General features: G+C 60.8%; 65 protein-coding genes (2 of these 65 only partly in view). 31 read left to right on the top strand and 34 right to left on the bottom strand.

What is annotated here, in order from left to right; genetic code table 11:
* On the bottom strand, window positions 1-872 hold the 5' portion of the coding sequence (locus ACOQFT_RS11150) for an RsmB/NOP family class I SAM-dependent RNA methyltransferase (RefSeq protein ID WP_421597995.1). Its footprint begins 385 nt before the window's first position; 872 of the gene's 1,257 nt are visible here — the first part of the coding sequence; it begins with the start codon at window positions 870-872; the stop codon falls past the left edge of the window.
* Between the two features lie 89 nt (window positions 873-961).
* Between ACOQFT_RS11150 and ACOQFT_RS11145 the strand changes: the two genes are divergently transcribed.
* On the top strand, window positions 962-1,144 hold the full coding sequence (locus tag ACOQFT_RS11145; protein WP_421597994.1) for a DUF1674 domain-containing protein: 183 nt from the start codon (window positions 962-964) through the stop codon (window positions 1,142-1,144).
* A gap of 4 nt (window positions 1,145-1,148) precedes the next feature.
* Here ACOQFT_RS11145 and ACOQFT_RS11140 read toward each other — a convergent pair whose 3' ends face one another.
* On the bottom strand, window positions 1,149-2,003 hold the full coding sequence (locus ACOQFT_RS11140; RefSeq protein ID WP_421597993.1) for a LysR family transcriptional regulator: 855 nt from the start codon (window positions 2,001-2,003) through the stop codon (window positions 1,149-1,151).
* A gap of 96 nt (window positions 2,004-2,099) precedes the next feature.
* On the opposite strand from ACOQFT_RS11140, the gene tmpA reads away from it, so the two are divergent.
* From tmpA to ACOQFT_RS11120, 4 genes are all read left to right on the top strand, one after another.
* Complete coding sequence (gene tmpA / locus ACOQFT_RS11135; RefSeq protein WP_421597992.1) at window positions 2,100-3,236, top strand: 2-trimethylaminoethylphosphonate dioxygenase; 1,137 nt, start codon at window positions 2,100-2,102, stop codon at window positions 3,234-3,236.
* Window positions 3,233-3,823, top strand: a complete 591-nt coding sequence (gene tmpB / locus ACOQFT_RS11130) for a (R)-1-hydroxy-2-trimethylaminoethylphosphonate oxygenase (RefSeq protein WP_421597991.1) — start codon at window positions 3,233-3,235, stop codon at window positions 3,821-3,823. Before tmpA ends, tmpB begins: the two co-directional genes overlap by 4 nt.
* Window positions 3,820-4,488, top strand: a complete 669-nt coding sequence (locus tag ACOQFT_RS11125) for an ureidoglycolate lyase (protein ID WP_421597990.1) — start codon at window positions 3,820-3,822, stop codon at window positions 4,486-4,488. Before tmpB ends, ACOQFT_RS11125 begins: the two co-directional genes overlap by 4 nt.
* A gap of 106 nt (window positions 4,489-4,594) precedes the next feature.
* Window positions 4,595-5,443, top strand: a complete 849-nt coding sequence (locus ACOQFT_RS11120) for a hypothetical protein (protein WP_421597989.1) — start codon at window positions 4,595-4,597, stop codon at window positions 5,441-5,443.
* Window positions 5,444-5,449: 6 nt separating this feature from the next.
* On the opposite strand, the gene dapB is transcribed toward ACOQFT_RS11120, so the two are convergent.
* Entirely contained in the window at window positions 5,450-6,259 is an 810-nt protein-coding gene (gene dapB, locus ACOQFT_RS11115) for a 4-hydroxy-tetrahydrodipicolinate reductase (protein WP_421597988.1), read from the bottom strand.
* A gap of 91 nt (window positions 6,260-6,350) precedes the next feature.
* Between dapB and rbfA the strand changes: the two genes are divergently transcribed.
* From rbfA to rpsO, 6 genes are all read left to right on the top strand, one after another.
* A complete protein-coding gene (gene rbfA, locus ACOQFT_RS11110) occupies window positions 6,351-6,746 on the top strand; it encodes a 30S ribosome-binding factor RbfA (protein WP_421597987.1) in 396 nt (131 codons plus the stop codon).
* Window positions 6,743-7,486, top strand: coding sequence for a phosphodiester glycosidase family protein (locus ACOQFT_RS11105; RefSeq protein ID WP_421597986.1), 744 nt, complete (start codon window positions 6,743-6,745; stop codon window positions 7,484-7,486). Before rbfA ends, ACOQFT_RS11105 begins: the two co-directional genes overlap by 4 nt.
* A gap of 54 nt (window positions 7,487-7,540) precedes the next feature.
* Entirely contained in the window at window positions 7,541-8,446 is a 906-nt protein-coding gene (truB, locus tag ACOQFT_RS11100; protein WP_421597985.1) for a tRNA pseudouridine(55) synthase TruB, read from the top strand.
* A 21-nt stretch (window positions 8,447-8,467) separates the two neighbouring features.
* The gene (locus ACOQFT_RS11095; protein WP_421597984.1) at window positions 8,468-8,971 is read left to right on the top strand and encodes a DUF1643 domain-containing protein; all 504 of its coding nucleotides are present in this window, start codon (window positions 8,468-8,470) and stop codon (window positions 8,969-8,971) included.
* A 94-nt stretch (window positions 8,972-9,065) separates the two neighbouring features.
* Window positions 9,066-10,124 carry a calcium-binding protein gene (locus tag ACOQFT_RS11090; RefSeq protein WP_421597983.1) on the top strand — a complete coding sequence of 353 codons (1,059 nt, stop codon included), beginning with the start codon at window positions 9,066-9,068 and terminating at the stop codon, window positions 10,122-10,124.
* A 143-nt stretch (window positions 10,125-10,267) separates the two neighbouring features.
* Entirely contained in the window at window positions 10,268-10,537 is a 270-nt protein-coding gene (gene rpsO / locus ACOQFT_RS11085) for a 30S ribosomal protein S15 (protein ID WP_170379357.1), read from the top strand.
* Window positions 10,538-10,635: 98 nt separating this feature from the next.
* Here rpsO and ACOQFT_RS11080 read toward each other — a convergent pair whose 3' ends face one another.
* Entirely contained in the window at window positions 10,636-11,013 is a 378-nt protein-coding gene (locus ACOQFT_RS11080; RefSeq protein ID WP_421597982.1) for a winged helix-turn-helix transcriptional regulator, read from the bottom strand.
* Between the two features lie 182 nt (window positions 11,014-11,195).
* On the opposite strand from ACOQFT_RS11080, the gene ACOQFT_RS11075 reads away from it, so the two are divergent.
* On the top strand, window positions 11,196-11,966 hold the full coding sequence (locus ACOQFT_RS11075) for a nuclear transport factor 2 family protein (RefSeq protein WP_421597981.1): 771 nt from the start codon (window positions 11,196-11,198) through the stop codon (window positions 11,964-11,966).
* 90 nt (window positions 11,967-12,056) lie between these two features.
* On the opposite strand, the gene ACOQFT_RS11070 is transcribed toward ACOQFT_RS11075, so the two are convergent.
* A complete protein-coding gene (locus ACOQFT_RS11070) occupies window positions 12,057-13,658 on the bottom strand; it encodes a BCCT family transporter (RefSeq protein WP_421597980.1) in 1,602 nt (533 codons plus the stop codon).
* 3 nt (window positions 13,659-13,661) lie between these two features.
* Here ACOQFT_RS11070 and ACOQFT_RS11065 point away from each other — a divergent pair, with 3 nt between their 5' ends.
* Together ACOQFT_RS11065 and pnp are read left to right on the top strand one after the other, a co-directional pair.
* Entirely contained in the window at window positions 13,662-14,474 is an 813-nt protein-coding gene (locus ACOQFT_RS11065) for a hypothetical protein (protein ID WP_421597979.1), read from the top strand.
* A gap of 119 nt (window positions 14,475-14,593) precedes the next feature.
* A complete protein-coding gene (pnp, locus tag ACOQFT_RS11060) occupies window positions 14,594-16,744 on the top strand; it encodes a polyribonucleotide nucleotidyltransferase (RefSeq protein WP_421597978.1) in 2,151 nt (716 codons plus the stop codon).
* 101 nt (window positions 16,745-16,845) lie between these two features.
* Here the strand turns inward: pnp and ACOQFT_RS11055 are convergent, their stop codons facing one another.
* Complete coding sequence (locus ACOQFT_RS11055) at window positions 16,846-17,304, bottom strand: hypothetical protein (RefSeq protein WP_421597977.1); 459 nt, start codon at window positions 17,302-17,304, stop codon at window positions 16,846-16,848.
* Window positions 17,305-17,715: 411 nt separating this feature from the next.
* On the opposite strand from ACOQFT_RS11055, the gene ACOQFT_RS11050 reads away from it, so the two are divergent.
* Window positions 17,716-18,405 carry an outer membrane protein gene (locus ACOQFT_RS11050; protein WP_421597976.1) on the top strand — a complete coding sequence of 230 codons (690 nt, stop codon included), beginning with the start codon at window positions 17,716-17,718 and terminating at the stop codon, window positions 18,403-18,405.
* A 70-nt stretch (window positions 18,406-18,475) separates the two neighbouring features.
* Window positions 18,476-19,207 (top strand): glycosyltransferase family 25 protein, encoded by a 732-nt coding sequence (locus tag ACOQFT_RS11045; RefSeq protein WP_421597975.1) that lies wholly within the window; start codon window positions 18,476-18,478, stop codon window positions 19,205-19,207.
* A 70-nt stretch (window positions 19,208-19,277) separates the two neighbouring features.
* Here ACOQFT_RS11045 and ACOQFT_RS11040 read toward each other — a convergent pair whose 3' ends face one another.
* Complete coding sequence (locus ACOQFT_RS11040; RefSeq protein WP_421597974.1) at window positions 19,278-19,928, bottom strand: peroxiredoxin; 651 nt, start codon at window positions 19,926-19,928, stop codon at window positions 19,278-19,280.
* A 184-nt stretch (window positions 19,929-20,112) separates the two neighbouring features.
* On the opposite strand from ACOQFT_RS11040, the gene ACOQFT_RS11035 reads away from it, so the two are divergent.
* Window positions 20,113-21,552, top strand: coding sequence for an aldehyde dehydrogenase family protein (locus tag ACOQFT_RS11035; RefSeq protein WP_421597973.1), 1,440 nt, complete (start codon window positions 20,113-20,115; stop codon window positions 21,550-21,552).
* Window positions 21,553-21,765: 213 nt separating this feature from the next.
* Here ACOQFT_RS11035 and ACOQFT_RS11030 read toward each other — a convergent pair whose 3' ends face one another.
* Complete coding sequence (locus ACOQFT_RS11030) at window positions 21,766-22,617, bottom strand: methylated-DNA--[protein]-cysteine S-methyltransferase (protein WP_421597972.1); 852 nt, start codon at window positions 22,615-22,617, stop codon at window positions 21,766-21,768.
* Window positions 22,618-22,735: 118 nt separating this feature from the next.
* On the opposite strand from ACOQFT_RS11030, the gene nth reads away from it, so the two are divergent.
* Together nth and ACOQFT_RS11020 are read left to right on the top strand one after the other, a co-directional pair.
* Entirely contained in the window at window positions 22,736-23,380 is a 645-nt protein-coding gene (gene nth / locus ACOQFT_RS11025; RefSeq protein WP_421597971.1) for an endonuclease III, read from the top strand.
* The gene (locus ACOQFT_RS11020; RefSeq protein ID WP_421597970.1) at window positions 23,377-24,366 is read left to right on the top strand and encodes an adenosine kinase; all 990 of its coding nucleotides are present in this window, start codon (window positions 23,377-23,379) and stop codon (window positions 24,364-24,366) included. The genes nth and ACOQFT_RS11020 overlap by 4 nt, the downstream gene beginning before the upstream one ends.
* A 110-nt stretch (window positions 24,367-24,476) precedes the next feature.
* Here ACOQFT_RS11020 and ACOQFT_RS11015 read toward each other — a convergent pair whose 3' ends face one another.
* From ACOQFT_RS11015 to ACOQFT_RS10990, 6 genes are all read right to left on the bottom strand, one after another.
* Window positions 24,477-24,893 carry a DUF547 domain-containing protein gene (locus ACOQFT_RS11015; protein ID WP_421597969.1) on the bottom strand — a complete coding sequence of 139 codons (417 nt, stop codon included), beginning with the start codon at window positions 24,891-24,893 and terminating at the stop codon, window positions 24,477-24,479.
* Window positions 24,869-25,204 carry a hypothetical protein gene (locus tag ACOQFT_RS11010; protein ID WP_421597968.1) on the bottom strand — a complete coding sequence of 112 codons (336 nt, stop codon included), beginning with the start codon at window positions 25,202-25,204 and terminating at the stop codon, window positions 24,869-24,871. Before ACOQFT_RS11010 ends, ACOQFT_RS11015 begins: the two co-directional genes overlap by 25 nt.
* On the bottom strand, window positions 25,201-25,488 hold the full coding sequence (locus ACOQFT_RS11005) for a hypothetical protein (protein ID WP_421597967.1): 288 nt from the start codon (window positions 25,486-25,488) through the stop codon (window positions 25,201-25,203). Before ACOQFT_RS11005 ends, ACOQFT_RS11010 begins: the two co-directional genes overlap by 4 nt.
* A gap of 196 nt (window positions 25,489-25,684) precedes the next feature.
* A complete protein-coding gene (locus tag ACOQFT_RS11000; protein ID WP_421597966.1) occupies window positions 25,685-25,900 on the bottom strand; it encodes a hypothetical protein in 216 nt (71 codons plus the stop codon).
* Window positions 25,885-26,280: a hypothetical protein gene (locus ACOQFT_RS10995; RefSeq protein ID WP_421597965.1), complete on the bottom strand. Its 396-nt coding sequence runs from the start codon at window positions 26,278-26,280 to the stop codon at window positions 25,885-25,887. Before ACOQFT_RS10995 ends, ACOQFT_RS11000 begins: the two co-directional genes overlap by 16 nt.
* 89 nt (window positions 26,281-26,369) lie before the next feature.
* Window positions 26,370-26,855, bottom strand: a complete 486-nt coding sequence (locus ACOQFT_RS10990; RefSeq protein ID WP_421597964.1) for an RNA pyrophosphohydrolase — start codon at window positions 26,853-26,855, stop codon at window positions 26,370-26,372.
* Between the two features lie 137 nt (window positions 26,856-26,992).
* Here ACOQFT_RS10990 and ACOQFT_RS10985 point away from each other — a divergent pair, with 137 nt between their 5' ends.
* Window positions 26,993-29,020, top strand: coding sequence for an FAD-dependent oxidoreductase (locus tag ACOQFT_RS10985; protein WP_421597963.1), 2,028 nt, complete (start codon window positions 26,993-26,995; stop codon window positions 29,018-29,020).
* Here ACOQFT_RS10985 and ACOQFT_RS10980 read toward each other — a convergent pair whose 3' ends face one another.
* Together ACOQFT_RS10980 and ACOQFT_RS10975 are read right to left on the bottom strand one after the other, a co-directional pair.
* Entirely contained in the window at window positions 29,021-29,629 is a 609-nt protein-coding gene (locus ACOQFT_RS10980; protein ID WP_421597962.1) for a LysE family translocator, read from the bottom strand.
* Between the two features lie 77 nt (window positions 29,630-29,706).
* The gene (locus ACOQFT_RS10975) at window positions 29,707-30,147 is read right to left on the bottom strand and encodes a DUF4399 domain-containing protein (protein WP_421597961.1); all 441 of its coding nucleotides are present in this window, start codon (window positions 30,145-30,147) and stop codon (window positions 29,707-29,709) included.
* A 228-nt stretch (window positions 30,148-30,375) separates the two neighbouring features.
* On the opposite strand from ACOQFT_RS10975, the gene ACOQFT_RS10970 reads away from it, so the two are divergent.
* Window positions 30,376-31,281, top strand: a complete 906-nt coding sequence (locus ACOQFT_RS10970; RefSeq protein WP_421597960.1) for a LysR family transcriptional regulator — start codon at window positions 30,376-30,378, stop codon at window positions 31,279-31,281.
* A 57-nt stretch (window positions 31,282-31,338) separates the two neighbouring features.
* Here ACOQFT_RS10970 and ACOQFT_RS10965 read toward each other — a convergent pair whose 3' ends face one another.
* Genes ACOQFT_RS10965 through ACOQFT_RS10945 form a run of 5 tightly spaced genes read right to left on the bottom strand, consistent with a single transcriptional unit; the run spans window position 31,339 to window position 35,018 of the window.
* A complete protein-coding gene (locus ACOQFT_RS10965) occupies window positions 31,339-32,049 on the bottom strand; it encodes an SDR family NAD(P)-dependent oxidoreductase (RefSeq protein ID WP_421597959.1) in 711 nt (236 codons plus the stop codon).
* Between the two features lie 53 nt (window positions 32,050-32,102).
* On the bottom strand, window positions 32,103-33,005 hold the full coding sequence (locus ACOQFT_RS10960) for an OmpA family protein (protein WP_421597958.1): 903 nt from the start codon (window positions 33,003-33,005) through the stop codon (window positions 32,103-32,105).
* Window positions 33,002-33,574 carry a peroxidase-related enzyme gene (locus ACOQFT_RS10955; RefSeq protein ID WP_421597957.1) on the bottom strand — a complete coding sequence of 191 codons (573 nt, stop codon included), beginning with the start codon at window positions 33,572-33,574 and terminating at the stop codon, window positions 33,002-33,004. Before ACOQFT_RS10955 ends, ACOQFT_RS10960 begins: the two co-directional genes overlap by 4 nt.
* Window positions 33,571-34,299 carry a GNAT family N-acetyltransferase gene (locus ACOQFT_RS10950; RefSeq protein WP_421597956.1) on the bottom strand — a complete coding sequence of 243 codons (729 nt, stop codon included), beginning with the start codon at window positions 34,297-34,299 and terminating at the stop codon, window positions 33,571-33,573. Before ACOQFT_RS10950 ends, ACOQFT_RS10955 begins: the two co-directional genes overlap by 4 nt.
* Window positions 34,296-35,018, bottom strand: coding sequence for a competence/damage-inducible protein A (locus tag ACOQFT_RS10945; protein ID WP_421597955.1), 723 nt, complete (start codon window positions 35,016-35,018; stop codon window positions 34,296-34,298). The genes ACOQFT_RS10950 and ACOQFT_RS10945 overlap by 4 nt, the downstream gene beginning before the upstream one ends.
* Before the next feature lie 49 nt (window positions 35,019-35,067).
* Between ACOQFT_RS10945 and sfsA the strand changes: the two genes are divergently transcribed.
* Window positions 35,068-35,763 carry a DNA/RNA nuclease SfsA gene (gene sfsA, locus ACOQFT_RS10940; protein ID WP_421597954.1) on the top strand — a complete coding sequence of 232 codons (696 nt, stop codon included), beginning with the start codon at window positions 35,068-35,070 and terminating at the stop codon, window positions 35,761-35,763.
* A gap of 55 nt (window positions 35,764-35,818) precedes the next feature.
* Complete coding sequence (locus tag ACOQFT_RS10935; protein WP_421597953.1) at window positions 35,819-36,403, top strand: imm11 family protein; 585 nt, start codon at window positions 35,819-35,821, stop codon at window positions 36,401-36,403.
* A gap of 59 nt (window positions 36,404-36,462) precedes the next feature.
* On the opposite strand, the gene ACOQFT_RS10930 is transcribed toward ACOQFT_RS10935, so the two are convergent.
* On the bottom strand, window positions 36,463-38,133 hold the full coding sequence (locus tag ACOQFT_RS10930) for a tetratricopeptide repeat-containing sulfotransferase family protein (protein ID WP_421597952.1): 1,671 nt from the start codon (window positions 38,131-38,133) through the stop codon (window positions 36,463-36,465).
* Between the two features lie 189 nt (window positions 38,134-38,322).
* On the opposite strand from ACOQFT_RS10930, the gene map reads away from it, so the two are divergent.
* Window positions 38,323-39,135: a type I methionyl aminopeptidase gene (gene map / locus ACOQFT_RS10925; protein ID WP_421597951.1), complete on the top strand. Its 813-nt coding sequence runs from the start codon at window positions 38,323-38,325 to the stop codon at window positions 39,133-39,135.
* Here the strand turns inward: map and ACOQFT_RS10920 are convergent.
* Genes ACOQFT_RS10920 through ACOQFT_RS10905 form a run of 4 tightly spaced genes read right to left on the bottom strand, consistent with a single transcriptional unit; the run spans window position 39,123 to window position 41,722 of the window.
* Window positions 39,123-39,302: a hypothetical protein gene (locus tag ACOQFT_RS10920; RefSeq protein ID WP_421597950.1), complete on the bottom strand. Its 180-nt coding sequence runs from the start codon at window positions 39,300-39,302 to the stop codon at window positions 39,123-39,125. The two genes, map and ACOQFT_RS10920, sit on opposite strands and share 13 nt — an antisense overlap.
* Before the next feature lie 23 nt (window positions 39,303-39,325).
* Window positions 39,326-39,961 carry an HAD family hydrolase gene (locus tag ACOQFT_RS10915; protein ID WP_421597949.1) on the bottom strand — a complete coding sequence of 212 codons (636 nt, stop codon included), beginning with the start codon at window positions 39,959-39,961 and terminating at the stop codon, window positions 39,326-39,328.
* On the bottom strand, window positions 39,954-40,514 hold the full coding sequence (gene rsmD, locus ACOQFT_RS10910) for a 16S rRNA (guanine(966)-N(2))-methyltransferase RsmD (RefSeq protein ID WP_421597948.1): 561 nt from the start codon (window positions 40,512-40,514) through the stop codon (window positions 39,954-39,956). Before rsmD ends, ACOQFT_RS10915 begins: the two co-directional genes overlap by 8 nt.
* Entirely contained in the window at window positions 40,511-41,722 is a 1,212-nt protein-coding gene (locus ACOQFT_RS10905; protein ID WP_421597947.1) for an NAD(P)/FAD-dependent oxidoreductase, read from the bottom strand. Before ACOQFT_RS10905 ends, rsmD begins: the two co-directional genes overlap by 4 nt.
* A 98-nt stretch (window positions 41,723-41,820) precedes the next feature.
* Between ACOQFT_RS10905 and ACOQFT_RS10900 the strand changes: the two genes are divergently transcribed.
* The 4 genes from ACOQFT_RS10900 to ACOQFT_RS10885 all read left to right on the top strand — a co-directional run bounded on the left by ACOQFT_RS10900 (window position 41,821) and on the right by ACOQFT_RS10885 (window position 43,368).
* Window positions 41,821-42,306 carry a peroxiredoxin gene (locus tag ACOQFT_RS10900; RefSeq protein WP_421597946.1) on the top strand — a complete coding sequence of 162 codons (486 nt, stop codon included), beginning with the start codon at window positions 41,821-41,823 and terminating at the stop codon, window positions 42,304-42,306.
* 103 nt (window positions 42,307-42,409) lie between these two features.
* On the top strand, window positions 42,410-42,655 hold the full coding sequence (locus ACOQFT_RS10895; RefSeq protein WP_421597945.1) for a glycine zipper 2TM domain-containing protein: 246 nt from the start codon (window positions 42,410-42,412) through the stop codon (window positions 42,653-42,655).
* A gap of 11 nt (window positions 42,656-42,666) precedes the next feature.
* Window positions 42,667-43,014 carry a hypothetical protein gene (locus ACOQFT_RS10890; RefSeq protein ID WP_421597944.1) on the top strand — a complete coding sequence of 116 codons (348 nt, stop codon included), beginning with the start codon at window positions 42,667-42,669 and terminating at the stop codon, window positions 43,012-43,014.
* Between the two features lie 48 nt (window positions 43,015-43,062).
* Entirely contained in the window at window positions 43,063-43,368 is a 306-nt protein-coding gene (locus ACOQFT_RS10885; protein WP_421597943.1) for a hypothetical protein, read from the top strand.
* Here ACOQFT_RS10885 and ACOQFT_RS10880 read toward each other — a convergent pair.
* The 4 genes from ACOQFT_RS10880 to ACOQFT_RS10865 are packed head-to-tail and all read right to left on the bottom strand — an operon-like array spanning window position 43,365 to window position 46,107.
* Entirely contained in the window at window positions 43,365-43,658 is a 294-nt protein-coding gene (locus tag ACOQFT_RS10880; RefSeq protein ID WP_170444050.1) for a 4a-hydroxytetrahydrobiopterin dehydratase, read from the bottom strand. The genes ACOQFT_RS10885 and ACOQFT_RS10880 overlap by 4 nt on opposite strands.
* Window positions 43,655-44,842, bottom strand: a complete 1,188-nt coding sequence (locus ACOQFT_RS10875) for a GNAT family N-acetyltransferase (protein WP_421597942.1) — start codon at window positions 44,840-44,842, stop codon at window positions 43,655-43,657. Before ACOQFT_RS10875 ends, ACOQFT_RS10880 begins: the two co-directional genes overlap by 4 nt.
* Before the next feature lie 45 nt (window positions 44,843-44,887).
* Window positions 44,888-45,655 (bottom strand): glycerophosphodiester phosphodiesterase family protein, encoded by a 768-nt coding sequence (locus ACOQFT_RS10870; RefSeq protein WP_421597941.1) that lies wholly within the window; start codon window positions 45,653-45,655, stop codon window positions 44,888-44,890.
* Entirely contained in the window at window positions 45,652-46,107 is a 456-nt protein-coding gene (locus ACOQFT_RS10865) for a RidA family protein (RefSeq protein WP_421597940.1), read from the bottom strand. The genes ACOQFT_RS10870 and ACOQFT_RS10865 overlap by 4 nt, the downstream gene beginning before the upstream one ends.
* A 335-nt stretch (window positions 46,108-46,442) precedes the next feature.
* On the opposite strand from ACOQFT_RS10865, the gene ACOQFT_RS10860 reads away from it, so the two are divergent.
* Both ACOQFT_RS10860 and ACOQFT_RS10855 read left to right on the top strand, forming a co-directional pair.
* On the top strand, window positions 46,443-47,213 hold the full coding sequence (locus ACOQFT_RS10860) for an MlaA family lipoprotein (protein ID WP_421598027.1): 771 nt from the start codon (window positions 46,443-46,445) through the stop codon (window positions 47,211-47,213).
* Window positions 47,203-47,805: an MlaC/ttg2D family ABC transporter substrate-binding protein gene (locus tag ACOQFT_RS10855; RefSeq protein ID WP_421597939.1), complete on the top strand. Its 603-nt coding sequence runs from the start codon at window positions 47,203-47,205 to the stop codon at window positions 47,803-47,805. The genes ACOQFT_RS10860 and ACOQFT_RS10855 overlap by 11 nt, the downstream gene beginning before the upstream one ends.
* 58 nt (window positions 47,806-47,863) lie before the next feature.
* Here the strand turns inward: ACOQFT_RS10855 and ACOQFT_RS10850 are convergent, their stop codons facing one another.
* Genes ACOQFT_RS10850 through ACOQFT_RS10835 form a run of 4 tightly spaced genes read right to left on the bottom strand, consistent with a single transcriptional unit; the run spans window position 47,864 to window position 52,035 of the window.
* Window positions 47,864-48,961, bottom strand: coding sequence for an ABC transporter ATP-binding protein (locus ACOQFT_RS10850; RefSeq protein ID WP_421597938.1), 1,098 nt, complete (start codon window positions 48,959-48,961; stop codon window positions 47,864-47,866).
* 5 nt (window positions 48,962-48,966) lie between these two features.
* Window positions 48,967-49,866 carry a carbohydrate ABC transporter permease gene (locus tag ACOQFT_RS10845; RefSeq protein ID WP_170401212.1) on the bottom strand — a complete coding sequence of 300 codons (900 nt, stop codon included), beginning with the start codon at window positions 49,864-49,866 and terminating at the stop codon, window positions 48,967-48,969.
* On the bottom strand, window positions 49,859-50,731 hold the full coding sequence (locus ACOQFT_RS10840; protein ID WP_039543053.1) for a carbohydrate ABC transporter permease: 873 nt from the start codon (window positions 50,729-50,731) through the stop codon (window positions 49,859-49,861). The genes ACOQFT_RS10845 and ACOQFT_RS10840 overlap by 8 nt, the downstream gene beginning before the upstream one ends.
* Window positions 50,732-50,790: 59 nt before the next feature.
* Window positions 50,791-52,035, bottom strand: coding sequence for an ABC transporter substrate-binding protein (locus tag ACOQFT_RS10835; protein WP_421597937.1), 1,245 nt, complete (start codon window positions 52,033-52,035; stop codon window positions 50,791-50,793).
* 219 nt (window positions 52,036-52,254) lie between these two features.
* On the opposite strand from ACOQFT_RS10835, the gene ACOQFT_RS10830 reads away from it, so the two are divergent.
* Window positions 52,255-52,635, top strand: partial view of a response regulator transcription factor gene (locus tag ACOQFT_RS10830; protein WP_421597936.1) — the 5' portion only. It continues 357 nt past the right edge of the window; 381 of the gene's 738 nt are visible here — the first part of the coding sequence; it begins with the start codon at window positions 52,255-52,257; the stop codon falls past the right edge of the window.

The raw sequence follows: 52,635 nt of genomic DNA, 5'->3' as shown, positions 1-52,635 counted from the left end.
TCGTATTGGCCCTGATGTTCCAACGCATCGCCCGCGATGACATCAGCCTTCAGGCTGGTGCGTTTAAGGTTTTCGCGCACCCGCTCCAGCCGTGTTTCCGAGATATCCAGCGCCGTGACCCTGGCCCCGGCTGCGGCCAGTTGCAGCGTCTTGCCCCCCGGCGCGGCGCAGAGGTCCAGCACGGTTTCCCCGGGTTTCGGCGCCAGCACCTGCACCGGCAAAGCCGCCGCCGCGTCCTGCACCCACCAGTCACCTGCGGTGAATCCCGGCAGGGCCGAGACCTGCCCCGCATCCCGCACCCGCAGCGACCCGGTCGGCAGCGCGTCTCCGGGGCCGCTCGCCCCCGGCTTTGCGGTGATATCCAGCGGCGCACCTGCGAAATGCGCCTGTTCCATGCCTGCGATAGCCTCAGCACCCCACGCCATAATCAAAGGCTCGCGCAGCCATTCCGGCAGGCGTGGCACCCGCATCTTGGGCCACGCGCCCGGTCCTTCGGCGGCCACCTTGCGCAGAACCGCGTTCACCAGGCCCTTGAGGCGGCCATGCTGGCGCGAGCGGCCCACGATTTCGACCATGGAATTGACCACACCATGGGCGGCCTCCCCGTGGCACAGCTCGACCGCGCCAAGGCGCAGGGCGTTGTGCACGGTCAGCGCAGGCGTCCGATTCAGGTGGTTGTCCAGCAGACGGTCGGCCCGTTCGAGGCCGCGCAGGGTTTCCAGCGTCAGCCGCTGCGCCCGCGCGCGGTCTTCGGGGTCCAGTCGATCCAGCGCACCTGCGGCCAGACATTCGGACAACAACCGCCCCTCCCCCAGAATCTGATCCAGCAGGTAGATCGCGCTGCGTCGCGCCGCTGTTGCGTTGTCGGACATGGAACCGCCTTTGATGTGACCCGCGCCCGCATTGCCAAACGCGGACGGGGGCGTATATCAAGACCGCGCACGGAAAGGAACCCGATGTCATGAGCGACGACCGCAAAGACCTGCCCCCTGCCGCCCAACGCGCCTTGGCCGAGGCCGAAGAGCGCCGCAAAAAGGCCGAGACTGAGGCAAAGGAAATGCCCAAAGAGCTGGGCGGGCGCGATGGTCCCGACCCGGCCCGCTATGGCGATTGGGAGAAGAAGGGCATCGCGATCGACTTCTGATCGCTTATCCCCGCAGCGCCTGCAGGAAATCGTCAATCAACGCGCGCTGCTTTTTCGAGCGCACCCGGTCTTCGGGCCAGGTCAGCCAGTATCCTTCGCGCGTTTGCAGCTCCGGCAGATCCAGCGTGCATAGCTGCCCGCTGCGCAAATGCCCCGACGCCAGCGGCACCGATCCAAGAACCACCCCCATCCCCTGCCGCGCCGCCGCAATCGCGTGACCCATTGAATCAAAGCTGACCCGCGCGGGTGGCAGATCATCCATCCCCGCAGCCGCAGCCCAGTCGCGCCAACCCGGCCGTTCGCCGCGCTGATCGACCAGAGGCGCGCCCCACATGACCCCCGGCGCGGCCATCGGCACCAGAACCTCCCGCGCGATCAAAGCGGCCTCTCGCCCCGACCACGCGCCACGGCCATAGCGGATTTGCAGCCATGTCTTTTCCTCATCCAGCGAAGAGCGGCGCGCCACGGAATCCGTCAGGACCTGCACCTTGGGCTGCATGTTGAGAAACGCGGGCAGGCAGGGCAGAACCAGCGCATAGATGTGGGACGACAGGCCCGCAACGCGCAGTTCACGCGGGGATTTGCCGAACAGATCCTCGGTGTTGCGCTCCAACGCCTGCAAGCTGTCCTGCACCAGCGGCAGATAGCTTTCTCCTTCGACGGTCAGCGACACGCCCCGCGCCTCGCGTACGAACAATGTCCGGCCCAGCCAGGCCTCAAGGTTTGCGATCCGCTGGCTGACCGCCGCCTGGGTCAGCCCGAATTCCTTGGCGGCGGCGGAAAACCCGCCCAACCGCCCGGCCGCCTCGAATACGCGCAGCCAATCCAAAGGCGGCAATCCGATCTTTTTCTTAGCCATTAGTTTTTCCAAGCCTCAGCAGCAATAAGGATTAATTGTCGTAATGCCACGGGGCGCGTATTTCCTCAAGCAAAGCCGCGCCGAACAGGAGACCCCATGCTACGCACCGCCACCCATGATGCCTCGGTCGTGACCGTCGAATTTGACACCGGCACCCAGGCCCGCTTCCACGCCATCTGGCTGCGCGACAACGCGCTGGACCCCGAGACCCGCGCGCCGGGCAACGGCCAACGCCTGATCACCATCGGCGATATCCCCGCCGACATTTCGATCAGCGCCACCGAAGTTCTGAACGGCGATCTGACCGTCACTTTCCAGCCGGAAGACAAGACCGTGACCTTCCCTGCCTCTTGGCTGGCCGATCACATTTATGATCGCGACCCAGCGCAAGAAACCGGTCGCATCGCCCCCGGCATCACCACATGGGAAAACGGCATCGACGCGCCCAGCGCGGATTGGGACGCGGTGCACGCCAACCCCGCCGCCAAACGCGACTGGCTGGCCGCCGTGGCCGAGTTCGGCTTTGCCAAGCTGACAAACGGCCCGACCGAGCCGGAATCGCTGCTGAAATTGGCCGACCTGTTCGGCTATGTCCGCGAGACAAACTATGGCCCCTATTTCGAGGTCCGGACCGAGGTGAATCCGACCAACCTCGCCTTTACCGGGCTGGGTTTGCAGGCTCATACCGACAACCCCTATCGCGACCCGGTGCCGACACTGCAGATCCTGTATTGCCTGGAAAACAGCGCCGAGGGCGGCGACTCGATCGTGGTCGACGGTTTCCGCGCCGCCGAGAAACTGCGCGACCAGAACCCCGAGGGCTTTGCCCTGCTGGCGGGCTTTCCGGCGCGGTTCGAATACAAGGGCTCGGACGGGGTCTGCCTGCGCTCGCGTCGTCCGATGATCGAACTGTCGCCGGATGGCGAGCTGATCGGCATCCGATTCAACAACCGCTCGACCGCGCCGTTGGTCGATATCCCGTTTGACCGGATGGAGGCCTATTACGCTGCCTATCGCCAGTTGGGCGAGATTATCGATGACCCGGCCATGGGCGTGTCGTTCAAGCTGGAACCGGGTGAGAGCTTCATCGTCGACAACACCCGCGTTCTGCATGCGCGGCTGGGCTATTCCGGCGCGGGCTCGCGCTGGTTGCAGGGCTGCTACGCTGACAAAGACGGGCTTCTGTCGACACTGGCGGCAATGGATATGGCACAACCGGAGGCGGCGGAATGAAACCGGATTTTTCGACCCTGAACCGGGACAATATCGTCGCTTTCATCGGCGACATCTTCACCCGCCGCGGCAGCGAGGAATATCTGGGCGAACCCGTCACCATGGCCGAACACATGCTGCAAGGTGCCACCATCGCCGAGCAGAACGGGATGCCCGAAGAGATCATCGTCGGCGCACTGCTGCACGATATCGGCCATTTCACGTCTGAGTTCGGCAGCTATCATCCCGACGACACCGAAGACCGCCACCACGAGGATGCGGGTGCTGCGGTGCTGGAACAGTTCTTCCCGTCGGTGATCACCGGTTGCTGCCGGTACCATGTGGCGGCCAAGCGCTATCTCTGTGCCACCAAGCCCGAGTATTTCAACCGCCTGTCCGACGCCTCGGTTCACACGCTGGAACTGCAGGGCGGCCCGATGAGCGCCGAGGAAGTGGCCGAATTCGAGGCCAACCCGAACCTGAAAGAGATCATTCAGGTCCGATATCTGGACGAGGCCGGCAAGCGCGCCGACATGGAAACCCCCGACTATGCCCATTTCGCACCGATGGTGCAGCGTATGGTCGACAGGCACATGGAGGTTTCATGAACGCGCCGGAATATATCTTTGAGGCCAGCACAAAACCCTCGCTGCCCTGGCACGAGGTTCCGCTGATCCGCGCCACCGACGCATCGGTCAAAGGCTATGGTTGTCTGGTCGATGACCCCGAAACCTTCGAGATCGAAATCACCCGCTGGCCGCAGCAGGGCTGGCGCCCCATCGACGAGGGCACCGGCGACGAAGGTGGCTGGGTCGAGGGTACGTTCCACGGCGAATGGAAGGGCGATGTGCTCTATGGCCGGAACGAAGCGGTGAACGGCCACTATGTGCTGGGATGGTCGACCGATCCGCAACAGGCGCGGGCGGAAAGCCAAACCGCGCCGCGCGATCAGGTGCTGCTGTGGCACATGAACTACCACCCCGATGGGGGGCAATTGTTCTATCCGCTGGACAACAAGCCCTTCATCATCCCCGCCGCCCTGCCCGGCGACAACCTGACGCCGGACAAGGTGGTGGCCTTCTGGTGCGACGGCTCGCGCGGGCTCTATATTCATCCCGGCATATGGCATGAGGGGATTTTCCCGGTTGAGGATAACCAACGCTTCCTCGACCGTCAGGGCGCCGTTCACGCGCGGGTTAGTGCGGATATCGGCAAGGAATTCGGTGTCTACCTCGCATGCCCGCTGCGCGCGGACAAGATCAGGGACCTCTGAGAATGCGCGCTATCCCCTGAATGGCGCATTTTCAAAGACCCTTAACCCTTGTCCGAAACATCTATGATACTCTCGAACCACGTTCGTTAAGTTCGGGAGGCATCAGATGGATTTTAACAGGCGCAGAGTTGTCCAGTTGGGAACCGCAGTGACGGTCGGGACGATGCTACCGAGAATGGCCGCTGGTCAGCGGGAAGACTTCGAAACCGACCTCGGCAGCACTTTGACCCGATTCCGAGCGAAATTCGGTGCCCTCGGATTTGACGAATCCGCTGCTCTGCCCATCTTGACGGGCGATGCTTCCTACAATGGTGGTTTGCGACACGATTTCGATCAATCGGCTCTGCCGTTCAATTCATTCGTCATTCAACCTCTGGCTCGGGTGAGCGATGTTGAAGAAAAATCCCGCGCGGATGTCTTACCCTTGTTCCATGAAGTCGGCTGCCATCCCGCAGGTGCCGACGGTCAGACCACAACCGAACTTATGATGCGCCTTCTCATCGATGACTTCACCTTGGACCCAAGCCGCATCGCCTTTGTCAGCGTTCCGCTAGCCGATGAGCTGCGACCTGTGCTGGATGACATGGGCCTGTCTTTCGCCGAAAAGGTCTTGCTGCGCGATGAGGCCGGGGCCCTGGCGGCCCGCGACGCCTCTGGCTTTTTCTTTCCCGATCCGTTTGATGACGACTACGTTGTGACTATGGGGGTATATTACCGAGTTGGGAACGTTGATGAGCCCGCACCAAAAACCTACCCTCCGTCAGCAAACTGGACCGAGATTGGCGAAATCGTGATAGCTGGAGATGCCGCGCCTTTAGGTATTTCCATAGGAGCCGAGCGCTTGGTTTACGCAATTACAGGCCAATACCCGACCTGGGAGCAGCGGCTTGGTGCACTTTTTGCACAGGTCGAAGAAGAAGGTACAGAACCACCCGGTCTGACCGCGTTCCGCTAGGGGCTTTTACAACCCCAGCACATCCACCATGTCATACTGACCCGGCGCCTTACCCTGCCCCCACAGCGCAGCTTTCAGCGCGCCACGGGCAAAGATGGCGCGGTCGGTGGCCAGATGGCGCAACACGATGCGTTCGCCGGGCGCGGCGAACAGGACGTCGTGTTCACCCACGATGTCGCCACCGCGAATGGCGTGAAAGCCGATATTGCCGCGTTGACGCGCCCCGGTAATGCCGTCGCGTCCCCGATCGGACACATCCGCCAGATTGACTCCGCGCCCCTCGGCAGCCGCCTCGCCCAGCATCAATGCTGTGCCCGACGGGGCATCGACCTTGTGGTGATGGTGGCCTTCGATCACCTCGATGTCGAAATCCTCGTCCAGCGCGGCGGCGACCTTTTTGGTCAGTTGCACCAGAAGGTTGACGCCAAGGCTCATGTTTCCGGCCCGTACGATCACCGCATGGCGGGACGCAGGTTCCAGCGCCGCGATCTGTTCGTCGCTCATACCGGTGGTGCCGATCACATGCACGCAGCGTGCCTGCGCCGCCAGAGCGGCAAATTCCAGCGTCGCCTCGGGAGCGGTGAAGTCGATCACCGCCTGCGCCTGCGCAAATGCCTCAAGCGGATCGTCAGTGACCGTAACGCCCAGCGCAGGGCCGCCCATCGCGGTGCCCACGTCCTGACCGATCCAGTCATGGCCCGCGCGTTCGACCACGCCGACCAGACGCGCCTGATCGCTGTCCGTCACGGTTTTGCTCAGCATCTGCCCCATACGGCCCGAGGCCCCTGTGATGACGATCCCCGGAATATGGGTCATTGCGCTGGTCCCTTTCATAAAGTCGGCTCAAAGCCTCCTACCCCGTTCGCGCCCGCTTGGCAAAGCCCTGCTTTGCGCTTAGATCGGGGGTATGGCAAAGAACAAATTCCACGATGGCCCCGGCCCGTCCCAACGGCAACTGCGCGTCGGCGAACTGATCCGCCGCACCCTGTCCGAGGTTCTGGCGCGCGGAGATGTCCACGACCCCGACCTGAACCGCATGTCAATCACCGTGGGTGAGGTGCGCACCTCGCCCGATCTGAAAATCGCCACCGCCTATGTGCTGCCCCTGGGCGGCAAGGGGCAAGAGGACGTTATCGACCTGCTGGCTCGCAACAAGGGAGAGCTGCGGCGCGTGATCGGCAAGAAGCTGAATCTGAAATTCTCGCCCGATCTGCGGTTCCGTCTGGATGATACGTTCGACCGTCTGGACGACACCCGTCGCATGTTCGATCAGGACGCGGTGCGCCGCGATCTGGACGAGTGATCCGCGCACTGGCCACTTTGGGCGCGGTCCTCTGGGCGGCGCAAGCCTCTGCGGTCACCTGTGAAAAGCTGACCCATGAGGACAAGCGCTACACCATCTGCGAGGTGGACGCCGCATCCGAAGATCTGCGCCTGTTCCTGAACGATGAAAACGGCGATCTGCTTGGGCATTTCTCCTCGGTGAACGAGGCGCTGGCCCCCGGAGGCAAACGGCTGGCTTTTGCGATGAATGCCGGCATGTATCACGACGACCGCTCGCCCGTCGGCCATTATGTCGAGGACGGTCACGAGCAGATGCGGGTGATCCCGAACCCCGGCCCCGGCAATTTCGGTCTGCTGCCCAACGGTGTGTTCTGCATCCGCGACGGTCGGGCGGACGTGTTCGAGACGCTGGACTACGTCGATCAGGCCCCCGATTGCCGTTTTGCCACCCAATCCGGCCCGATGCTGGTGATCGACGGAGAACTGCACCCGCGTTTTCTGCCTGATTCGACCTCGCTCTATGTGCGCAACGGGGTGGGCACCAGCACGGATGGGATGCGGGCGGTGTTTGCGATTTCGGAGGATTACGTGACCTTTCACGAGTTCGGCAGCCTGTTTCGCGATGTCATTGGCACGCCGAATGCGCTGTTCTTCGACGGCAATATCTCTCGTATGTATGAACGGGCGAGCAACCGCTCGGACGTTGGGTTCTCGCTGGGGCCGATTGTGGGTGTTGTCGAAGACGTCCCGACAAATTGACAGCGGCAGGGTGATCCGCTAGGCCGCGCGCCTCGGCAAGAATCTAGGTGAAGCATGGGACGCAAACGCAAGGGTCGCGACATTTCCGGTTGGCTGGTGGTGGACAAGCCTGCGGGCATGACCTCGACCGCGGTGGTCAACAAGGTGCGTTGGGCGATGGACGCCAAGAAAGCGGGCCATGCGGGCACGCTGGACCCCGAAGCAACCGGCGTTCTGGCCGTGGCCTTGGGTGAGGCGACCAAAACCGTTCCCTATATCACCGATGCTTTGAAAGCCTATACCTTTACTGTGCGTCTGGGTCAGGCCACCAATACCGACGATGCCGAGGGCGAGGTGATTGCGGACAGCGATGCCCGCCCCTCGGACGACGATATCAAACAGGCACTGACCCCGTTTCTGGGCGACATCATGCAGGTGCCGCCCAAATTCTCGGCCGTGAAGATCGACGGGCAGCGCGCCTACAAGCTGGCTCGCGATGGCGAGGACGTGGAACTGGCCGCCCGGCCCTTGTGGGTAGAAGAACTGATTCTGGTCGACCGCCCCGACGAAGACCACGTCGTGCTGGAGATGACCTGCGGCAAGGGCGGCTATGTCCGTTCGATCGCGCGCGATCTGGGTGAGGCACTGGGCTGCCACGGCCACGTCAAGGAACTGCGCCGCATCTGGTCCGGCCCGTTCGAGGTCGAGGATGGCCTGTCCATCGACCAGATCGACGAGATGGCCAAGACCACCGCTCTGGACGACTACCTGCATCCGCTGGAAACCGGCCTTGGCGACCTGCCCGAGTTGAAATGCACCCCCGAAGGCGCCACCCGCCTGCGCAACGGCAATCCGGGCATGGTGCTGGCCTCGGACGTGGAATATGGCGACGAGGCCTGGGCCTCGCTGGATGGCAAGGCGGTCGCCGTAGGCATCTATAAATCCGGCGAATTGCATCCCAGCCGGGTGTTCGTCTCCTGAACGGCGTGTTAGGCGAGTGACATGATCACCCGTTCGCATACCAAGGGCGACGCGCCCTCGACCGCCATATATTCCGATTGCGAGAAATATCGTTACAGCCTGACCCGTGTCTGGGACGCGGGCGGGCGCAAGGCGCTGTTTGTGATGCTGAACCCGTCGACCGCGACCGAGGTTCAGAACGACCCCACGGTGGAACGCTGCGAACGCCGCGCGCGGGCGCTGGGGTTCGGGGCGTTTCAGGTCACCAACATCTTTGCCTGGCGCGACACCGACCCACGCAAGATGCGCGCCGCCGTTGATCCGGTAGGCCCCAAGAATGACGCCGCGATTCTGGATGGTGTTGAGTGGGCCGATCAGGTCATCGCCGCCTGGGGGACCCATGGCGCGCATCTCGACCGTGGCCCGGCGGTCGAAACCCTGCTGCGTGGCACCGGCCAGCCGCTGTTTCATCTGGGGCTGACCAAGGACGGGCACCCGAAACATCCGCTCTATATTGCCTATACCCAGCAGCCCGAAGCGTGGTGACAAAAGGTTAACCACAAGATCAGTCCGGCTTTGACCAAGTGCCTGATCGCATGAGACATTTACCCTTGGGCCAGCGCGTTCACGGAGGGTTCCCATGTTTTTGGTCGGATTGCTTGGACTGGCCGCCGTCGGTGGCGCCGCCTACGCCATGAGCGACGTTTTCGTCCCCGAAGACGAGCCCGAAGAGGACGACATCACCGAAGACCAGATCGACGAGGTGACCGAGGGCAATTTCCTCGAGATCGATAACAGCGCCAAAGACCCTTCGACCCCGGATGAGACCGGTTCGGAGGACGATACCGCCGAGACCGAAGACCCCGCCCCGTCCACCGGCACCATTATCTCGGAATTCCAGGGCGATCTGATCATTGCCGGAACCGAGGATGCAGATGTCCTGACCGGCCAGGATGGCGTCGATCAGATCAACGGTTTCGGCGCGGATGACGTGATCTACGGCGGTGCTGGCAATGACGTGCTGCACGGGGGGAACGGCGCCGACACCATCTCGGGCGGGGATGATGACGACATTCTTCACGGCGAGGCCGGCGATGACCTGCTGAACGGGGATGACGGCGACGATAAGCTCTATGGCCATTTCGGGGCGGATCAGCTGGATGGCGGTGCGGGCGACGACGCGCTGCATGGCGGGCAGGGCAACGATACGCTGGACGGTGGCACAGGCGATGACGCGCTGCATGGCGGCTATGGCGACGACACGCTGCGCGGCGGCGCGGGTGAGGATGTTCTGTTCGGCGGGGACGGCGATGACATTCTGACCGGCGAAGATGGCGAGGGCGAACAGGCCCGCGATTTCCTGAATGGCGGCGCCGGAGAGGACACGATTCTGGCCGACAGCGGAGATATCGTCACCGGCGGTGATGATGCCGATGACATCATCCTCGACCCCGAAGCCGAGGATGAGGTCGTGACGGTGATGGATTTCCAGCCAGGTCAGGACAAGCTGTTCGTGTCCTGGGACGGTGCCGAAGACCCCGATATCCGGATCGAGCAGGACACCGAGAACGAAAACCTGACCCATGTGCTGATCGACGGTCAGGATGTGGCGCAATTGCTGGGGGCCGAGGGCCTGACTGCCGACGACATCCAGCTGATCTCTGAGGCCGAGCTGGCACAGCTGACTGCACTGGGTTGACCCGGCAGAATCCCTTTGCCATTTGCAGCAAATACGCTTATACGCGCCCATCCGCATCGGAATCGGTGCGGTTTTCTCCATGGGCCTGCGCTGGACGACATCCCGGCCTGCGCCATCAACTCTAACCTTTAAAGGAGACCCCGATGTCGATTACTGCCGCTGAAAAAGCACGCGTCATGAAAGAATTCGGCACCAAAGAGGGCGACACCGGTTCGCCTGAAGTCCAGGTTGCCATCCTGACCTCGCGCATCACCACCCTGACCGAGCACTTCAAGACCCACAAAAAAGACAACCACGGTCGTCGCGGTCTGCTGAAAATGGTCGCCCAGCGCCGCAAGCTGCTGGACTACCTGAAGGGCAAGGAAGAAGCACGCTATCAGGACCTGATCAAAAAGCTGGGCATCCGCCGCTAAGCGCTTTTTGCACAAGATCTGAAACCGGTTTACCGGTTTTTCGCCCGCCAATTTGGCGGGCGTTTTTTTTGTTGCTCGATGCAAAGCCGACGTGGTGTTCAATCCGGATGCGCGCGTTCATATTCCATGCGCGCGGTCTTAACCTCATCCATTTGCTCGTGAGACCAGTACACAAGCGGCTTGAGCAGCTCCAACAGGCTGCGACCCAAAGGCGTCAACGCGTAGGATACCGCAACGGGCGGGCCGGGATCGACTGTCCGCGTCAGATAGCCATCGCGCTGCAGGCCGCGCAGATTCTCCGTCAGCACTCGTTGCGTCACATCGCCGATACAGCGTTTCAGCTCTCCAAATCGCTTCGGCTCGTCTTCCAGCGCGAGAAGAATGATCATGCGCCATTTGCCGGTCACGTTGGACAGAACCGAACGGATCGAGCAGTTTGACGCTTCGGCTTTGCTGTTGACGCCGATAGGGAGCATGTGAGCCTCTGGTGCGTAATTGATACCTGAAGTGATCCTAATACCTACACCGCACAATTCAACCACCTGTTTTTCAACACAGTATCCTTGAAGTAACCACGTGACTAGAAAGTGCGTAATTGATATGTGGTGCGTTTTTAATACTAACTATTGCCACAACTCGAATCATCAGGAATTGACCCATGACCCCGAAAGAGCTTGTCCTCGCCCTGTTCTCGGCCGCCTTCATCGAACACGATCCCGACGCCGCGCGTCAGCTGGTGACGGCTGACTATGTCCAGCACAACCCTCAGGTTCCGACAGGGGCGGACGGGTTGATAGGGTTGATCCCGCTGGTCGCACAATCCGGCATGACCGCCACAACCCATCGCGTAATCGTCGAGGGTGACATGGTCGTGTTGCACAACACCTATGACAATGCCGATGCATTTGGCGCGTCCTCGCTTGCGGCGTTTGACATTTTCCGCGTGCAAGACGGAAAAGTTGTCGAACATTGGGACAACCTGCAGCCCATCCCCGAAACAACCGCGTCAGGCCGCGGCATGACGGACGGGCCGACCGAGATCGCCGACCACGACAAGACACAGGAAAACAAGGCGCTGGTCCTGGGTTTCGTGCGCGACGTTCTAGGGGGCGCTGCACCGGAGAATGCAGCGAACTACATGGACCCCGAGGTTTACATGCAGCACAACCCCTCGATTGACGACGGTTTGTCGGGGTTGATGGCGGCGATCGAGGTCTTTGCTGCGCAGGGCATGGTGATTACCAAGTTTGAACCGCAATTTGCCGTCGCTGAGGGCAATTTCGTGTTTGTGGCAACAGATGCCACCATGGGTGGCGAGCCCTGGGCGTTCTTCGATCTGTGGCGCGTCGAAGATGGAAAAATCGTTGAACATTGGGATGTCGTGTCGCCCATTCCCGCCGAAATGGCGCATGGCAACGGTAAGTTCTGAGGCTCAGGCAGGGCACAACCCCGCTTTATGCCTGCACAAAAAAACGCCCGCCGAATTGGCGGGCGTTTCGATTTTCTCAGGCCGTACCCCTTACATCTTTGCCCGTTCCGACTTTAGCGCCAGCCACAGGCAGTAGCACATCATCAGAACCACCAGCGTAAACGGAATGCCCGTCGAAACCGCCGCGCCCTGCAGGGCCGAGAGGCCTCCGCCCAGCAACAATGCGATGGCAACGAGACCCTCCAGCGTACACCAGAACACGCGCTGGATCACCGGGGCGTCCATCTTGCCGCCTGCGGTGATCGTATCGATCACCAGCGAGCCCGAATCCGACGAGGTGACAAAGAACACCACGATCAGGATCAGCGCGATGGGGGCGATGATGCCGTAGAGCGGCAGTTCCTTCAGGAACCCGAACAGCGCGCCTTCGGGGGCGTAGCTGTCGATCACCGTGGCCCGGACACCTTCAGCTCCGCCCGCGTTCAGCATGTCGATTGCAGCACCGCCAAAGGTCGACATCCATAGGGCGCAGACCGCCGTGGGTGCCAGCAGGGCGCAGATCACGAACTCGCGCACCGTGCGACCTTTGGAAATGCGGGCGATGAACATGCCCACAAACGGCGACCACGCGATCCACCAGGCCCAGTAGAAGGTTGTCCAGCCGTGGAAATAACTGGTGTCCTCTCGTCCGAAGGGGTTCGAAAGCGCGGGCAGTTTGGTTACGTAATCCACCATCACGTTTGCATAGCGTGCAATGGCCGTGCCGACGCCGGTGACAAAGATGACAAAGATGAACAGGCCGACGGCCATGATCATGTTGATCTCACTCAACCGTTTGACGCCCGCGTCCATGCCCATCAGGACCGATCCCATCGCGATCAGCGTGATGCCGATGATCAGGAAAACAGTTACGGTCGGGCTGGGTTCGATGCCGAATACCTCGTACAGACCCGAGGCCACTTGTTGCGCGCCCAGACCCAACGAGGTTGTCAGGCCGAACAGCGTGGCAAACACCGCCAGCGTATCGATGGCATGGCCCCACCAGCCCCAGACACGCTCGCCCAGCAATGGGTAGAACGCAGACCGCAAGGTCAGCGGCAAATCGAGGTTATAGGCAAAAATCGCCAGGCTGAGGCCGACAGCGGCGTAAACCGCCCAACCTTCCAGGCCCCAATGGTGAATGGTGCCCACAACACCGGCATATTCATTGCCCGGAACCGCAATATCGATGCCCAGGGGGACGGCATTCCCGCCCTCGGCAAAGTTGTAATAGACCGGCTCCATCACACCGAAGAACAGCAGACCAATACCAATACCGGCCGCGAACATCATCGCGATCCAGCCGGCATAGGAGTAGTCGGGCTTGGCATCCTTGCCGCCAATCCGGACCTTGCCGACTGGCAAAATAATCAGCGCCAGACAGAACAGGGTGATTGCGTCAACCGACAGGACCAGGAACCAATCGAACGTGCTGGTCAGCCATGGCCTGAGCCAGCCAAAGAACGACGCCGCGGCCTCCTGATTGGCCAATGCGATCAGAACGAAGGCAAAGATCAGGATACTGGATATCAGGAAGACCGGATTGTGAATGTCCAGGCCGAACGGGCGGACGTTATCCTGCCCCAGTTCGTATTCTGTTTCGAAGTCATAGATCCGCGGATCCGGATCCAGCATTTTCTTTGATTGAGCCATTCGATGCCCCTCTGTTCGCCAGATGCAAACGCCAAGGTATTCGTGCGGCCGACGGATGTGAGTGTTCTGCCCCTGGCGCGTTTCCGTCCATTCGACCGCAGGTTCAGTGGTAAGAGCTTACACTGCAATCACTTTTTCGCAAAACGCATTCACGAACGGGAATGTATTTACCTTTCGGCACCCCCCCTGCATACAACTCTCCATTTATTGGTTTCGCGCTTCGGTACTTCGGTGATTTTGACAGGCACGTCCCCCATGGCGCTAATCCTCAACTCTCTTTTGCTGTCGTTCCGCGTGATGTTGCGCATGATCGTCCCGGTCCTTGTGATCAGTATCGCCTCAACCGTTATCTGGGCGGTTTTGGGTCTTTTCACGCTTGGCATGGCCAGCTACGTCAGTGAGCCGATCACAACCGCCTTTTTCACCCTGTTTGGCATACGCGCAGCGCTGGAACTGAAAGGGGATACACGACATACGGATTACCGGGCTATGGCTTTGTATGCGGTGATGTACGAGTTGTTCTGCGCGGCGGCGCTGACCGTTCTGACGCTTGTGGTCAATTTGTCCGCAATGGCTTTTGCCATGTGGCAGGTCAGAGAGCCTCTTTCATGGGCCGCAATTCAGGATGCCGCAGACACCACGCAAATCGCATTTGCATTCATTGCCTTGGGCAGCAGTATAATCGTGATGTCCTTTGTGTTGGCCGCGTTCTATGCAGTCATGGCCGTACCCATGGCCAGCGCTGTACTTTCCGCTGGTCACCGCGCGGTTTTGCTTTCCTTTGACCGCAATCTCATGTATGCGCGCGATATCTGAGACGTTGTGCCCTGACCCCGGCACTCAGACGAAAGCTAAAATGGGGTCGGCGGCAATGGGGCCGCCATGCAAAACGGGAGACCCGGAGGGCCGGGAGTGCTCCCTTCTAGGATACGCATATGTTTGATGTAACAAAGAAATCTATGCAGTGGGGCGAAGAGACGCTCACACTGGAAACCGGCAAGGTTGCCCGTCAGGCCGACGGCAGCGTGATCGCCACACTGGGTGAGACCAGCGTCATGGCGAACGTGACCTTTGCACGGGCTCAAAAGCCGGGTCAGGACTTTTTCCCGCTGACCGTCCACTATCAGGAAAAATACTATGCCGCCGGTAAGGTTCCGGGTGGCTTCTTCAAGCGCGAGGCGCGCCCGACCGAGAAAGAGACGCTGACCGCGCGTCTGATCGACCGTCCGATCCGCCCGCTGTTCGTTGATGGCTTCAAGAACGAAGTTCTGGTGATGTGCACCGTGCTGAGCCACGATCTGGTCAACGACCCCGACATCGTTGCGATGATCGCGGCCTCGGCTGCTCTGACCATCTCGGGCGCGCCGTTCCGTGGCCCGATCGCCGGTGCCCGCGTTGGTTTCGAAGATGGCGAATACGTTCTGAACCCGACCGTGGACGACATGCAGGACCTGCGCCTGAACCCTGAACAGCGTCTGGATCTGGTTGTTGCCGGCACCAAAGACGCCGTGATGATGGTGGAATCCGAAGCCTATGAGCTGTCCGAAGCGGAAATGCTGGGCGCGGTGAACTTTGCGCACGAGCAGATCCAGCCGGTCATCGACCTGATCATCTCGCTGGCCGAAGACGCCGCAAAAGAGCCGTTTGACTTCCAGGCGCCGGATTATTCCGAGCTGTCCGCCGCCGTAAAAGCCGCCGGTGAAGAGCAGATGCGCGCCGCATTTGCCATCACTGACAAGCAAGAGCGCACCGCTGCTGTTGCCGCTGCGCGTGAAGCAATCAAGGAAGCGCTGACCGAGGAACAGCTGGAAGACGGCAACCTCGGTTCGGCGATGAAAAAGCTGGAAGCCGGCATTCTGCGCGGCGACGTCGTCAAAGGCGGCAAGCGGATCGACGGTCGTTCGACCACCGATATCCGTTCGATTGTGGCCGAGACCTCGATGCTGCCCCGGACCCACGGGTCTGCCCTGTTCACCCGTGGTGAAACACAGGCGCTGGCCGTGACCACGCTGGGCACTGGCGACGATGAGCAGTTCATCGACGCGCTGCATGGTAATTTCAAATCGAACTTCCTGCTGCACTACAACTTCCCGCCCTATTCGGTTGGCGAAGTTGGCCGCGTTGGTGGCCCCGGCCGTCGTGAGATCGGCCACGGCAAGCTGGCATGGCGCGCCCTGCAGGCGGTTCTGCCTGCGGCAACCGATTTCCCCTACACGATCCGTATCGTGTCGGAGATCACTGAATCCAACGGCTCGTCCTCGATGGCGTCGGTCTGCGGCGGCTCGCTGTCGATGATGGATGCGGGCGTTCCGCTGAAAGCGCCGGTTGCCGGTGTGGCCATGGGTCTGATCCTGGAAGATGACGGCGAATACGCCATCCTGTCCGACATTCTGGGTGACGAAGACCACCTGGGCGACATGGACTTCAAGGTTGCGGGTACCGAAAACGGCATCACCTCGCTGCAGATGGACATCAAGGTCGCGGGCATCACGCCCGAGATCATGGAGAAAGCCCTGGCGCAAGCCAAGGACGGCCGGATGCACATCCTGGGTGAGATGGGCAAAGCCCTGTCCGAGACCAACGAATTCTCGGTCCACGCGCCGCGCATCGAGACCATGAACATCCCCACCGACAAGATCCGCGAAGTGATCGGCTCGGGCGGCAAGGTTATCCGCGAGATCGTGGAAACCTCGGGTGCCAAGGTCGACATCAATGACGACGGCGTCATCAAGATCGCCTCGCCCGATGGTGAATCGATCAAGAAGGCCTATGAGATGATCCACTCGATCGTGGCCGAGCCGGAAGAGGGTCAGATCTACACCGGTAAAGTGGTCAAGATCGTCGACTTCGGTGCCTTCGTGAACTTCTTTGGCAAGCGCGACGGTCTGGTCCACGTGTCCCAGATCGAAAACCGCCGCCTGAACCATCCGTCGGACGTTCTGAAGGAAGGTCAGGAAGTAAAGGTCAAGCTGCTGGGCTTTGACGATCGCGGCAAGGTCCGCCTGTCGATGAAAGTTGTCGATCAGGAAACCGGCGAAGAGATCGTTCCCGAGAAGAAAGAAAAGAAAGAAGAAAGCGCAGAGTAATCTGCCCTCTCTTATGACAACGAAGGCCCCGGTTTTGCGCCGGGGTCTTTTTTTGAACGTTCAGGTGTGTGCACTCACAAACCCAACCCGCCTGAGAAACGCTAGCTTTTAGCGGAACCTAAGCACCGGGTTGTACCGCTTCCTCGCTTAAGCTCGGAGAATACCACACGCGCGCTGCGCCCATCCGATAAACTGCCCGTGCCTTTAACCGGAACAACAAAATCACCTTCAGGGATGCGCTCAGTTTTATAACTCCCAATAATCCCGTTGGAGCACACAAATTCACCAGATATCCGGCGAGAAATTCCCGCTGAGTATTTGCCCGAGCAAACGGTTTCTTCGGTCTGCAGACAAAAGTCGCCGCCGGGTCGGCCACCGCTGAACCACGCCACGCCGGACACGGCGGACCCATCTGACAAATTGCCGGAAATCTCGTTGTAGAAACCGGAAAACTCAACGTTCCGCTCGACACGCTCGTCAACCTTCTCCGTGGCGCACCCGGACACCAAGGCCACCGTTGCAGCCACAACTAAAGTGTTTTTTCTGAGAAGATACGCCACGCCGTTCGCTTACCTCTTAATTCCTCGCTGGTCAAAAGTTATAATTTTGTACGCACGCACCCAGATATTTCACGGCAACACCAGAGACAAGTGCCTTATACCGCGCCGAAAATCTTACATCAGCAGATCGTTTAGGCCGGCAAAAATAGTGTTATCCAAACCGTGTGGTCTATCGTATGATCAACATTTCTTGTTGATTGAAACTGCTGCCCAAATAGCCAATCACAGCCATATCTGGTCGCTCGGACCTGGCCGCAAGACACTTTGGCGGAGGCGATTTGTGGCCGCGCAAGTTTATTCACTCACACAGCCCTAAAAACCTGTGAAACGAAGTGATGGCCCAGCGCCTTTCTTTCCCGCCAACATCGCCCACATGTGCACCATACCGAACTCGGAACGAAGGACATGGTTATGGTTACGCGCCTCATTTTGGCCTCGGCGGCCCTGACGGTCAGCGCATCGTCACTGGCCGCGCAAAGCTTGTCAGAAGGCCTGTATATTCAGGGCTTTGCCGGTTACAGCCAGCTGCAGGACAGCGACTTCAGCGGCACGGTCAACGGGTCGTCGCAGTCGGTGGATACGGATTTTGACGCCGGTTACGGGCTGGGCGTTGCGATTGGCACCGAGATCCCGCAATGGTCCAACGACCGGATCGGCACGCGGGTTGAACTGGAACTGTCCTATCGCGACAGCGACGTGGACGGGGTGAATTTCTCGGGCAACGGACCGGGCGCCGAGGGCAACATCTCGGGTGATGTCACGCAGACCTCGCTGTTTGCCAACGTGCTGGTCGATTTCAAACGGGCCGGAGCCTTCACCCCCTATGTCGGCCTTGGGCTGGGCGCCACCTATACCAATGTGGATTTCTCCTATGGGCCGGGCGTGACTTTGGATGACAGCGATACGAACTTTGCCGCGCAGGTCATCGCCGGTGTCGCCTACGAGATCGATCCGAACATCGCGCTGACGCTGGACACCCGCTATTCCCGCGCCTTCGACGTCTCGTCCGAACGCCTGGCCCCCAACGGTGCCCGGACCGGCACGGTCGAAGACGATATCGACGTGTTCAGCGTCAATGTCGGCCTGCGCTACGGATTCTGAATACCCTGGGGCAAGAGTTTCTCTCCGGTTTCTCTTCCCCCGCATGTTCCCGTGTTCTATGCACGGGGACATGCGTTCCTTTGTCATCCATATGTCTTCCAGCATGGCCCGGCGGCCCAATGCCGACCAACTGTGCGCCGACCTGCCCAATGCCGAACTGTTCGAGGCCGTGAACGGCCGCGACCCGGACCAGATCGCCGGGGTTCAGCTGTATCCGGGCAACCTGCACCGCCCCCACTACCCCTTTGCCCTGCGCCCGGCCGAAATCGGTGTCTTCGAAAGCCACCGCCGTATCTGGCGCAAGCTGGTCGAGGAAAAGATCGATCTGGCCATCATCACCGAGGATGACCTGCGTATCGACCCCACCCGCATGGCCCAGGCGCTGGACATGCTGGCCCCGCTTGCCACGCCCGATCACTATATCCGCATCCCGGTAAAACAACGCGAAGCCCCGGCCCAAACCCTGGCCGAGCAAAGCGGGCTGCGCCTGATCCTGCCCAAGGTGATCGGCCTGCAATGCGTATGCCAACTTGTGGGCCGCCGCGCCGCCGAACGCCTGCTGGCCGCAACCAATCAGATTGACCGACCTGTGGACACCTTCCTGCAAATGCACTGGCTGACCGGCCAGCCCATCCATGCATTGCAAGGCAGCGGCAATCAGGAGGTTGCGGGCGAAATCGGAGGCTCGACCATCCAGACCAAACCACCACTGTCAGACAAGCTGACCCGCGAGGTCAAACGCGCAATCTACCGGGCGCAACTCCACCTGCACCCACAGCGCCTGCCTGCTTCATCTGGCTGAAAATATCCTCGGGGGGAATCGCGCCCATGGCGCGATGGGGGGCAGACAGCCCCCCTGACCCGACCCCGGCTTACGACGGCGCCTTGGTCTTGCGCAGATAGGGGAAGATCGTCTCGAACTCGCCGAACTTCGCTTTTGCTTCGTCGTTCGACACCGCAGGCGGAATGATCACATCCTCACCCGGCACCCAGTTTGCCGGTGTGGCGACGCCCTTGGCCGACATCTGCAACCCGTCCAGCGCGCGCAGAATCTCGGCAAAGTTCCGACCTACGGTCATCGGATAAGTCATCGACAATTTCAACTGCTTGTCCGGTCCAATGATAAAGACCGACCGCACGGTGGCACTGTCTGCGGGGGTCCGGCCATCGGGCAGATAGGCCTCGGCGGGCAGCATATCAAAGGCCTTGGACACGGCCAGACCGTCATCGGCGATGATCGGGAAGCCGGGATTGGCCTTGCCGTATTCTTCAATGTCCTTCTTCCACTTCTTGTGATCCTCGACATTGTCCACCGATACGCCGATCACCTTAGTATTGCGCGCCGCCCATTCGTCATTCAGCTGCGCCACGGCCGAGAACTCGGTTGTGCAGACAGGGGTAAAGTCCTTGGGGTGCGAGAAAAGGATGGCCCAGCTGTCGCCAATCCAGTCGTGGAACTGAACGGTGCCCTGATCCGTTTCTGCGGTGAAATTCGGAACCGTGTCATTAATGCGCAAACCCATGGCAAATCTCCTCTCTTGTGAAAAACCCGAGTCGGTTGCCGTAAACCTAAACACTTTGCGCAATTGTTAAACCATCTAGATCCGCGAAAAAATTTGATCAAATTACCGCTTGCCGTGCCCCAACCCCGATGCCAGAGTAGCCCCGACACACCGGGTTCGGACGGTTCGCACAGGAGGATGCGCCATGATCGAAAAACGCGATTTCTATATCAACGGTCAGTGGACCGCCCCGTCGGCTGCCAATGACTTCGAGGTAATCAATCCCTCGACCGAGGAGCCCTGCGCAGTAATCTCGCTGGGCGCGCAGGTGGACACGGACGCCGCCGTCGCCGCCGCCAGGTCCGCCCTGCCCGGCTGGATGGCCACACCAGTCGCGGACCGGATCGCACTGGTCGAAAAACTGGTCGAGATTTACCAGACCCGGACCGAGGATCTGGCACAGGCAATGTCGCTTGAGATGGGCGCGCCGCTGGATCTGTCGCGCAGCGCGCAGTCGGGTGCCGGGATGTATCACCTGCAGAACTTCATCCGCGCTGCCAAGGCGTTTCAGTTTGACCGCCCGCTGGGCGATCACGCCCCCAATGACCGGATCATCTTTGAAGCCGTCGGCGTCGCCGCCCTGATCACGCCGTGGAACTGGCCGATGAACCAGATCACGCTCAAGGTCGGCGCGGCGGCGATTGCGGGGTGCACCATGGTGCTGAAACCCTCGGAACAGAGCCCGCTGAACGCGATGATCTTTGCCGAGATGATGGATGAGGCCGGCTTTCCGCCCGGCGTATTCAATCTCGTCAACGGCGATGGTGTCGGTGTGGGCTCGCAACTGTCGTCGCATCCGGATGTGGATATGGTCAGCTTTACCGGATCAACCCGCGCAGGCACGGCGATTTCCAGGGCGGCTGCGGATACGCTCAAGAAGGTGCATCTGGAACTGGGCGGCAAGGGCGCGAATGTGATCTTCGCCGATGCGGATGAAAAGGCGGTCAAACGCGGCGTACTGCACATGATGCAGAACACCGGCCAAAGCTGTAACGCCCCCAGCCGCATGCTGGTGCAGCGCCCGATCTATGACAGGGCGGTTGAGACAGCCGCTACGGTGGCAAACATGGTCAAGGTCGGACCGGCGCTGGAAGAAGGCCGCCATATCGGCCCGGTGGTGAACGAGGTCCAGTGGACCAAAATTCAGGACCTGATCCAGAAAGGCATCGACGAAGGCGCCCGTCTGGTCGCGGGGGGTACCGGTCGACCCGAGGGTCTGAACAAGGGCTTCTATGTCCGCCCCACTGTCTTTGCCGACGCCAACAACCAGATGACCATCGCGCGCGAGGAAATCTTTGGCCCGGTCCTGACCATGATCCCCTTCGACACCGAAGAAGAGGCGGTCGAGATCGCCAATGACACGCCCTATGGCCTGACCAACTATGTCCAGACACAGGACGGTGCGCGGGCCAACCGCATGGCCCGCGTATTGCGGTCGGGCATGGTTGAAATGAACGGCCAGTCGCGCAGCGCCGGGTCTCCGTTCGGGGGGATGAAACAGTCCGGGAACGGGCGCGAAGGCGGTGTCTGGGGATTGGAAGATTTCCTGGAAGTCAAAGCTGTCGGCGGCTGGGCCGCGGAATAGACCTGCCCTCTAAGCGCTACAGATCGGACGAGGCATAACGCCTCGTCCCTTTTTACTCCGGGCGCAAGATCAGGACGGGGTTCGCATTGCCATCCGCGCGCCGTGAAAGGGCAACAGATGAGTTTCAACAGGGTTTCACCAAAGCCAAGGGCCGCGAACGGCAGGAGACCCAAACCTGTCGTGACATGTGGCACCGGCAACGCGTTCTGTCAATCAGGCATCCGCCTGAGCGGCCTCGAAGGCCAGCATGGCGCGTTTGACCGGCAGGCCCCAGTGATACCCGCCCAGACCGCCGGATTTCCGCAGCGCGCGGTGACAGGGGATCAGCCAGCTGACCGGGTTGCGCCCGACCGCTGTGCCCACAGCGCGCACCGCCTGTGGCGACCCAACCCGTTCTGCGATCTCGGAATAGGTGGTCACCTGACCGGATGGTATGTGCATCAGCGCCTCCCACACTTTGATCTGCAGGGGTGAGCCGATCAGGTACAAGGGCGTCGGTTCCAGCCGGTCGCTGACAGACCCGAAGGCGCTCAGCACCCAGGGGCGCAGGCGCATCGGGTCTTCGACAAACTCTGCCTGTGGCCAGCGCGAGAGCATGTCCTCCATCGCCTCTTCCTCGCCGGTTTCGGCGCCGAAGGCCATGCCGCAGATGCCCTTGTCAGTGCCCATCACCAGCGCCGGGCCAAAGGGGCTTTCGAACCAGCCCCAATAGATCGTCAGACCCGCGCCCTTGCGGGCGTATTCGCCGGGGCTCATCGATTCCCATTTCAGGAACAGATCATGCAGACGGCCAGAACCGGACAGCCCAACATTATGGGCAGTTTCCAATGTCGTGAACCGTTCGCGCAGCAGTGCCTTGGCATGGCCCAGCGTCAGATATTGCTGATAGCGTTTCGGTGACACGCCAGTCCAACGTGAGAACAGGCGCTGGAAATGCGCCGGGCTCATGTCCATTTGGCGGGCCAGCTCATCCAGGCTGAGGGGTTCTCCACCCTGATCAATCAGCTCGATCGCGCGCCGCATGACGTTGTAGTGATAGCCGCTTTCGGGGGTCTGGACGTTCATGTCTTTCACCTCATTGTCTTTGGTAAACCATAGCGCGCAGGTCACGCCCAAGCGACCCGGAACATGCGCATTGGCTTTGGGCTTGTGTCATGGGTCCACGGGCGGCATTAAGGCTCGGATGGCAAAGCAACTCGATTACCACACGATCCGCGAGATCTTTACGCGTTTTCAGGACGCCGACCCCGAACCCAAGGGTGAGTTGGAGCATGTGAACGTCTACACCCTGGTTGTGGCGGTGGCGCTGTCTGCGCAGGCCACCGATGCGGGCGTCAACAAAGCCACCAAAGAGCTGTTCAAGATCGCCGACACGCCGCAAAAGATGCTGGATCTGGGCGAAGAGGGCTTGATCGAGCATATCAAGACCATCGGCCTGTTCCGGCAGAAAGCCAAGAACGTCATCAAACTCAGCCGCATTCTGGTCGAGGACTACGGCGGTGAGGTCCCCAATTCCCGCGCCGCGCTGCAATCGCTGCCCGGGGTGGGCCGCAAGACGGCCAACGTGGTGCTGAACATGTGGTGGCGCTATCCGGCGCAGGCCGTGGACACCCATATCTTCCGCGTCGGTAACCGTACCGGCATTTGCCCCGGCAAGCATGTGGACGCGGTCGAACGCGCCATCGAGGATAACATCCCAACCGATTTCCAGCTCCATGCGCATCACTGGCTGATCCTGCATGGCCGCTATCACTGCAAAGCCCGCAAACCCATGTGCGGCACCTGCATCATCCGCGATCTCTGCGAATTTGAGGACAAGAACCTATGAAGACCTACCAATTGACTGGCATCGGCAATGCCGTTGTGGACGTGATTTCCCAGGCCGATGACAGTTTTCTGGAGCTGATGGGCATCGAAAAAGGCATCATGCAGCTGATTGAGCAGGAGCGCGGCGAAGTTCTGTATGCCTCAATGGAAGGCCGGGTGCAGACGCCGGGCGGGTCCGTGGCCAACACCATCGCCGGGGCCGGTGCGCTGGGTCTGGACGCGGCCTTTATCGGCCGGGTGCATGATGACGCTCTGGGCCGGTTCTACGCGGATGCGATGAACGAGGATGGTGTGGATTTCGTCAATCCGCCGGTGCCGGGCGGAGAGTTGCCGACCTCGCGGTCTATGATCTTCGTTTCGCCGGATGGGGAACGGTCGATGAACACCTATCTGGGGATTTCGTCGGAACTGTCGTCCGAAGATGTTTCCGAGGACGTGGCAGGCAACAGTCAAATCATGTTCCTTGAGGGCTATCTGTTTGACAAGGAAAAGGGCAAGGCGGCCTTTCTTGAGGCCGCGCGAAACTGCCACAAGGGCGGCGGCAAAGCAGGTATCGCCATCTCCGACCCGTTCTGCGTGGAACGCCACCGGGTCGATTTCCTGCTGCTGATCGAGAACGAGCTGGACTTTGTCATCGGCAACGAGGCCGAAATCAAGTCACTGTTCGAGACCGACGATCTGGAAGAGGCGCTGGCAAAGACCGCCGAGATTTGCCCGCTTGTCGTCTGCACCCGCTCGGGCGACGGGGTGACCGTTCTGCATGGTGGTCAGCGCATCGACGTGCCAGTGGAAAAGGTGGTTCCGGTGGATGCGACCGGCGCGGGCGATCAGTTTGCTGCCGGGTTCCTGTTTGGCATGGCCACGGGCCGCGACTATGAAACCTGTGCCAGGATCGGCAATGTCTGCGCCCGCGAAGTTATCAGCCATATCGGCCCGCGGCCCGAAGCAAACATGCAGGAGTTGCTGCGCGCCGAAGGGTTGCTCTGACCTTTCAGAACGCCGCAGCAGCGTCGTTCAAGGCCCAGTTGTATTTATAAGCATTGACGCGCGCGGTGTTCTGCAACCGCGCGCACATCGGGATCGGCCACTGTCTGGAGTTAATTCAGAACTGCCTGCTCGTTGGCGCCGAAATCTTCACGAAACCAGGTATAGATCTTTGACAGGATCAACCGCCCGCGCGCGTCAAACCGAACCCCACGCGGATCGTTGACATAGGCGCGTTCGGCGGCGGCAAAGTCACGTTCCAGCGTTTTGACCTGCCAGGCGCGGTTCATCAGATTGGGGCAGCGCACAGCAGCGCAGTTCAACGCGTAGTGGATGCGCGGTTCGTTGAACGTGGGCCGGATGATGCGAAGCTCGATATCGTTCAGGGTCAGCATTTGCCCCGAGACCTGTACCAGCGGGCGGCTCCAGAGCCCGATCGAAATCGGCCCGTCCTTGATGTCGCGGATCGAGGCAACGGGGTAATTCTCGAGGATCACATCCACCGTCATGGCGTTATAAGGTTGATCCAATAGGCCAGTTGCTGATCGCGGGTCAGCCGTGTTGGGTCAACGGCTTGCAGGTCAACCAGATACCCGTCCAGCCGCGCCGTGTCCGGCTGCGTCACCTGCCCATAGGCCACCCGGTTCACACCCTGGGCATCGGGCGCGACATATCGGGACAGGAACGCCGTCCAATCCCGGTGATCGACTTGCTGGCCCGGCGCAGAGGCAAAGCGGTTCAGCGTTTGCCCCGGCAACACCTGAGGCGCAGGTAAAGCCAGACGTTGGACGCTGGCGCAGGCGGCCATCAGCGGCAGCAGCAGGATCAGCAGCTTTTTCATGAGGCGTCCTTCCGTGCCTGACGCACGGCCCGCATCTGCCCCTTTAACCGATTGAGCGGCGCCAATGCGGGGTCGCTCAGATCGGGCAAGTCGGAATACGCAGACATTCCGGGCACTGCTGCGTTCCACCATCTTGGCCCGGTGGATTCGTCGATCCGGTCCGGGCTGGCCAGATGCTGATCTCGCTGGGCGTTGTGTACACACATCGACAAGGGGCCGTTCGCCGTGGCCACCATGAATACGCAAGAGGCGCAGCGGTCGACCTGCAACGCATCCGCTGCCATGAAGTCACCGTTTGCCGCCGCACAGGACCGAGCAGCAGACCCGGCCCCAGGCGCGCTATGCTCACAGCCAGATGTGCCACGGCATGCAGCGCCAGCAATGGGTGACGCCGGATCGCGCGCCGCAGCTTGGGACAAATACGGCTATGGGCGTCCTGCCGGTCATCCTCCCCTTTTCAGCGCCGGGAGGTCATCGAAATTACCGCCAATAAACGGTGGTGTTGAACAGAATTCGCAACCCCAGCCCCCGTGCCCGGCGGATATAGGCGCGACGCACGGTGTTCAGTTCAAGAAACCCATTGCGGTCCTGTGTCATGTCCACGTGAAAGGCCACATCGTCCAGCCCCGCCGCCGCCAGCCGTGTCAGCAACGCCCGGCTGGCGCGGATGCCGTTGGTCATCAGGCAGGAGCGCATCCCCAAACGCCTGATCTCGCGGCACAGCGCCTCAAGGTCCGCGACCTTGCGCAGGGTCGGATCCCCCCGGTCAATTGCACTGAAACCCCGGTGCCGTAATGGCTGCGGATCGTCGCCAACCGCGCAAACAGCACCGAGAGCGGCGGATCATAGGTCATCTCGGCCCGGTTCGAGAGGTAGCACAGCGTACAGTCCAGATTGCAGTGCTGTGTGACCTCCAGCGCGCCGCAAGCGACCGGATAGAACCGCCCCGCCGTCTGGCCAGGGCCGTATTCACCGCAGCTTTTCAACCCCTTTCGCAGGGGCGTGCGCTGGTCTGTGCCTTTGAACATGCGTCCGGCGGGAACGATGGCGGGTTGTATGGGGGCAACGTCTTTCATGCCCACCAGGCTAGAGAGGTGCCGGAACCCAAACCACGCTCCCTCACGGCAAGTTGTCGCGGGGTGATCAGCGGGGTGTGGTGTCGTTCCTATCCCAGATAGTCGTCAAAAACAGCCAGCACCTGCATGTACACCTCACGTTTGAACGGCACGATTTCCTCGATCAGCTTGCCGGGTTCCTGCCATTTCCAGCAGGTGAATTCCGGGTGGTCGGTTTCGATATTGATCTGATCGTCACGGCCGGTGAAGCGCAGCAGGAACCATTTCTGCTCCTGCCCGCGATAGCGACCTTTCCAGATGTTAGGCACGATATCATGGGGCAGATCATAGGGTAGCCAACCGTCGGTTTCGGCCACAACCTCGACCAATTCAGACGTCACACCGGTTTCTTCCCATAGCTCACGCAGGGCCGCATCGCGGGGGGCTTCGCCCTTGTCGACGCCGCCCTGGGGCATTTGCCAGGCGTCCTTGTGGCGGTCATTGCGCTGGCCGACGAAAATCTTGCCCTCAGTGTTCATCAGCATCAGCCCGACGCAGGGGCGATAGGGCAGTTTGGCGATTTCTTCGGGGGTCATGCGCGGCCTCGTACGTTGCTCTGGCAACTCTGTATCAAGCGGTTCAGGAACAGCAAAGGGTGTGACGTTAGGTTCTGCGTGACAAAGGTGACGCGAACGTCAATCTAGCATCGAAGAATCGGGAGGGAGAGTTCGCCATGACTGCGTACCCAAACATGCTGGCCCCGCTGGATCTGGGCTTTACCACGTTGAAGAACCGCGTGCTGATGGGCTCGATGCATACCGGGCTTGAAGAAACCGGCGACTGGAACCGCGTGGCAGAATTCTACGCCGACCGGGCGCGCGGAGGTGTGGCGCTGATGGTGACGGGCGGGATTGGCCCGAACCTCGAAGGTTCGGTTCTGCCCGGCGCGTCGATGATGACCAACGACAAAGAGGTCGCGAACCACTCCATCATCACCCAGCGGGTGCATGAAGCGGGTGGCAAGATCGCCATGCAGATCCTGCACGCGGGGCGCTATGCCTATGGTCCCAAATGCGTGGCCCCCAGTCCGGTAAAATCCCCGATCTCACCCTTCCCGCCCAATGAGCTGGATGAAGAGGGCATCGAGAAGCAGATCAGTGATATCGTAAACGCCGCCGTCCTGGCCCGGAAAGCGGGTTATGACGGGGTCGAGATCATGGGGTCCGAGGGGTATTTCCTGAACCAGTTCCTCGTGACACACACCAACAAGCGTGAGGATCGCTGGGGTGGGTCCTATGAAAACCGGATGCGCCTGCCCATTGAGGTGGTGCGCCGCACGCGTGAGGCCGTCGGCACCGATTTCATCATCATCTATCGGCTGTCGATGATCGACCTGATCCCCAATGGCTCGACCCATGAAGAGGTTGTAGAACTGGCCCAGCGGATCGAACAGGCCGGGGCCACGATCATCAACACCGGTATCGGCTGGCATGAAGCGCGGATTCCCACCATCGCCACCAGCGTGCCGCGCGCGGCCTTTGCGTGGGTCACCAAGAAACTGATGGGCAAGGTCGGTATCCCGGTGATCACCTCGAACCGGATCAACACGCCCGAGGTCGCCGAAGAGGTTCTGTCCACCGGCTGCGCCGACATGGTTTCGCTGGCCCGCCCCATGCTGGCGGATGCGGAGTTCGTGAACAAGGCGATGGCCGGTCAGTCCGCGCAGATCGCGCCCTGTATCGCCTGCAATCAGGCCTGCCTGGATCACACGTTCAGCGGCAAGCTGACCTCGTGCCTGGTCAACCCGCGCGCCTGCCACGAGACAGAGCTGAAAATTGGCAAGGCCGAGACGCCCAAGACCGTTGCCATCGTTGGTGCCGGTCCGGCGGGCCTGTCCACCGCGATGACAGCCGCCCAGCGCGGCCATGACGTGACCCTGTTCGACCGCGCCGCTGAAATCGGTGGCCAGTTGAACATGGCCAAACAGGTACCGGGTAAGGAAGAGTTCTGGGGGCTGGTTGATTGGTACCGCACCATGATGGCTGATCTGGGCGTCAAGGTGGAGCTGAACCGAGAGGTCAGCGCCGACGACCTGACCGGTGTTGACGAGGTGATCATCGCCACCGGTGTCACCCCCCGCGATCCGCAGATTCCGGGGCAGGACCGTGACAACGTCATCACCTATATCGACGTGCTGCGCGACAAGGCCAAGGTCGGGAAATCCGTCGCCGTGATCGGCGCGGGCGGTATCGGCTTCGATGTGTCTGAATTCCTGCTTGAGAACGGCCACAGCATCACCACCGACTTGCCCGCCTGGATGAAGGAATGGGGCGTGACCGACCCGGAGCAGCATCGCTCGGGCCTGGCACCTGAAGGCCCGCAACCCGAAGCCCCCGCGCGCGACGTTACTCTGTTGCAGCGCAAGAAACAGGCACACGGCAAGGGATTGGGCAAGACGACCGGCTGGATTCACCGGGCGACACTGAAGATGAAGGACGTCAATTTTGTCGGCGGCGTGAACTATGAACGCATTGACGACGACGGCCTGCATATCAGCTTTGGCGAGGAACGCGCGGACCCCACCGTGATTGCGGCAGACACGATCGTGCTGTGTTCCGGTCAGCTGTCCGAGCGCAGCCTTGCGGATGCGCTGATCGAACGGGGGATCACCCCGCATGTGATCGGCGGCGCGGATGTGGCGGCGGAATTGGATGCGAAACGGGCAATCAATCAGGGGACGCGGCTGGCAGCCGCCCTCTGATCACTCCGAAAGCGCCAGCTTGACGCCCAGCGCCCCAAACGCTGTCGCGAAACACCGTTTGATCCAGGCCATCACGGATGGTCTGCGAATGACGTAATCCCGTGCAAGGGCAGCGCAGGCGCCGTATCCGACAAAGACCACAAAGGTCATCGCCATAAAGGCGGCGGCCAGCTTGGCCAGTTCCAAACCGGCATTTGCAGAGCCCGCTGGCAGAAACTGAGGCAGAAAGGCCAGGAAAAACAAGGACAGCTTGGGGTTCAGCACATTGATCAACGTCCCGGTCACCGCGATCTTGAGATGACCTGCCGAGGATTTTTCGGCGTTGACCTCCATGGCGCCACCGTCTTTGACAATCCCCCAAGCCATGTAGAACAGGTAGAGGACGCCCAGATACTTGATGACTTGAAACGCCAGCGCACTGGTATGCAACAGGGCGGCAAGTCCGATGATACTGGCCAAAGCTGCCGGGACGATCCCCAACGTGCATCCCACCGCCGCCGCAAGGCTGGCGCGAAACCCGCGTCCAAGACCAATCGCCAGAGTGTAGATCACTCCGGTTCCGGGCAGTAACACTACAATCAAGGATGTCAGAAAGAACTCCAGCGACATATCGGCCTCCTGTTTTGGCCGACAGAGTTTCCGACATTCAAATTATTGTAAACCGGTTTTGCGGGTGATTGCGGCGACTATTCCACCGTAACCGTAACCACATCAGACACAATCGGCGTGGAATGCGGTACGTGGCCCGCATCGCCCAGCACCAGTTGCAGCGTGTGCTCACCCGGGGCGAGGTCCAATGTCACCTCGGTCTGGCCGCCGCCGAAATGCAGGTGGTTGTCGTCCGAGGGCAGACCATTGGCCAGCTCATCCGCGCCATCCTCGCCCTCACCCAAGGGCGGGCGGTCGATCAGCAGGTGGTGATGGCCTGTATTTTCCGTCTCGGTCCCGGCAGGGGCAACGCCCATGCCGCTGAGGCCAAAGACCACGGTGACCGGCGACTGGACGGTGTCCCCATCGGCAAGGTTCACGAAATAAACCTTCGCGTCAGGGTTGGATACAGTTTCCCCTCCGGCCAGCGCAAGGGTTGCGGACAGGCACAGGGCAGCTAGGGCAAGCAGGGCTTTCATGATCTCCTCCGTGGTCACAAATTTGCCATTCTCACCTTAGCACAACCGGACACAAGCGCAGAAATTCCCTGCCTGTCAGGCTCTGTGGTGATGCCGGAAACCATTGTTTCCGCGTTTCCTATCTGCAAACGATCTGATTCAAATCCCTGATATTATCCCATGTCTGCCCTGTTTCCGCCCAGATTGAAGGCGACAGTCGGGCAACGACTATGCACCCGGGGAACGAGAATGGATCGACTTACCGAAATGGAAGCCTTTGCCAATGTGGTGGACCAGGGTGGATTCACCGATGCGGCCAAGAAAATGGGCATCTCCAAATCGGCCGTGTCAAAGCACGTGTCCAGCCTTGAGGCCCGATTGGGCGCACGGCTGCTGAACCGTACCACACGCCGCGTTTCCCCCACCGAGATCGGACTTGCCTATTACGACCGCGCCCGCCGTGTGCTGAATGACGCGGGCGAGGCGGATGCGCTTGTAACCTCGATGCAGTCCGCCCCCTCGGGTTTGCTGAGGATCAGCGTGGCGACGGATTTCGGCGTAAACCACTTGTCACCGGTTCTATCGGATTTCCTCGCCGCCTATCCGGACATCACCGTGAACATGGTGCTGAACAACCGCTATGTTGAACTGATCTCGGAAGGGTTCGACGTTGCCGTGCGCATTGGTGAACTGGAAGACAGCACCCTGCGCGCGCGCAAGCTGACCGAAACCGTGAAACGCATGGTCGCCGCGCCCAGCTATATCGAGAAATTCGGACGTCCGCAGAAGATCGACGACCTGAACGAACACAAGCTGCTGCACTATTCCAGCCAATCCTCGGGCAATGTCTGGAAACTGACCGCGCCTTCGGGCGAAAAACGGCAGGTCCGCACCGCTGGTTGGCTGAGCGTCAATGACGGTCAGTCGCTGTTGAATGCGGCCATCTCGGGGCTGGGGATCGCGTATCTGCCCAGTTATCTGTATGCGGACGCGCTGAAATCCGGGCAGGTACTGGATGCTATGCCGTCGCTGCCGGATGAGGTGCAGGGCATTTACGCCGTCTACCCGCCTGGCCGCTTTACCCAACCCAAGGTGCGGGCATTCATTGATTTTCTTGTCGAGGCCTTCAATGAAAAAGGCTCGATGGACTGGTAATATCTCCCCGGTGAACCTCGACGGCCCGCGCATCTGTGCGGGTCTTTTTTTGTCTGCTCAGAACCGTTCGACCCAGGGCCGCAGGGTCAGTTCATCGCTCCAGGCCGAGCGGTCCTGATGGATCAGATGCATGTATTCGCGGGCAATGGCGTCCGGATCCAGCATCGAGTCGGGCGTATCGGCCGCTGCAATCCGCTTCGGGTTGCGGATACCGCCGTCGATATTGACCCAGGCCACATGGATGCCGCGGGGGTGCAGCTCGCGCGCCATGGATTGTGCCAATCCCCGTTGCGCAAACTTGCCCATGGCAAAAGGCGCCGACAGCGGGAAGCCTTTGACCCCTGCCGAGGCACCGGTGAACAGGATCGTGCCCCGCCGGTTGTCGCGCATGGGCTGATCCAACATGCGGCGGGCGGCGGCCTGACCCAGCAGGAACGCCCCATGCGCCGTCACCTCAACCGCCTTGCGGACGGTTTCGGGGTCAAGCTCTGTGATCGGGCCGCGTTGCCGGGCCGAGGGGTTATAGCACGCAACCCGCAGCTCGCCTGGTACGCTGGCGACCAGCGTCGCCACGCCCTGCGCATCCGTGCCATCCAACTGATGCAGCCGCGCCCCTGTCTCGGCGGCCAAGGGTTCCAGATCCGAAACGTCGCGGGCGGCCAGGTGCACGGCATACCCGCCCTGTGCCAATGCCCGCGCGAACGAGGCCGACAGACCGGCCCCCGCGCCAATGATCACGGCCTGCGGCGTTGGTGTCTGGTCAGTCATGAGGGGTCCTTTCGTTTTCGATCGGCTCGCCTGTCTGACCTATGTCACCAAGGTCAATTGACCAGCAAAACCGCCTCGACCCGGCGGTTCAGGTCGCGGCCCTCGGGCGTGGCATTCGAGGTCAGCGGAGCAAGGTAGCCAATGCCGCGCGCCTCGACCCGGTCGGCGGCAACCCCGTGGGCCTCGATCAGACGGGTCCGGACCGCCTGCGCCCGGCCGGTGCTGACCGAGATGTTGGCATCCAGCGCGCCGGTGTCGTCCGTGTGCCCAACCAGTGCCAGCCGCATATCGGGATTGTCGGACAGATAAGACGCGATCAGGTCCAACGAGGCAAAAGGGCCGTCGCCCAGCGTGATCTCTCCGGTGCGGAAATGCAGATCATCCAGAATCACATGCCCGTTCTGTTCCAATGCAGCCAACAACCCTTCGGAGGTATCAGCCGTTTCCTCGATCACCAGCGGCGGCGGCGCTTCTGCGTCAACCGGAGAGACCCGGATCAACTGAATGTACCCGCTGGGCGGATTGCGGCTGACCAGCAGGCTCAGGACATCGTCGCCGCGGGTGGCGGACAGAAAACGGTAATCCTGAATCGCCACATACATGTCGGGGGTCGGGACAACCTCGGTCCCAAAGCGGAAATCGAAGCCACCACAGGCGCGGGCCTCGCATTCGAACAGCACGTCATAGTCTTGGTCGACGATCTGTTCGCGCAGCGGGGCCAGCAGCTGCAGCGTCGTGCTGGAGCCCGATTGCAGGCGCCAGGTGATCCGTTCAACCCGCCCCTCGACCTGCCGCACGGGCAGGGTGCCATCGGAATACGGGCCAGTGGGCAGGTCATAACTGTCCAGCGGGCTGATCCGGTCGCTGATCTGGCGGGCGCCCGAAGGCAACGTCAACTCCTGCGCAACACCCGGCCCGGCCAATAGCAACAGGATCAGTGAGGCAAAACGGATCATCGGGCCTGCGCGTGGTATTGGTCGTTCGGAACCATCGTCGTAGCACTGGCAACCCGGTTCGACATGTTGAAAAAGCCGGTCACATTGGCGATGTCCCAGATGTCACGATCGGTAAAGCCCGCATCCCGCAGGCGCTGACGGTCGGGTTCTTCGATCTCGGTGCTGGCGGTTGTCATCTTGGCAGCAAAGTCCAGCATCGCCCGCTGGCGCGTGTCCAAAGGCGCGACGCGGTAGTTCATCACCAGCATTTCGCCCAACTGCGGATCACCCGACAATTGCCGCACCGCCGCACCATGGGCCACGAGGCAATAGAAACATTTGTTGATTGCCGACACGACCACCGCGATCATCTCACGCTCAAGCTTGCTGAGGCCGCTGTCGCCCAGCATCAGGTCGTTATACATCGCGGTGAAGGCGTTCAGCTTGTCGATATCAAACGCATAGGCCCGCAGCACATTCGGCACAAAGCCCAGCTTTTCCACGCAGATATCAAAGTATTTCTGCGTCTCGGGCGGCAGCGGGTTCACCATCGGCAGGTCCAGCGCGGTGGGGGCAGATTGGTCGGTCACGTCGGGCTTTCTCCTTCAACAAGCTGACGGTAGTGGTATTCGTCGGCAATCTCCATCCCGAGCGCATGATAAAGCCCGTTGGCCCCGGCATTTGCCTTGGTGCAGATCACGCTGAGCGTTTCCGCCCCGTTATCCCGCGCCCAGAAGGCGGCGGCGCGCATGGCCCAACCACCCAGGCCCTGACGGCGATGATCGGGCAGGATTTCCAGCGCGTGCACCATCGCGACCCCATCGTGAATCGCAACAAAACCGGTCCCGGCGGGTTGATCGTTATGGCGCAGCAGCAGGCCGGTCTTGGGCCCCTGCGCGCGGTCCATCACCGCAACCCGCCGGGGGCCAATGCCGCCCTTCGCCCAGATCTCACGCATGATCGCCAGCGGCTCGGGCGTGAGGAACACCGTGACACGAGGGATCGGAATATCCGTCAGGTGACCGACAGGGCAGGCATAGATGTTGACCGGGTCCAGAACCTGATAGCCGCGCGCGGTCAGTTGCGCATCCAGCGCTTCGTCCCCCGGGCGCAGGCAGAAGATGCGCTTTTGCCCCATCGCCTGCATCGCGGCCTCGGCGGCGTCGATATCCGCGTCACCTGCCGGCCTCAGAGCATTGGCCGCCGACACACGTGATCCGCCGCCCTGCCCTTGCCGCAGTTGAAACGGCCCCAGCCGTTCATACCGCGCAGCAGGCCAGGTTCCGTCAACGATGTCGGCCCAGTTGACGCTCACAGATCAAGCTCTTTCGCAAGCCGGGTGGTGGCGGCATCGATGCGCGCGCCGTCGGTACCGCGCACCACGACATTGGCGCCGAATACGCCGTTGATCTGGAACGGATAGCACCCGATTGTGAGGTCCGCGAAATCACCGGCCAACGCGGAAAGCGTGGCAGCGATATCGCCTTCGCCCCGATCCACCCGCAGGGTTTGCGACAGCAGCGGGCTGCCACCGGTCAGGCCGGGCAACACACTGGCCACCATCGCCTGAAACACCAATGGCACCCCGGCCATCACATGCACGTTTTCCATGGCAAACCCCGGCGCGGTCGACACCGGATTGTCGATCAGCACCGCCCCGTCCGGAATGCGCGCCATGCGCAGGCGGGCCTCGTTCAACTCCAGCCCGGAATTATCGTAATGCGCCTGCAGCAGCGCGCGGGCATCGTCGCGAATATCGATCTGCGCCCCAAAGGCGCGCGCAATGCAGTCGGCGGTGATATCGTCATGGGTCGGCCCGATCCCGCCGCTGGTGAATACATGGTCGTGATCGTCGGACAGCGCCTTGACCGCCGCCTCGATCGCCGGGGCATCGTCGCTGACGATCCGCACCTCTTTCAGGTCGATACCGTGTTTGGTCAGTTCCCCGGCCAGATAATGCATATTCGCATCGCGAGTCCGGCCCGACAGGATCTCATCCCCGATCACCAGCATTGCAGCGGTTGGATTTGCCATGGCGTGCCCCCTCTTGATCGACCGTTAGGGCAGGTATAGGCCCTGAGCCATGCGATTTGAAACCCCCCTTGTCCCCGCCCGCCTGATCCGCCGCTACAAACGCTTTCTGGCCGATTGCACGCTGGAGGACGGGCGCGAGATCACCGCCCACTGCGCCAATCCGGGGTCGATGATGGGGCTGGCCGAGCCGGGTGAGAAAATCTGGCTGGAGCCCAATGACGACCCTAAGAAAAAGCTGAAATACGGTTGGCGGCTGGTCGATCATGAAAACGGCCATTTCACCGGGGTCGATACCTCGGTCCCGAATCGGGCGCTGCGTGCGGCGCTTGAGGCGCGTGAAATCCCCGAATTGGCGGCCTATGAAACGGTCCGCCCCGAGGTGAAATACGGCGAAAACAGTCGCATCGACTTTCTGCTGACCCAGCCCGGCCTGCCGGATGCCTATGTCGAGGTCAAAAGCGTCACCCTGTCCCGCCAACCCGGTCTGGCCGAGTTCCCAGACAGCGTCACCGCCCGCGGCACCAAACATCTGGGAGAGCTGGCGGCGATGGTGGCACAGGGGCACCGGGCGATCCTGTTGTATCTGGTGCAGCGCACCGATTGCGACCGTCTGGCGCTGGCCGCCGATATCGACCCGGCCTATGCGGCAGCGTTCGAGGTGGCGCAGGCACAGGGGGTGGAGCGGTTGGTCTATGGGACACGAATTACGCCAGAAGGTGTTTGGGTCGGAAACCCCATAGGATAGCTTGCAAACAACGTATTGATGAAATTCTACGCAATTTCTGTACCTTGACGACGCCGTGACACATAAGAAAGTTTGGGAATCCCTCCTTCTGTACGGCACCCGCATTGTCCAGCCCGTCGAGGTCCATCTGGATGCTCCACGACCGTCAGGGTATGTGGCGTTTCAGGACAGATACGAAGATGCGCAGGACATAGACGTGTCCGGGTATCCAGACTACGTGTATTTCGAATTTCGCGATCTCCCCAACAAAAAGAAGGAAAACCTGCCGGGTGTATTTACGGGCCATTTGAGTTTGATTTTTGTGTCGGAGTCGATGCGTGATCTATTGATGGGGTTTGAGCTCGGCCGAACCCGGTTTCATGAGGTAGAGTTGCGCGAATATGACCAAGAAACGCCCTATCCTGGGCGGCGATGGTTTTTCATGCATATATTGGAGAACCGAAAAACACTTGTCCCGGATCAATCTATTGGGCTTAGACCGGTTGAAACCAAGGGATTAGCGTGGAGGTCAATCCCTGAAGGCAAAAACAAGCTTGCGGTCGACCCGTCGTCCGCCTGTGATCTAGACTTCCGGATGGATCGCAGCATCAGAAGCCGCGTGTTTTTCTCGGATCGTTTGAAAATTGCGATCAAGGACTAGGGGCTCAGCGCCCGCTGGCTTGGATTCCGACCGTGTAAAGTTCTTGTAGCAAACTAAGCTTAGGATTGCCGTTCAAAAACCTCGGGCCACAGATCCGTGTCCAAACCTTGCACAAACGGCTCGAACAGATCCGCCACCGCCTGCCAGCCTCCGACCGAGGCTGTATTCACCGGTTGCCGGGCCTGCAGATTACTGGCCGTTCGGATCGCATTCGCGGACTTGTCCGGCGTCAGCATGGCGTCCTCGAACGGCAGGTCGCAAATCCGCGCAAGGTCTTGCGCGGTGTTCTGTAGATCGCCCACCAACGTCTCATACCGGATGTCGTGAATGCGGCCCGGCAGGACCTGATGCCAGTGGCGCATATAGCGCTGATACCGGTTGGCCTCGGCCGCCATCCAGTTCAGGTCATGGGCGTAATACAACCCGCCCGCCCCGAAATTTGCACGCCACATCGACAGGGCGATGTCACGCGGGTCGCGCAGCACGTTGAGGATCACGGCGCTGGGGAAGGACTGCGCAATCTCGCCCAGAAAGGCATAGTTTCCGGGGGCTTTGTCTACAAAGGCCGTGGCACCTTCGGGCAGCGCAGGCAGCTTTGCCATGTAGTGCGCGGCCAGTCCGTTGACGGCGCGCCATTCCGGTGGTTGCACTTCGGCCTGCCGGGCCCATTGATGGACCGAGGCCAGCTCTCCCAGACCTTGAACGGTGGAATGGCGGGCCAGAATACGCTCAATCAGCGTGGTGCCGGACCGGGGCAGGCCGACCACGAAAATCGGCCGGGGGCTGCCTGCGGATGGCTCGGACCCGGTAGCGGGCAATGGGGCGGCCAGCCGTTTGGCGCAGTCTTTGGCACTGCGGTCTTCCCAGGCTTCGAACCCGTTGCGCTGCAGCTTGTGGGCCTCGGCCAGATGCTGCATTTCCTGCGCGGTGTTCTTTTGCCGGCGCGCCAGATTTGCCGCGGCAAACCGCAGTTTCACTTCATCCTCCGGGTTGGCCGCGGGGCCGTGTTCCAGCGTTTTGGATATCCGGGTCTGCAATGTGGCGATGTCGTCAAAGGTGAGGTTCGGCAGTCCGGCCATTAATTCCAGCGCATCCGGATGCTCGGGCGCCAGCGCAAGCGCGGCGCGGACATTATTCAGGACCTCGTCCAATTGACCCAGCCCCAGCTGCGATCTGGCCAGCCGCACCAGGCCGGGAAGGTATTTCGGTTGCTTCTTGACCAGCGCAGTCAGCACATCAACCGCGTCCTGCCATTGGTGCATCGAATCCAGAATGTCCGCCTTCAGAATCTGCGCATTCGGATTGGCAGGTTCGCGACTCAATACCTGTTCGACATCCGCCAGCGCCTGTTCCGGCTGCTGCTCCTGCAACAGGGCCAGCGCGCGGATGAACTGCTGGGCGGGGCTCAGCGGGCCACGCGTGGCGATCTTTTTCAGAAACGTCAGCGCATCGGCGGGATCACCTCCCTGAACCAGACTAAGCGCATAGTTCTGGATCAGTTCGGCATTTCCGGGATCCAGCCGCCAGGCCTGTTGAAAATGGGTCTGGGCCAGTTTGGGTTTCTTCTGCTGCACCGCGCTGATGCCCGCAAGTCTTGGCAGCGCCGCGATTTTTGGCCATTTCTTGGCGGCCTTGGAGGCCCTTTTGAACGCACGGTCCGGCCGTCCGGCCTTGAGAAGTTCGCTGATGCCGGCAATCTCGGCCCTCAACTGGTCAGCTTTTCTTTGCATCTGCCTGCCCCTCTCTGTTTCATGTGCCCGCCCGGACTTGCCTTGTGCTAGTTCAAAATTACCTGAGGGTCTACATGCGATCAGACCGCATGAGGGGTGGCGGTGACATTGCGGACTGACACCCTCTGGTACTTTCTGCACAAGCAGCGTAAAAGGAATGCTGCGCGAAACATTTGGAGCCTCGCATCCATGAAGGAACATCGTGGCCGTCTGACCAAGGACGGTATCCGCATCTATGAACAGGGTGACTTTGCCGGCATGCATGCGGCAGGGGCCTTGGCCGCGCGGATTCTGGATGACGTAGCCGAACATGTCTTTCCCGGCCAGACAACCGGTGCGATTGACGGGCTTATCACCCAGATGGTCGAGGACGCAGGCGCAACCTCGGCTACCATCGGTTACAAGGGTTATCAGCACGCCAGCTGCATCAGCGTCAATCACGTGGTCTGCCACGGTATCCCCGGCGACAAGCGGTTGAAAGATGGCGATATCCTGAATATCGACGTCACCGTCATCGTTGACGGCTGGTTCGGCGACACCTCGCGCATGTATGTGGCGGGCAAACTGCCGCGCAAGGCCGAGCGTCTGATCCAGGTGACCCATGACGCCCTGTTCAAGGGGATCGAGATGGTCAAGCCGGGCAACACCTTCGGTGATATCGGCCACGCTATTCAGGCTTATGTCGAAGCACACCGGATGAGCGTTGTGCGCGATTTCTGCGGTCACGGTCTGGGCCGGGTGTTCCACGCGCCGCCAAATGTACTGCACTATGGCCGTCCGGGCACCGGCGCGATTCTGGAAGAGGGCATGTTCTTCACCATTGAACCGATGGTGAACCTTGGCCGCCCCGAGACCAAGACCCTGTCCGATGACTGGACCGCCGTGACCCGCGACAAGTCGCTGTCGGCGCAGTTTGAACATTCGGTGGGTGTGACGGCGGATGGGGTCGACATCTTTACCCTGTCACCGGGCAGCAAGTTTCACCCGACCTATTCCTCCTGATCGGCGGCCTGATCGCGCATCAGTTTCAGCAACAGGGTTTCCTGTCCCCATGGCGTGACCGCGTCGTGGATGAACACCGGCGCGCGCGCGGGTTTCCGCTCGGGTCCGGTGGTTGCGTCGGTTCCCTGCGGAACAGTCCAGATCGGGAGTTTCAGGGCACGGTCCATGCGCTGATACTAGCATGTCCCGGTCAAATCCCCAAAAGCGCTGGAACCTCGGCCATATCGGTTATGACTTCTGCGCCGAGCTGGGCCAGATCTTCCCCACCCCCATGCGGCGCATAAGCCAGACAGCGCATATTGGCACGGATTGCGGCGGTGACACCGCTGGCGCTGTCCTCGATGACCACGGGTCGCGAGGCGCCAAACTGTTTCGCCGCCGTCAGGAACATGGTCGGGTCGGGTTTGCCGACACCCAATGTGTAGGCCGAGAACATCACGTCCTTGAACCGATCCCATAGGCCGTTCTGACCCAGCGTGACCCGCATTTTGTCAGGCCCGCCATTGGAGGCAACGCAGAACGGCACGCGGCGTTCATCCAGCAGCGTCAGCAATTCCGATATGCCGGGAACCAAAGGCACGCCCTGCCGAAGATGGGTGTCTGTTTCGGCATCGAATTCCGCGATCCAGTTCTCGGGCAGGTCTGCCCCAAGACCGCGGGCGATATCCTGAACTTCGGGCATGGTCTTGCCGGTAAAAATCCTGTGGCACTCATCGGCCGTCAACGACAACCCGTGCCGGGCCAGGTTTGCGACCATCACCTGATTGGACAGCGGCTCACTATCGACCAGAACGCCGTCGCAATCGAAAATGACCAGATCATGCATTCGAGGGATCGCTCCACATCAGGGTGATATGCGTGTCGCCGTATTTACGGCTGTCCTGCAGTGTGAACCCCGCAGGCGGTTGCATCGGGGCGTTTTCTTCCCACACGATCAGGGCGTCCGGGGCGATCCAGCCGTGCGACAGGGCGGCGATGGCCTTCTGCCCCATGGACTTGCCATAAGGCGGGTCCAGAAAGACCAGATCATAAGGCGCGCCGGGGTTTTCTCCCAACCGCGCGGCATCCCGGCGGATCAGATCGGTGCGGTCGGCACTGCGGGTCAGATCGATATTCTTGCGGATCAGACCCTGCGCCACGCGCCCGTCATCGACAAAGGTCACATGCGCAGCCCCACGCGACAGCGCCTCAAGCCCCAATGCGCCCGTCCCTGCAAACAGGTCCAAAACGCGCAGGCCGTCGAAATCAATCTGATGGCCGAGCACGTTGAACAGGCTTTCGCGTACGCGGTCGGTGGTGGGGCGCAGATGTGCGCCCGTATCCCCCTTGCCGACCGAGGCCAAGGCGCGGCCCCGGAACTCTCCGGCGATGATCCTCACGCTTTGAGCAGCGGCTTCAGGTCCGCGCCCGCGTCGGCCACGATGGCCGGATCGGCGGTCTTACCCGATTCAATCAGGCGTTTGCCGACCATATAGGCGCGCGGATCGTTCATTGCGTCGACCGCGATCAACTGATCACCCTTGTAGTACCAGAACGACACGGTTTGACCTTCGCCCTTCCGTGTCACCACGCGGTCATACCCGGTGTTCAGGCCGGCGATCTGCAATTTGACGTCATACTGATCCGACCAGAACCACGGTGTCGCCACGTAGTCCTTGGCCGCGCCCAGCATGTTCTGGGCCACGATCTCGGCCTGATCGATTGCGTTCGGAACGCTTTCCAGACGGATGCGGGTACCGCCATGTGGGAAGGACGCACAATCGCCCGCGGCCCAGATCGACGGGTCAGACGTGCGGCCATGGGCATCGGTCTTGATGCCGTTATCCAGCTCAAGCCCCGCCATCTCGGCCAGTTGGGTCGAGGGGACAATTCCCACACCGACAACGACAAAATCGACCTGCAATTCGGTGCCGTCGGTCAGAACCGCGCCGACCACCTTGCCGTTTTCACCCACCAAACGCTCCAACCCGACACCTTCGCGGATATCGGCGCCGTACTCGCTGTGCAAAGCCCGGAAATAGTCGCTGGTCTCGGGCGCGGCCACCCGTTTCAGAATACGGGCGGCCATCTCGACCAGGGTCACCTTGACCCCGCGCTTGGCACAGACCGCTGCGGCCTCGAGCCCGATATAGCCACCACCGACGATCAAGGCGCGCGCGCCGTCTGCCACGCGGGGCTCCATCTCATCGATATGCGCCAGATCGCGCACCACATGCACGCCGTCCAGATCACCACCAATCGCGGCAGGCAGATAACGCGGGTCCGACCCGGTGGTCAGTGCCAATTCGTCATAGGAGATCACCTCATCCCCAACGGTCACAGTCTTGGCCTGCGGGTCAATCGCGCTGACGCGCTGGCCCAGCCGCAGGGTGATGTTGTTCTCGGCATAGAAACTCTCGGGCCGCAGAAACAGGCGTTCCAGTTCCATCTCGCCCAGCAGATAGGCCTTGGACAGCGGCGGGCGCTGATAAGGCAGATGCGGCTCGGCCCCGATCAGGGTGATCTTGCCGTCAAACCCGTCCTTGCGCAGTCTGGCGACAAGCGAAGACCCCGCCTGCCCCGCACCGATCACGACAATATGGCTCATGTTCCTCCCACCGTGTCGAATTCCCGTGGTCTCATCCACGCGACCACCTATATTGCGGCTGAGCCCGACTCTGCAAATCCAAACGACAGGAGCTTAAAATGATTTCAACAGGTGACATGCTGCCCGACGCCACGCTGACCCAACTGGGCGCGGATGGCCCCGAAGAGGTGCGGATTTCAAACAAGACCAAAGGCCGCAAAGTCGTGATCTTTGCGGTGCCCGGCGCGTATACGCCAACCTGCCATTCGGCCCATGTGCCCAGCTTCATGCGCACCAAGGACCAGTTCACCGCCAAGGGCGTGGACGAGATCATCTGCGTTTCGGTCAACGACCCCTTCGTGATGAAAGCCTGGGGCGAAGCCACCGGCGCCGCCGAGGCCGGACTGACCATGCTGGGCGACCCGGCATCCGAGTTCACCAAGGCCATCGGCATGAATTTCGACGCCCCGCCCGCCGGTCTGATCGCGCGATCCAAGCGCTATGCCATGCTGGTCGAAGACGGCAAGGTGGTCGCGTTGAACCTGGAAGAAAACCCAGGTGCCTGCGAAATTTCGGCGGGCGAGGGCCTGCTGGACGTGATCTGATATCGCGTGGCCCCGGGTGACCTCTGGGCCAAGATCGCCATTTAACTTGATGCAACGCCCTGATCTGTCGATATTTGAAGAATACAATCAGGGAGTTTGTTTGATGAAACTGAAGATCATTACACTCTTGCTCGGGTCTGCGGGGGCGCTGGCCGCCTGCGGACCGGCACCGACCCCGCAGCAACAGGCGGCACGCCAGCACGAGATTGCCTGCCTCAGCGGTTCTTTGGGCGGTGCGCTGATCGGCGGCGCCTTGGGCAACCAGTTCGGTGGCGGGTCAGGCAAGTCCATCCTGACAGCGGCAGGTGCTGCCGCCGGCGCCGTCGAAGGCAACAGATACGCATGCTAAGGAGAGCCGGAATGACACGTGGACTTATTATCGCTGCGGCCGTTTTGCTGGCCGGTACCGCTTCGGCCGAAAACGTTGCCGAGCTGCATGAAAACGAGTTGAAAGCCATCGACGCGAACAATGACGGATTCCTGTCCCGGGACGAGTTCGACGCCTTTTCCGACTATGCCTTCCAGGAGATGGACGAAGACAAGAACGGTTCGGTCGGATTGCAGGAGGCCAAACCCTTTCTGGACATCAAGCAGTTTCAGGACGCTGACCGCGACAATGACGACTTTATCTCAAGGGCCGAATACGACACCCAGATGAACGACGATTTCCTGTCGGCTGACAAGAACCAGAACGGCCAGCTGGATTAAACCGGACGGCCTCGCGTTTGGCGGGGCCATCCACACGGGGGGCGTGCTATGCGAAACTGGGGAATTCTCTGTGTTCTGGGCCTGTTGGCGGCCTGCGACGTTCCGCAAGCCCCGGTGGTGACCGGGCCGGACGGGCAGACGCGCATTCAGATCAGCACATCCGGGCTGACCTGTTACAACAATCGCTGTCTGGACATCAACCCGGCTGCGCGCAGCGTGCGCCAGATCGGCAACCGGACAACGCGTATTCCCGGCAGCATCGACGTCAGCGATGGCACCGTGACCCCCGCCGAATTTCAGCAGATGGGCGTGACCGCCGCATTGGCGGGTGGCGTCGGTGAGGGCAACCGCTAGCAGAGACTGTCCATCTTGCGGGCAAGCTTGGCGTCCAGCGCCGACAGCCCGCCCACGTCATGGGTGGCCAGCGTGACCTCGACCGTGCGGTAGACATTGGACCATTCGGGGTGGTGGTTCCATTTTTCGGCAAAAATTGCCACCTGCGTCATCCAGCCAAAGGCGTGGACGAAATCCTCGAAGATAAAGGTCTTGGTGATCGCATCCCGGCCGTCGACCATGGTCCAGCCATTCTTGAACAGCGGGTCAAGCAGCGGGCCGCGGGTCTCAGGCGACAAGAGTTCGGTCATTGCTGTTCCTCCGGGTTCAATTTCCTGAACGGGCCGTATTCCGTCAGGATCTCGATCTCTTCTCCCACTGCGGCGACCTCGGCGTCCAGGTATTTTCGGATCGCATCGGCAAAACCGGGGTCACCGACCCAATGCAAGCTATGCGTGCGCGTGGGTAAATAGCCTCGCGCCAGCTTGTGTTCGCCCTGCGCCCCGGCTTCAACCCGGGCCAGACCATTGGCAATGGCAAAATCAATCGCCCTATAGTAGCACAATTCGAAATGCAGACAGGGGTGATGTTCGACGCAGCCCCAATAGCGGCCAAACAGGGTTTCGCGCCCGATGAAATTCAGTGCCCCGGCAATCGGATAACCATCGCGTTCCGCCAGCACCAAAGCCATGTCGTCCGCCATGACTTCCTGAGCGATATCAAAGAATTGACGGGTCAGGTACGGCGCGCCCCACTTGCGCGACCCGGTGTCCTGATAGAACCGCCAGAAGGCATCCCAGTGCTCGGGCCGCAGGTCATCCCCGGTCAGCGTGCGAATCTCACCGCCGAACCCGCAGGCCTGCGCCCGCTCCTTGCGGATATTCTTGCGTTTGCGCGAGGATAACGCACCCAGAAAGCCGTCGAAATCCGCATATGCGTCATTGAGCCAGTGAAACTGCTGCGAGCTGCGCAGCATCAGGCCCATCTGCTCACCAGCGATAGCCTCATCCTCGGTGCAGAAGGTGGCGTGCAGCGACGACACCCGGTTGTCGGCGGCCAGTTGCACCGCGCCCTGTACCAGCGCCGACATCCCCACCGCCTCGTATCCCGACCGCACCAGAAAACGCCGCCCGGTGGCGGGGGTGAAGGGCACGGCGATCTGCAGCTTGGGGTAATATTGTCCACCCGCGTTTTCATAAGCATGGGCCCAGTTGTGATCGAAAATGTACTCGCCCTGACTGTGCGACTTGGCATACATCGGCGCCGCGCCGATCAGCATCCCGTCCAGATAGGCGGTCAGATATTGCGGCTGCCAGCCGGTGCCACGCCCGACCGAACCGCTGTTTTCCAGCGCCAGCAAGAACCTATGCGTGGTAAACGGGTCCAGCGGGCGGCCACCATCCGCGGCCTCGGGACAGGCGCAACTGTCCCAGTCCTCGGCAGAAATCTGCGACAGCGATCCCAGAACCTGAACTTCGATTTGCGCCTGATCCATATGCCCTCCGCGTCTGAGCTTTATCTGTGACGGTGGGGGGCGGGTTCAACCCGGATGGCGGGCCAAATAGCCTTCGAAGGTCACATTGTCGGCAATCTCGCGGGCCAGTGCCTCTTGTTCGGGCGACTGCACTGTCCAGCACAGAATCGGCACGCCCCGCGCCTTCAACTCGGCCACGCGGGGGCGGGACAGGTCGGCAACCTCATGGCTGATGAAACTGGCGCCGACGCGGTCAAAATCGGGGATGTCGCGCAGGTGATCGCAAACCGTTTGCGGCAACAGCTCGACCTTGGGCTGATAGGAACAGGTCACGATGCCGCGCGGCAAATGCGGCGCAAGGCGCGCCAGTTCAGCCACGGAATTGGGGTTGAAGGACATCAGCGCCACCGGCCCGTCATAGCCCTGCAGCGCCCGCACCGCGTCCGCCTCAAGCGGTCCGACATCGGTGCCCATCGCGCCGTCCTGATCCTTGAACTCGATCAGCAGCGGCACCCTGCCGCCCACGATCTCCAACACCTCATCCAGCGTCGGGATGCCGTCATCGGTGTGCAACAACCGGGTGGCCTGCGCCTGTGCGGCCGAGATCTGCTGAATCGGGCCGGGCTGTCCGGTCAGGCGCGTCATGTCATAGTCATGAAACACCATCGCCCGGTTGTCCGAGGTTCGTTGCAGATCGATCTCGATCCCATACCCGGCCTCGATCGCCGCCCGAATGGCCGCCCGGCTGTTTTCCGGGCGGTTGTCCGAGAGGTCATGCAGCGCCCGATGCGCAATCGGGGTTTGCAGGAACACGGAAGGCAGGGGCGGTGTCATTGGACCTCGAAAATGCCTTCGATTTCAACGGCCACGCCCAGCGGCAGTGCGGCGGCGCTGACGGCGGAACGGGAGTGACGACCGGCATCGCCCAGTGCCTCGACCAGGAAATCGGACGCACCGTTGATGACCTGCGGCTGGGCGGTGAAATCGGCAGTCGAGTTCACGAATCCGGTCAGCTTGATCACGCGCACCAGCTTTTCGATATCACCGCCGCAGGCCGCCTTGACCTGGGCCAGCAGGTTGACGGCGCAGACCTTTGCCGCCGCCGCACCGGCCTCGATCCCCATGTCGTCGCCCAGCTTGCCGGTGATCAGATCGTCATCCTTGGAAATCTGGCCCGACACATAAACGATGTTGCCGACCCGCACGAAGGGGACGTAATTCGCCGCCGGTGCAGGCGCATCCGGCAGGGTAACGCCGAGGCTTTCCAGTTTCGCTGCGATGCTCATGAGGTTTCCTCCAAATCTTGAGTCGCGGCGAAGCTAACCGGGACGGGCAATTTCGGAAAGCCTGAAAACTGGGATGGACGTGCCTGACTGGTGGGCGTAACTCTACTTATTCCGAACAGTTGAAGCAGTGTCGCTTTACCTCGGCCCATCAGGCAGGTTAAACGCTATCTGTTTCATACCTGTTGTGGAACGTATATGTGACCTCGGATTGGGCCGCGCTATGTGGCCAAAGGCAGTATTGATTGATAGTTCGGGCCAACGACCCCGAATGGTTTGGAGTGACAAAGACCGTGTTGAGCAGACCCCGCCTGAAGCACCTGATCGTACTGTCCCTGATGACAGTCCTGAGCGCCTGCGCCACGCGGCCTCCGGAAGGGACCCCGCCAAACGAGGTGTTCGATCCCTATGAACGAAACAATCGGGGCATCCACAAATTCAATCTGGGCGTTGACCGGTTCCTGTTCCGTCCGGCCTCGAAAGGCTACGTCAAGATCGTACCCGATCCGATGGTGACCAGCTTCAGCAATTTCGCCGAGAACCTGACCCTGCCCGGACAAGCCGTGGATTACCTGCTGCAGGGTAACGTCAAGCAATCGGGCAACGCGCTGTTGCGCTTTGTCATCAACATGACTGTGGGCGGTGCGGGGCTGTCTTCGCCAGCTGACGAACTGAACCTGCCGCCGGTCGATACCGATTTCGGTGAAACCCTGCATGTCTGGGGTGTTGGCGAAGGCGCCTATGTCGAATTGCCGTTTTATGGCCCGTCAACCCAGCGGGACGCGATTGGCGTTGTGGTCAATCTGTTCTCGAACCCGATCAATTTCAGCCCCACGCGCCCGGTCGACAATATCGGTGTCTATGCCGAGGTCGTGCGGCGCATGGGTGACCGGGGCCGGTTCTCGGACACGGTCGATTCGATCCTGTATGAAAGCGCCGACAGCTATGCACAGGCGCGCACAATCTACATCCAGAACCGCCGCTTCGAACTGGCGCGCGACGATGAGGAAGCCTATCTGGGTCTGTATGATGACCCCTATGCAGAAACCGGGACCGACCCTGTCAGGGACCCCTACCTAGACCCCTACGAGGACCCCTATGCCGAATAACCATTTGAACAGACGCGGTTTTATCGCCACTGGCCTGGCTGGTGTGATGCTGACCGCCCTTCCCGCCTTTGCCCAGACCGAAGCCAGCGCCAAAGCTCTGGTTGTCAGTGTCGTAGATGATATCAACCGTGTGATCGCTTCGGGCAAATCCGAAAAAGCGATGATCCGCGATTTCGAGAAGATTTTCGTGCAATATGCCGACGTGCCGATCATGGCGCGCTATGTGTTGGGGGCGGATGGCCGTTCGGCCAGCCCATCGCAGCTGAGACAGTTCACCAGAGCGTTTCAGGGCTATATCTCGAACAAATACGGCCGCCGCTTCCGCGAATTCATCGGCGGTCAGGTCACCGTGCGCAATGCCCGCAAGATCAAGGCCGGCTACGAGGTGCGCACCTCGGTCAAGCTGCAGGGCTCGTCGCCGTTCGAGGTGACCTTTCTGGTGTCGGACAAATCGGGCCGCGACAAATTCTTCAACATGTTCATCGAAGGGGTGAATATGCTGCTGACCGAACGGACCGAGATCGGCGCCATGCTGGATGCGCGCGGTGGCGATCTGAACCGTCTGATCAAGGATATGAAGCGGGCGGGGTGACCGGGGCGAAATTGCAAAAACAACGCCGCGTGATTGGATTCACGCGGCATTTTTTGTTTCAGTTCAACCGTTCGCCGGTTTCCTGAGCGAAATAGGACACTTTGCTCATGTCAAAAGCCAGATTCAGCATCTGACCCGCCTGCGCGCTGGTTTCAGCGTGCAGACGCGCGGTGACCTGCTTGCCGCCCAGTTCCGAGACCACATAGGTATCCGCGCCCGCCGGTTCGACCATATCGACAAGGCATTCAGCCTCTTGCACGCCTGCACCGGCGCGGAAGCCTGCCTCGGCAATGTCTTCGGGACGCAGGCCAAGGATCACGTCTTTGGGCAGCGACAAGTCGCGGGTATCTTTCAGCACCAGTGCCTCACCCGTTTCGCGCGCAATGGCAATCTCGGTGCCGGAGCCGTTCTTGGTTGCCTGCGCCGGGATCAGGTTCATTGCGGGCGAGCCCATGAAATCGGCCACGAACAAGTTGGCCGGGTTGTTGTAGATCTCGGCCGGGGAGCCGATCTGCTGCACGACACCACCTTTCAGAACCACGATCTTGGTGGCCAGAGTCATCGCTTCGATCTGATCATGGGTCACATAGACGATCGACGCATCCAGCGTCTGGTGCAGCTTCTTGATCTCGGTCCGCATCTCAACCCGCAGCTTGGCGTCGAGGTTCGACAGCGGCTCATCGAACAGGAACAGCTTGGGGTCGCGCACCAGTGCCCGGCCCATCGCCACCCGTTGCCGCTGACCGCCCGACAACTGGCTGGGGCGGCGGTTCAGCAGAGGTTCGATCTGCAGCAGTTGGGCGACCTCTTTCAGTTTGGCCTCCTGCGTCGCCTGATCGACCCCGCGGACCTTCATGCCAAAGGTGATGTTCTTGGCCACCGACATGGTCGGGTACAGGGCGTAAGACTGAAACACCATCGCGATGTCGCGGTCCTTGGGGCTGACATGGGTCATGTCATTGCCACCGATGGCCAGTGTTCCGCCGGTGATTTCCTCGAGCCCTGCGATACAGTTCAGCAGGGTGGATTTACCGCAGCCCGAAGGGCCGACCAGCACCAGGAAATCGCCCGGTTCGATCGAGATGTTGATGTCCTTCAAAATCTCGGTCGCGCCGTAATTCTTGTAGAGTTTGTTGATATCAAGGATGGGTGCCATGGGTCTTATCCCTTCACGGAACCAGCGGTCAGGCCGCGGATGAAATACTTACCGGCGACGACATAGACAAGAAGCGTCGGCAGCCCCGCGATGATCGCGGCGGCCATGTCGACGTTGTATTCTTTGACGCCGGTGGTGGAGTTTACGATGTTGTTGAGCGCCACGGTCACGGGCTGCGTGCCCGCCTGGCTGAACGACACGCCGAACAGGAAGTCGTTCCAGATCTGCGTGAACTGCCAGATCACGGTCACCACGATGATCGGCAGCGACAGCGGCAGGAAGATCGACCAGAAAATCCGCAGGAACCCTGCGCCATCAACCCGGGCGGCTTTTGTCAGCTCGGCCGGGATGGTGACATAGTAGTTGCGGAAGAACAGCGTGGTGAAGCCAAGGCCGTAGATCACGTGCACGAAGATCAGGCCCGGAATGGTTCCGGCAATCCCCATCATGCCCAGCAGACGCGCCATCGGCAGCAGAACCACCTGGAAAGGGATGAAGCAGCCAAACAGCATCAGCGAGAAGATGATATTGGCCCCTTTGAACCGCCATTGCGCCACGACATAGCCGTTCAAGGCACCCAGCAGGGTCGAGATCGCCACCGCAGGCACCGCGATCAGAACCGAGTTCCAGAAATAGGGCCGCAGGCCTTCACACTGGATACCGGTACAGGCGCCGGACCATGCGGTTTTCCAGGCGTCGAAGCTGACCTCTCGCGGTAGCGAGATCAGGGACCCGGTGCGGATTTCCTCAAGGCTTTTCAGAGATGTGGTCAGCATCACGAATAGCGGCATCAGATAGTACAGCGCGAACAGGCCCAGCAGGACGTAAAGCAGCCAACGCAGGGCAATCTTGCCAGTGGCGCTTTGGGTGCGGGTTTCGGTATGGGGCATCGACAGATCAGTCATTTTTCGCCCTCAGCTCTGAGTAAAGATAGGGAACCACGATGGCAAAGACGACCAGCATCATGATCATTGCGGACGAGGCCGCCTGACCGATATCGCCGCGCGAAAAGGCCATTGCGTACATGTAGGTGGCCGGCAGGTCGGTCGCGTAACCCGGACCGCCACCCGTCAGGGCAATGACAAGGTCAAAGCTCTTGATTGCAAGGTGGGCCAGCACGATGAAGGCGGACAGGAAGATCGGCGCCATCGAGGGGATAATGATCGCCGTATAGATGCGCCATGTGGGGATACCATCGACCTGCGCGGCCTTGATGATTTCTCCGTCCACCGAACGCAGGCCGGCGAGGAACAGCGCCATGACAAAGCCCGAGCTCTGCCAGATCGCAGCAATCACGATGGTGTAGATGGCGTAATCAGGGTTCACCAGCCAGTCGAATTCGAAATTCGGAAAACCCCAGCCCTGCACCATGGACTCGATGCCTAACCCCGGGTTCAGGATCCACTTCCACGCCGTACCAGTCACGATCATCGACAGTGCCATCGGGTACAGGTAGATCGTACGGATCGCGCCTTCGACGCGGATCTTCTGATCCAGCAGGATGGCCAGCAACAGGCCCAGCACCATCGCGATGACGATGAACAGCGCACCAAAGATATACAGGTTGTTGATCGCCGTATCCCAACGGGGCGAGTCGAACAGGCGTTCATACTGAATGAAGCCCTTGATCTCGTATTTCGGCAACAGTTTCGATCGGGTCAGTGACACCCAGGCCGTCCATCCGATAAAGCCGTAGACAAAGATCAATACGGCAATGAACGACGGTGCCAGCACCACCTTGGGCAGGTGGTTTTCCAGCCATTCGGACATTTTTTCCTCCGGGAGAAAAGAGGTTCTGCCCCGCAGTATAGGGGCAGAACCGGTTCGGATCAGTAGCTGTTGGCCACCGCGTCCGCCAGTTGCTGAACCGCGTCAGCCGAGGACATGTCCGAGTTGAAATGCGCGGTCACAACATCGGTGATCGCACCAGCCTGCGACCCGCGCAGCGCCATGCCATGGGCATAAGAGGGCAACAGCGAACCCGCGGCCGAGGTCGAACCCATATCTTCGGCTGACAGGTTGGCACAAACATCAAAGTCGTCCAGCGCCACATCAGTCCGGGCCGGAATCGAGCCTTTGTTCAGGTTGAACACCTTCTGAAAGCTGGGACCCACGATCAGCTTGGCCAGCAGGTCTTGACCGGCGCGATTGTCGTCACCTTCCACGTTGAACATGGCAAAGCTGTCAACGTTGTACAGATATCCGTCGCCGGGGGTCGAAGCGCACAGGAAATCTTCGCCGGGGGTCTTGCCCGCTGCCAGAAACTCACCCTTGGCCCAGTCACCCATGATCTGGAACGCCGCTTCGCCATTCATCACCATCGCGGTGGCCAGGTTCCAGTCACGGCCCGAGAAGTTCTCGTCCACAAACCCGCGCAGGGTGCGCATCTGGTCAAAGACCTGCACCATCGTGTCCGAGGTCAGCACTTCGGTGTCGAGATCAACCAGAGCTTTCTGGTAGAATTCGGGTCCGCCAAGACCCAGCACAACCGCTTCAAATACGGTGGCATCCTGCCAGGACTGACCACCATGAGCCAGCGGGATCACCCCAGCGGCCTGCAGCTTTTCAGCGGCAGCATTAAATTCGTCCCAGGTGGTCGGCATCTCGATGCCATTGGCGGCCAGAACGTCTGCGTTGGCCCAGATCCAGTCCACCCGGTGCACGTTTACAGGGGCCGCACACCATGTGCCTTCACACATCATGTGGCCCGCGATCGACGCAGGCAGCACCTCGGCCCAGCCTTCAGCCTCGGCGACGGAAGAGATATCGGCCAGAACGCCCTCTTCATACCATTCCTGAATGGCGGGGCCTTTCAACTGCACGGCGGTCGGCGGATTTCCAGCCAGCACCCGTGCGCGCAGCGCGGTCATTGCCGCATCGCCTGCACCACCAGCAACCGGCATGTCGGTCCAGGTGCCGCCGTTCGAGGCAAACTCTTCCTGCAGAACGGCCACCGATTTGGCCTCACCACCCGAAGTCCACCAATGCAAAACCTCAGCCTGCGGCTCAGCCAGAACCGACGTTCCGGCCACCACGGCCAATGTCGACGCAGTAGCAAGTGCAAAACGCTTCATTACGTGTCTCCTCCCTAGAGAACTTAGTGACTGCAATAGCAGCGATGCCCGACATACTGCGCCCGGATTGCTCTCTGGCAACGCTGAATCCGCGCCAAACCATTGCCGCCGTCCAATTTTTCACCGCTTTTGTTACAGCGTGTTACGTTGGCCTTGAATCTGTTTCCGTTCGTTACAATGCACGATACCGGAGGCGCAGAAACTGGGAGGATAAGCCGCGTGAGCATTCCGCGACTACTGGTGGTGGATGACGACCCCGAGATGCGGTCAATGATGACCCAATTCCTGCAGCAGAACGGGTTCATCGCCCTGCCCGCCAATTGCGAGGCAGAGATCCGCGCTCATCTGACGGCGGGACGGATCGACCTGATCCTGCTGGACGTGATGCTGGGCGATGAAAACGGCGTCGAGATTTGCGCCCGCCTGCGGGCCGAGCAGGATGTGCCGATAATCCTGGTCTCGGCGCTGTCCGCCGACCACCAGCGCATGGCCGGGTATGAGGTCGGTGCCGATGACTATATCGCCAAGCCGTTCAACCCGCAGCTGTTGCTGGCCCGCGTCCGCGCGGTGATGCAGCGTGCCCGCCGCACGCCGTCACTG

The organism is Ruegeria sp. MALMAid1280 (assembly GCF_049195285.1).
Classification (GTDB): domain Bacteria; phylum Pseudomonadota; class Alphaproteobacteria; order Rhodobacterales; family Rhodobacteraceae; genus Ruegeria.
Note: the sequence above shows the minus strand (reverse complement) of the source record. Positions and strands in the feature narration are given on the sequence as shown.

Bases quoted from the DNA above. Each gene is read 5' to 3' on its own strand.
- ACOQFT_RS11145 (WP_421597994.1), top strand. From the start codon at position 962: ATGAGCGACGACCGCAAAGACCTGCCCCCTGCCGCCCAACGCGCCTTG.
- ACOQFT_RS11140 (WP_421597993.1), bottom strand. From the start codon at position 2,003: ATGGCTAAGAAAAAGATCGGATTGCCGCCTTTGGATTGGCTGCGCGTA.
- tmpA (WP_421597992.1), top strand. From the start codon at position 2,100: ATGCTACGCACCGCCACCCATGATGCCTCGGTCGTGACCGTCGAATTT.
- tmpB (WP_421597991.1), top strand. From the start codon at position 3,233: ATGAAACCGGATTTTTCGACCCTGAACCGGGACAATATCGTCGCTTTC.
- ACOQFT_RS11125 (WP_421597990.1), top strand. From the start codon at position 3,820: ATGAACGCGCCGGAATATATCTTTGAGGCCAGCACAAAACCCTCGCTG.
- ACOQFT_RS11120 (WP_421597989.1), top strand. From the start codon at position 4,595: ATGGATTTTAACAGGCGCAGAGTTGTCCAGTTGGGAACCGCAGTGACG.
- dapB (WP_421597988.1), bottom strand. From the start codon at position 6,259: ATGACCCATATTCCGGGGATCGTCATCACAGGGGCCTCGGGCCGTATG.
- rbfA (WP_421597987.1), top strand. From the start codon at position 6,351: ATGGCAAAGAACAAATTCCACGATGGCCCCGGCCCGTCCCAACGGCAA.
- truB (WP_421597985.1), top strand. From the start codon at position 7,541: ATGGGACGCAAACGCAAGGGTCGCGACATTTCCGGTTGGCTGGTGGTG.
- ACOQFT_RS11095 (WP_421597984.1), top strand. From the start codon at position 8,468: ATGATCACCCGTTCGCATACCAAGGGCGACGCGCCCTCGACCGCCATA.
- ACOQFT_RS11090 (WP_421597983.1), top strand. From the start codon at position 9,066: ATGTTTTTGGTCGGATTGCTTGGACTGGCCGCCGTCGGTGGCGCCGCC.
- rpsO (WP_170379357.1), top strand. From the start codon at position 10,268: ATGTCGATTACTGCCGCTGAAAAAGCACGCGTCATGAAAGAATTCGGC.
- ACOQFT_RS11080 (WP_421597982.1), bottom strand. From the start codon at position 11,013: ATGCTCCCTATCGGCGTCAACAGCAAAGCCGAAGCGTCAAACTGCTCG.
- ACOQFT_RS11075 (WP_421597981.1), top strand. From the start codon at position 11,196: ATGACCCCGAAAGAGCTTGTCCTCGCCCTGTTCTCGGCCGCCTTCATC.
- ACOQFT_RS11070 (WP_421597980.1), bottom strand. From the start codon at position 13,658: ATGGCTCAATCAAAGAAAATGCTGGATCCGGATCCGCGGATCTATGAC.
- ACOQFT_RS11065 (WP_421597979.1), top strand. From the start codon at position 13,662: ATGCCCCTCTGTTCGCCAGATGCAAACGCCAAGGTATTCGTGCGGCCG.
- pnp (WP_421597978.1), top strand. From the start codon at position 14,594: ATGTTTGATGTAACAAAGAAATCTATGCAGTGGGGCGAAGAGACGCTC.
- ACOQFT_RS11050 (WP_421597976.1), top strand. From the start codon at position 17,716: ATGGTTACGCGCCTCATTTTGGCCTCGGCGGCCCTGACGGTCAGCGCA.
- ACOQFT_RS11045 (WP_421597975.1), top strand. From the start codon at position 18,476: ATGCGTTCCTTTGTCATCCATATGTCTTCCAGCATGGCCCGGCGGCCC.
- ACOQFT_RS11040 (WP_421597974.1), bottom strand. From the start codon at position 19,928: ATGGGTTTGCGCATTAATGACACGGTTCCGAATTTCACCGCAGAAACG.
- ACOQFT_RS11035 (WP_421597973.1), top strand. From the start codon at position 20,113: ATGATCGAAAAACGCGATTTCTATATCAACGGTCAGTGGACCGCCCCG.
- ACOQFT_RS11030 (WP_421597972.1), bottom strand. From the start codon at position 22,617: ATGAACGTCCAGACCCCCGAAAGCGGCTATCACTACAACGTCATGCGG.
- nth (WP_421597971.1), top strand. From the start codon at position 22,736: ATGGCAAAGCAACTCGATTACCACACGATCCGCGAGATCTTTACGCGT.
- ACOQFT_RS11020 (WP_421597970.1), top strand. From the start codon at position 23,377: ATGAAGACCTACCAATTGACTGGCATCGGCAATGCCGTTGTGGACGTG.
- ACOQFT_RS11010 (WP_421597968.1), bottom strand. From the start codon at position 25,204: ATGAAAAAGCTGCTGATCCTGCTGCTGCCGCTGATGGCCGCCTGCGCC.
- ACOQFT_RS11005 (WP_421597967.1), bottom strand. From the start codon at position 25,488: ATGGCAGCGGATGCGTTGCAGGTCGACCGCTGCGCCTCTTGCGTATTC.
- ACOQFT_RS11000 (WP_421597966.1), bottom strand. From the start codon at position 25,900: ATGCGCTCCTGCCTGATGACCAACGGCATCCGCGCCAGCCGGGCGTTG.
- ACOQFT_RS10995 (WP_421597965.1), bottom strand. From the start codon at position 26,280: ATGAAAGACGTTGCCCCCATACAACCCGCCATCGTTCCCGCCGGACGC.
- ACOQFT_RS10990 (WP_421597964.1), bottom strand. From the start codon at position 26,855: ATGACCCCCGAAGAAATCGCCAAACTGCCCTATCGCCCCTGCGTCGGG.
- ACOQFT_RS10985 (WP_421597963.1), top strand. From the start codon at position 26,993: ATGACTGCGTACCCAAACATGCTGGCCCCGCTGGATCTGGGCTTTACC.
- ACOQFT_RS10980 (WP_421597962.1), bottom strand. From the start codon at position 29,629: ATGTCGCTGGAGTTCTTTCTGACATCCTTGATTGTAGTGTTACTGCCC.
- ACOQFT_RS10975 (WP_421597961.1), bottom strand. From the start codon at position 30,147: ATGAAAGCCCTGCTTGCCCTAGCTGCCCTGTGCCTGTCCGCAACCCTT.
- ACOQFT_RS10970 (WP_421597960.1), top strand. From the start codon at position 30,376: ATGGATCGACTTACCGAAATGGAAGCCTTTGCCAATGTGGTGGACCAG.
- ACOQFT_RS10965 (WP_421597959.1), bottom strand. From the start codon at position 32,049: ATGACTGACCAGACACCAACGCCGCAGGCCGTGATCATTGGCGCGGGG.
- ACOQFT_RS10960 (WP_421597958.1), bottom strand. From the start codon at position 33,005: ATGATCCGTTTTGCCTCACTGATCCTGTTGCTATTGGCCGGGCCGGGT.
- ACOQFT_RS10945 (WP_421597955.1), bottom strand. From the start codon at position 35,018: ATGGCAAATCCAACCGCTGCAATGCTGGTGATCGGGGATGAGATCCTG.
- sfsA (WP_421597954.1), top strand. From the start codon at position 35,068: ATGCGATTTGAAACCCCCCTTGTCCCCGCCCGCCTGATCCGCCGCTAC.
- ACOQFT_RS10930 (WP_421597952.1), bottom strand. From the start codon at position 38,133: ATGCAAAGAAAAGCTGACCAGTTGAGGGCCGAGATTGCCGGCATCAGC.
- map (WP_421597951.1), top strand. From the start codon at position 38,323: ATGAAGGAACATCGTGGCCGTCTGACCAAGGACGGTATCCGCATCTAT.
- ACOQFT_RS10920 (WP_421597950.1), bottom strand. From the start codon at position 39,302: ATGGACCGTGCCCTGAAACTCCCGATCTGGACTGTTCCGCAGGGAACC.
- ACOQFT_RS10915 (WP_421597949.1), bottom strand. From the start codon at position 39,961: ATGCATGATCTGGTCATTTTCGATTGCGACGGCGTTCTGGTCGATAGT.
- ACOQFT_RS10905 (WP_421597947.1), bottom strand. From the start codon at position 41,722: ATGAGCCATATTGTCGTGATCGGTGCGGGGCAGGCGGGGTCTTCGCTT.
- ACOQFT_RS10900 (WP_421597946.1), top strand. From the start codon at position 41,821: ATGATTTCAACAGGTGACATGCTGCCCGACGCCACGCTGACCCAACTG.
- ACOQFT_RS10895 (WP_421597945.1), top strand. From the start codon at position 42,410: ATGAAACTGAAGATCATTACACTCTTGCTCGGGTCTGCGGGGGCGCTG.
- ACOQFT_RS10890 (WP_421597944.1), top strand. From the start codon at position 42,667: ATGACACGTGGACTTATTATCGCTGCGGCCGTTTTGCTGGCCGGTACC.
- ACOQFT_RS10885 (WP_421597943.1), top strand. From the start codon at position 43,063: ATGCGAAACTGGGGAATTCTCTGTGTTCTGGGCCTGTTGGCGGCCTGC.
- ACOQFT_RS10880 (WP_170444050.1), bottom strand. From the start codon at position 43,658: ATGACCGAACTCTTGTCGCCTGAGACCCGCGGCCCGCTGCTTGACCCG.
- ACOQFT_RS10875 (WP_421597942.1), bottom strand. From the start codon at position 44,842: ATGGATCAGGCGCAAATCGAAGTTCAGGTTCTGGGATCGCTGTCGCAG.
- ACOQFT_RS10870 (WP_421597941.1), bottom strand. From the start codon at position 45,655: ATGACACCGCCCCTGCCTTCCGTGTTCCTGCAAACCCCGATTGCGCAT.
- ACOQFT_RS10865 (WP_421597940.1), bottom strand. From the start codon at position 46,107: ATGAGCATCGCAGCGAAACTGGAAAGCCTCGGCGTTACCCTGCCGGAT.
- ACOQFT_RS10860 (WP_421598027.1), top strand. From the start codon at position 46,443: ATGACAGTCCTGAGCGCCTGCGCCACGCGGCCTCCGGAAGGGACCCCG.
- ACOQFT_RS10855 (WP_421597939.1), top strand. From the start codon at position 47,203: ATGCCGAATAACCATTTGAACAGACGCGGTTTTATCGCCACTGGCCTG.
- ACOQFT_RS10850 (WP_421597938.1), bottom strand. From the start codon at position 48,961: ATGGCACCCATCCTTGATATCAACAAACTCTACAAGAATTACGGCGCG.
- ACOQFT_RS10845 (WP_170401212.1), bottom strand. From the start codon at position 49,866: ATGACTGATCTGTCGATGCCCCATACCGAAACCCGCACCCAAAGCGCC.
- ACOQFT_RS10840 (WP_039543053.1), bottom strand. From the start codon at position 50,731: ATGTCCGAATGGCTGGAAAACCACCTGCCCAAGGTGGTGCTGGCACCG.
- ACOQFT_RS10835 (WP_421597937.1), bottom strand. From the start codon at position 52,035: ATGAAGCGTTTTGCACTTGCTACTGCGTCGACATTGGCCGTGGTGGCC.